Below are 57671 nucleotides of genomic sequence, written 5' to 3' on the forward strand. Positions count from 1 at the left end.
CACCCTTTCAATCTCAGCGTCACCGTTGCCGTCAAGACGCCAAGAGGCCGCCATCGGGATTAGCCGATGGCGGCCTCTTGGCTTGCCGCATGCTTCCTACCCAAGGACTCTCTATTAATCCAGAGCCAAGGGCCGTCACCCGGAGAGGGCTAGCGCATCAGGAACGAAATTCGCGAGACCACGAATTCTCCGTAGGAAAATTCGTGACCCAGCTCTACGAATCTCGCATACAAATCATGGTCGATCTCACAAGAATACTCCATGAGGAATCTCAGGAGGACCCTAAAGGCGAGTTCTGGGCAGATATCCGAGGCGCACACCCTCAGCGCCGATACGGCGCCCGGGATACTCGCCATTGGATTGCTTGCGATCGCCTCATCCAGAGCAGGCTCAAGCTCGTCGATTTCCGCGACAACCCTGCCCGTGAAGGCGCCGTACGCACTTTCACCGACTTCGAGGTTTGCGTGTACGGCGGCTTGAGTGAGGCCCCTTTCGCAGATATCTGCAACTTCCCGGAACCAGCCCAATCCACTGACCGAATCGCCGTTGAGGCGATGATAGGAGCCAGTTGCACATTCCCAGAGGGTGGCAACAGTGCCAGCGTCACCGCTGGCTGCCAGCCTGAGTGCATCCTCGGCGAGCGCTAGCACGAACGGATCTGACGTTTGGGCGACGTAGCTCATGACCACATCGCGCGCGCTCCCCGATAGCCTCCAGTCTTGATGGAACATAGAGGCTAGATGCGTGATACCGAAGTCATCCTCGGTAAATCTGATCCCCACAGAGAACACCTATCTCGGGTATGCGGTCGACACGTAATATCCCCCCGGGTGCCCAGCCGCACGCTGAAGGATTATTGTGTACGCGTTACTTGTGGGGGTAATACTTCCGCTCGCGTCAGCCCTCACCCCAATTGGGTTATTGGCGCCGAATCTCCCCTTGATTTCAAGCGGCCCTACGCCACCACCTCGAAGCCAGTTGCCGATGCGTTTCTGATTTGACGCGATACCGTAGTCGACGACTTGCTGGGCAGTCTGGAGATCAGTAAAGCGAGACTTCACTCCCGAGGTTTGCGCCATCTGAATGAGTCGCTGATCACTTACATTCACATGCTCGTCGAGAACGTGCGCAGCAGGGAATCGAGCGTCATCAGCAGTCAGGTTGTTGCAGTTGTGCACCAGGACCGGAGTGGCCCCCGCCAGCACATAGTACGTGTGGAGTTGCTGGACGGTGAGGTTCCAGCGGTTTGCCGCGCCTGGTGTGGGGCGGGTCGCCTCAACGTGGGCGTGGCCGTTGGTGGCCGTGTTGAGGGCGTCGCCGATGTGCAGCTTCCCGGCGGGGACCCAGGTGTGGGTGGTGTCGTCCCAGAAGGGGTGGTTGGCGGTGGTGTGGAGGGTTGCGGTGTGACCGTCCTTGGTGCGGATGGTCAGGTCGAGCAAGTCATGGTCGTGGTTGATCCAGACGTGCTGTACAGCGCGGGCGCCTTGGTGCTTGCCCGTCTTGGGATCGGCGGCTTCGACCTTGTCGCCGGTCTTGATCTTGCCGATCGGCTTGGTCCTGCCGCCCCCCATCAAGACCTTGGTGTCAGGTGAGAAGCTGCACCAGTCCTCGGTGTGAGCCGTTCTGCCGGTCGGTCCTGTAGCAGCCGATAGCAGCTGTACGCAGATGTTGCCGACAGCCAGGCCCGCCGCCGGGTTGCAGTAGGCGACACCCGTGTCGGGATCGAGGAGATTGCCGTTGCTGGTGCACTGGAAGCCGAGGCCGCCGCCGGAGCAGCCGTCGCTCATGTCGGGCGGACTGGAGTAGTCGTCGCTCACGTCGGGCGGACTGGAGTAGTCCTGGAGATCTTCCGGTGGGGATTCCGGCAGGTCCTTGACCGTCTCGGTGAAGGAGTCGTCGACGGACTTTGTGCGGTCCTCGTCGGCCTGGGTCTCCGCGCGGCTTTCCGCGTCCGCCCGTTGTTCGGCTTCGGCCTTGCCGGAACGGAGGCTGTCCTTCGGGGGGGAGTATGCCGGGCGGGTGGTCGCCGGACGGGAGTACCGCGGGCGGGTGTTGGTCGGGCGGGAGTACGTCGGGCGGGTGTTGGTCGGGCGGGAGTACCGCGGGCGGGTGTTGGTCGGGCGGGAGTACCGCGGGCGGGTGGTCGAAGGACGGCGGCTTCGTTCGGAGCTTCTGCCAGCCTCGTCCTCTTCCTGTTCCAGGCTGTGGGCGTTGGAGCGCTTGGCCTCGTCCAGCGATTCCTCCTGCGCCAGCTCGTAATCGGCCGCTTCCTCCGCTTCCTGCTCCTTTTCGTACCTGGCCTCGTCGGCCGTGGACTCCTCGCAGTAGCAGACACCGCCTGCGGGGGCACCACCACCGCCCGGATCTCTCACATTCCAGTGCCCGCTCGGGTCGGTGCTGGTCAGCGGGTCGCCGCCGCCGTAGTCGTACCGGTTGGCGTTGATCGACGGGGCCGGGTCGAGGGTCCAGGAGTCCCGGGAGGAGAAGCCGCCGGTGGACGGGTCGTACCAGCGGGCGGACATGTTCACCTGGCCCGTGGACGGGTCGGTGTAGCCGCCCTGGTAGCCCAGTGCGCCCTTGGTTCCGGACTGGGCGGTGGCCTGGCCGAACGGGTCGTAGGCGGTCGAGGTGTCCAGCGTGCCCGTGGCCGGGTCGAACGAGCCCGTCACGTCGCCGTGCAGCAGGTCCGCCAGGACCGACGTCGCGCCCGTGCCGTCCGTGTTCGCCGTCGACAGCGGGCCGCCGGACGGGTCCCGGGCGATCAGCCGGCCGCCGCCCGCCACCAGGTTGTTCGACCGGTCGGCGTACGTCAGCGAAGCGGTGCCCCGCTTCACCAGCCGGCCCAGCGCGTCGTAGGCGTACGACGTACCGTCCGCCGACACCATCCGGTCCAGCGCGTCGAACGCAGCCGTCTTCGTACCGCTCGCGTCCGTGCTGCCGGTGCGGGTGCCGCGCGCCGAGTAGGTGTACGTCGTGCCGCCGGACGAGACCAGGCGGTTGCGTGCGTCGTACGTGGCCGTGACACCGCCCGCGGACGTGCGGTTGCCCGCCGCGTCCCAGGTGTACTTCGTGACCGTTCCGTTGACGCCGGTCCAGCTGGTGAGGCGGCCCGCCCAGTCGTAGCCGTAGGACTGGGTGCCCGAACCGGCCGTACCCGTCGACGTCCTGGAGGTCAGGCGGGAGGCGTCGTCATAGCCGTACGCCACCGACGACGTGGTCGTGCCGGACGGGGACTTCAGGGTGTCCGAGGTCAGGCGGTCCAGCGCGTCGTAGCCCAGCGAACGGGTCGCGCCCGTCGAGCCGTAGGTGACCGAGGTCAGGCGGGAGGCCGTGTCGTAGCCGTACGTCTGCGTCGTGCCCGTCAGCGGGTCCGCCGCCGAGGCCAGCCGCCCCGCGGTGTCGTAACCGAAGGCGGCCTGCCCCGCCGCGTCCGTACGGCCGGTGAGACGGCCCTCCTCGTCGTAGGCGAAGGCCGCCGTGCCCGACGGGCCGCCGGAGGACAGCAGGTCACCGCGGTCGTCGTAGGTGAACGTGTCCGTGCCACCCGGCGCGCTCGCCGAAGTGACGCGGCCGGCCGCGTCGTAGCCGAAGGTCTCCGCGGTGGTCGCCGCCTCCGCGCCCGTACCCGTCACCTGGGTGATCCGGCCCAGCGCGTCGAACGTGCGCTGCTCGCTCACACCGCCCGGCTTCAGCTCCCGCACGGGCCGGTCGGCCTTGTCGTACGCCATGGTCCAGGTGCGGTCCGAGGCGTCCGGGTAGGCCGTGGTGGACGGCTCCACCACCGACTCAGGCGTGCCGTGACTGGTGTACGTGTACCAGGTGGTGTCGGAGCGGCCGTCCGTCAGGCGGGTGCGGTGGCCCGCCGCGTCGTAGCCGAACGTGGTGGTGACGGACGTCGTCGAATCGACCGGTTCCACCAGCTTCGTGAGGTCGCCCAGCGCGTCGAACGACCGCGTCGTGGTGTGGCCGAGGGCGTCCGTGACCCCGGTCGGATCGCCGTCCGCGTCGTACGACGAACTGGTCGTGCGCACGACCGTGCCCGAGCCGTCCTCGTCCGTGACCTTCGTCGGCCGGCCGGCCAGGTCGAACGTGGTGCGGGTGGTGCGGCCCTGCGGCGTCGTCACCGAGGCCGGCAGACCCGTCGGACCGTAGGCGTACGACGTCACACCGCCCGCCGGGTCGGTGACCGTCAGCGGGTCACCCGCCGCGTTGTACGTGCCCGACGTGGTCAGGCCGGTCGGGGTCTTCGTCGACAGCAGGTTGTCCGCGTCGTCGTAGGAGAGCGTCGTCGTGAACGCGCCCTGGGCCGGATGCCGTTCGTCCGTCGTGGCGGTGACCTGGCGGCCGAGGTCGTCGTAGGTCGCCTCGGTGCGGGCGCCCGTCGGGCCGGTGGCCGACAGCTGCTCGCCCAGCAGGTCGTAGGTGGAGGTCGACACCGGGGCCGAGCCACCCGTGGTCGGGGCCGGCTGTGTGACCTTCGCCAGGTTGCCGAGCTGGTCGTAGGTGTAGGTGGTGGTGTTGCCGAGCTGGTCGGTCTCGCTCGCCAGGTTGCCCTCGGCGTCGTAGGCCCGGGTGACCTCGGACGTCAGCGGGGTCGAGGCACCCGGCGGGGTGTAGTCCGGCAGGGTGACGCCTGTGGTGCGGCCGAGGCGGTCGTACTCGGTGTGCGTGACGCCGCCGTTCGGGTCGCGGGCGTCGACCGCGTCGCCGAAGCTGTCGTAGCCGATGGTCGTGGTCGGGCGGACGGTGGCCGACGACTGCTGCGTCTCGGCCGTCACCGGCGGAGCCTGGGTCTCGACCGGCCGGCCCAGCTCGTCATAGGTGTAGTCGGTCGTGTACGCCGTCGGGTCCGCACCGCTCACGTTGCCGCGCGGCGAGGTCTCGGACAGGGTCTGGCCCAGGTCGGAGACGGTACGTGTGGTGACCAGGTCGTCGGTGCCGTTCTCCACCGTCTGCCGGGTGATGTCACCACTGGTGTTGCGCTGGTAGGTGACCTTCTCGGTGCGGCTGCCGCCGGCGCCGGTCAGGGTCGTGGTGAGGACGGCGTCGCCCGCGTCGTACGTGTATGCGGTGCGCCGCGCCAGTCCGGAGGGGTCGAGGACGGTCGCCGTGGTACGGCCGGCCGCGTCCGTCTCGTAGTCCGTGGTGACCTTGCCGTTGCCCGTCGTCTCGGTCGCCGGGTGACCGGCGGCGTCGTACGTACGGTCGCTGAGGACGAGGTCGCGGGTGGTCCCGTCCGGGTTGTGGAAGCCGGCCAGGATCTCCTGCGCCCGGAGCCCGTCGTCGTAGTAGGTGTAGCGGGTGGTGCGGCCCATCGCGTCGGTGTGCTCGGCGAGGCGCCCGGCCGGGTCGTACGCGGAGGAGACGAGGACGACGTCCCGCGCCGTGGACGGGTTGTTCGGGTCGCCGGTGTAGCCGGCCAGCGTGGTCGTGGCGGCCTGGCCGAGGGCCGTGTACGTGTAGCGGTAGGTGGCTCCGCCCGTCACGCTCAGCCTGGTCCGGTGGCCGTAGACGTCGTACGTGTACTGCTCCGCCCCGCCCTCGGCGTCGGTGAGCGAGGCCGGGTTGCCGTGCGTGTCGTAGGTCCAGGTGGTGGTGCGGGTCCGGTCGCCGCCCACCGCGTCGGCCACCTTCTCGGTGAGCGTGTTGCCGTCCGGGTCGTAGGTGTACGTCGTCTTCGCCTGGTGCTTGTCGCCGGTGACCTCGTCGGTGGTGACCGGGCCGGTGACGGTGACCGGACGGGACTGTCCGTCGTAGGCGGTGGTCGTGGTGACGCCGCCCGGGTGCTCGTCCGAGACGATCTTCCTGTTCGTCTCGCGGCCCAGCGCGTCGTACGTGTACGAGGTGACGACACCGGCCGGGTCGGCGACCGTGGCCAGGTCACCGGCCGCGGTGTAGGTGCGGTGGGTGACACCGCCCCGCAGGTCGGTGCTGGTGGCGAGCAGGCCCGCCGGCTCGGTGCCGCCGCCGGCCGCGGACTCGGTGCCGTCGGTGTAGGTCTCGGTGACACTGCGGCCGGAGGGGAAGTCCGAGGTGGCCGGGGTCGTGGTGGAGGTCCGGTCGCCCTGGGGGTCGTAGCCGTACGTCGTCTTGTACGTGTCGTCCGCCGAGCCCGAGGAGCGGGCGTCACGGACCTCGGTGAGCTGGTCGTTGCGCGGGTCGAGCGGGTCGGAGCTGTTCAGGTAGTAGCTGTAGTACGAGGTGTGGCAGGTCGCGCTGTCGGCGGCGTCACGACACGTCGTCCGGGAGACCTTGTTGCCGCGGGCGTCGTCGCCGAAGCGGGTGACGGCGCCGTCGGGGTCGGTGGTGGCCGCGAGGAAGCCACCGGTGTCGTAGGCGTAGCTGGAGGTGCCGCCGAGTGCGTCGGTCTGGCTGATCAGCCGGTCGCCCTGGAGCGGGTCGTAGGTCCAGCTCGACGTCCGTTGGTCGGGGTCGGTGGCCGTCACGGTGAGTGTGGGCGTGCCGGCCACCGCCGCGTGGTCGTCGGTGGCGGGCTGGTCCTCGGTGCCGGTGAGCCGGTACGGGGAGAACTGGTAGGTGCCGCCGTCGGCGTCCGTGTAGGAGGAGACCCGGTCGCGCACCGTGTCGTAGCCGACCGCGGCGTGCACCCGGCCGCTGGGCAGGGTGACCTTGGTGAGCTGCTGGGCGGCGGCGGTGCCGGAGGAGTACTGGTCCGCGATGGTCCTGGCGCCCAGTGGCCGGGTGTAGACCGCGGCGTCGTCGAGGTCGCCGGCGAAGTGGCCGATGGTCCCGGCGGTGGCGGGCCAGGTGTTCCAGTAGCCGGCGCCCAGGTAGACGAAGCGCTGGTCGACCTGGGTGATGTCGCCGGTCAGGCTGCCCACCTCGGCGCCGTCGAGGTACAAGGTCTGGGTGTTGCCGGCGGCGGTCAGGGCGGCGTGGTGCCAGGTGCCGTCGTCTACGGCCGAGGCGGAGGTGATGGGGGCGGCGGTGCCGTTCCAGAACTCGCCCCGCAGCTTGCCGTCCGTGCCCACGTACAGGGCCGGGGTGTGATTGCCGGTGGTGGCCTCCTCCAGGGTGTGGTCCTGGTAACTGAGGAGGACACCACTGCCGGTGGTGCGGAACCACAGCTCGGCGGTCAGGTACGGGGTGTCCGTGACCACCTGGTCCGGCAGCCGGACGTAGGAGGTGGTGCCGTTGAAGGTGGCCGCGGTGTCGCTGCTGCCGGCCAGGGCGCCGGCGGTGCCGAGCTGGACGTCCTGGTAGGTGCCCTCGTGGTCGGCGGCGTCCAGGAGCAGGTCGCTGCCCGCGTGCACCGCGCCGGACTTCTCGTCCAGGCGCCAGTAGGAGAACGGACCTGCGTCGCGGACGACGGTGCGGTGGTGAGATCCGGTGCCGTAGGCGTACGTGGTGCAGGCACCCGGGGCGTCCAGCGGACCGCACACCTGCGTGAGCTTGTCACCGGAGTAGGTGTACGACCAGGTCAGAGCGGTGTCGTTGGTGGTGGGCGAGTCGGTGACGACGGTCGTGACGTGGCCGCCGGACCAGGTGAAGTGCAGGGCGCGGCCGCCGGTGGCGGTGGCCGTGGTCAGGTTGCCGGAGGTGTCGTAGGCCAGGGTCTGTGCGCGACCGCGGAAGTCGGTGACGGCGGTCAGCCGTCCGGAGCCGTCGAAGACGTAGGTGGTCTGCTCCTTGTCGGTCAGCTTCCAGCCGCCGCCGCTGACGGCGGTCAGGGTGGAGAAGCTGCCGTACGGCGGTGCGTAGCTGCCGTCGGGGTTCTTGCCGAATCGGATCTGTCGGCCGGAGGGCAGGGTGGCCACCACGTTGCCGGTGCCGTCGTCGTCCGGCTCGATCCGCATGTCGTAGTGCGTGGACCAGCCGGCGCCGAAGGCGTTGTCGGTGCGCGGGTCACGGCTGTTGTAGGTGCGGTCCACGGACAGACCGGGACCGACCGCGGCGACGCTCGCGTCGGTGGCGGTGGTGGTGTAGTTGCCGATGCCGGGGTCGACCTCGCGGCCGGAGCCGTCCAGGCCCTGTCCTCCCAGGTGGGAGGTGATGGCGGGCTGCTCGACCGCGGTGGTGAAGGTGTAGAACGGGCTGAGCGGGGTGGACAGGCCGTTCTCACGGGCCTTGACCCGCCAGATGTACTGCTTGCCCCATGCGAGCTTGTTCGCGGGGACGTTCCAGGTGCGCTGGGCCAGCCAGCCGGAGTTGACGCAGTTGACGGGTGTGCTCGCGGTGCCTTCGCAGACCTCGAAGTAGTAGTCGAGCGCGGCGCCCGCCGGGTAGTGGTCGATGGACTCGGCGGACATGTACAGCGCCGGGGTCAGGCCGCCGACCTGGCCACCCGGGTGCGGATAGACATCCGTGATGCGCGGGCCGACGTCCTGGGAGGTGACGGAGACGGCGACGACCGGTACGCCCTCGCTGGAGAACCAGCGCTCGTTGCGCAGCAGCTGCATGTCGAAGTCGACCGTGTACTTGCCCGGTGGCAGCGCGGGTATGCGCGCGTCGAGGGTCGCGTCGTCGCCAGGGGTGAGCCGCTCGTTGAGCGGGGTGTAGGCGACCTGGCTCATCAGCGCGCCGGTGCTCGCGTCGCGGATCCGGGCGCCGAGGCGGACCTCGTCCCAGCCGGACGGCTCCCAGGTGAAGTCGCCGAGGTTCTTGACGTTGACCGATACCTCGCCGCTCTGGGCGCCGGTCAGCGGGGCGGTCATCGAGCCGACGGTGTACCGGGCGCCGTAGCCGGTGTGGGTGATCGCCAGGTAGGGCTTGTCGGCGGAGTTGGCACTGCCGAAGCGCTTCCATGGGCCGGAGGTGGAGAAGTCGGCCCAGATGGCGAGGCCGTCGTTCGTGACCGACCCGTCGACCCAGTTCTCGACGAGGTCGGTGCCCTTCTGCCCGAGGTCGATGACGCGCCACTTGGCGCCGCTGGAGCAGCTGGTGCCGTAGGCGAAGGAGTCGGTGGCGATCAGGTTGCCGTAGCTCGGCGGACGGTTGTTCCAGGTGACGGTCGTGGAGCTCCACGAGCCGGTGACCTGGCGGACCGTCACGTCCTGGGCGGTGCAGCTGGAGGACCAGTCGTTGTACAGGCCGAGGCCGGCGTCGAGGATGTACTCGTTCTTCAGCTGGCTGTTGACGTTGCCGAACTTGAGGTAGCTGATCGCCTCGTCGGTACCGGCGTCGTAGCTGCCGATCTTCAGTTCCTGGTCACCGGCGAAGTTGCTGTCCGGCCAGGTGTTCTGGACGAACGAGTCGCCGTTGTCGTCGATGTCGACGCTCGGGTCGACCTTGACCGGGAAGACCCGATCCGGCGAGTTCAGCCAGGCGTCGTCCAGACCGACATCGAGGGACCACTGGCCGTCGTTGTGCACGAGGTGGTAGGTGACGTCACCGGAGAGCGCGGGGCCGCCCGTCTTGTCGCTGTGGGCGGAGTCCTCCATCCACCCCTTGGGGATGACGGCCTGGACGGCGCCCCCGGCGTCCTTCAGCACGACGGCGCCGTGCGCGTCGAGCGACGGGCTGAGGCCGTCGAGAGTGAGCGGGAAGGTCCACTCGTGCGGAGCGTCCGCCGAGTCGAGGACGATCGTCTCCTTCACCGCTCCGTGTGCCGCCTGCAGCACCAGGTCCGAGTCGCGGCGGATGCCCTGGTACGAGGCGCTGTCCTGGTGGACCTGGGCGGAGGTGTCCGCTGCGCCGTCCAGACCGAAGCCGACGGCGTGGCGGCCTCCGGCGAACTCCACCCGGGCCAGGGCCGGGTCGTCACCGCGCCGGGCGAGAGTGAGCCCCGTGTCGTCCGCGCTGGCGGCGAGCCGGTCGGGGCGGGCGTCGGACTCGGCCGCCTGCGGCAGACCCTTGGCCTGGTCGGCCGGGACCAGGGCGGTGTCGATGGGGTGCCATGCGCCGGAATCGTCATGGTAGTTGACCGGGTCGCTGTAGACGCGAGTGGTCAGTGTTCCGTCGGGATTGCTGAACTCGTCCGAGACGGCCGTTCGTTGGCCCGGCATCTCGACGCTGCGCTGGGCGTCGAAGCCCGTAGCGCCGTCAGCGCTCCCGGTGACCGGCTTGAGTTCCTGCTTCTCGGTCTTCGGCTCGACAGGGGTGAATCCGCTGCCTGCGTCGTACATCGGCAGGGCGTGCTTGCCCGCCTTCAGGTCGCCGGGGGAGAGCTCGTCGGGGCCCGTCGCGTCGGTCCGCGCCGCGCCGACCTCGTGCTTGCGTCCCGCGGCGGTACCGGTCCGCTGCGCGGGCACCTTGGCGTCCGCCCAGGGACTGTCGGCCGCCTGGGCGAAAGGGGTCAGCGCGGGCAGCGGCAGCAGGGCGGCACACAGGGCCAGCAGCACACTGCCGGACGTCAGAGCGACGGCACGCGGAGGGCGGCCGGCGCGAGGGCGCCGGTACCGTGCGAGCAAGCGGTGTCGGGGGCGGCTGGCCACGGAACTCCTTCAAACCACAAGGCCGACCGCCCGCGCACGCGCGTCGGACAAACACGCGGGTGCTGGGCGGCCGGCCATAAGCAGGACACAGGGGCAGCCCATGCCGAAGAGCAGGACTTACCCAAGCGGCGTACACGTTAGATGATCAGAAGTTTTGTGAAAGCGTGCCCATGACAACAAATCCATAACGCGTTCACGGAATCCAGACCGTTTTCCAAATCGGGGCCGATAGTCGCAGCTCTGCCAACTCGACTAATTCATAGGGAATTTGAGTCGGGCCGGATCGCTTCCTGTCGGTTCGCGCCCGGTTGATCGCCGTGATCGATCCGAGACCGGCGCGTGGATAACCTGCGCCTCGATCGCGGACACCGCGATGCGCGGCCACTGCGGCGACACCGGCTCGGCGCTTCGCCGGATCGGACGCAGCGGTCACCTGCGACTGGACGAGCGAAGGGCTGATGGGCGGTCATGGCCGAGAACGAGGCTGCGGAAGAGTCCGGGAACGGGGACTCGGCGGAGACCGACGGGACCACGACCCGCAGCGGAACCGGGAGCGGGATCGGAACCAGGAACGGAACTGGGAGCCCGGCCAAGAGCCGGACCGGCCCCGCGTCGGGGAGAGGCCGCCGCCCCAGGGCGTGGCAGTTGCTGGCCGCCCTGCTCGCCTGCATCACCGCGGTGACGGCCGCCGTCCTCACCGCCGGATCGGGCGGCGCCGCCCAGCCCTACGACTTCAACGGCGACGGCACACCGGACCTCGCCGTCGGCCTGCCCGGCGACACCGTCAACGGGAACGTGCGTGCCGGCTCGGTCCTCGTCGCGGACGGCACCTCGTCCGGACCCGCCGGCACCTCGACCCTGATCAACCAGGACTCGACCGGCGTCCCGGGCGCCGCCGAGACGGACGACAGTTTCGGGCAGAACTTCGTCAGCGCCGACTTCAACCACGACGGCTACGCCGACCTCGCGGTCTCCTCGCCCTTCGAAGCCATCGACACCACCACGGGTGCCGGCATGCTGACGGTGCACTACGGCACATCCAGCGGTCTTGACGGTTCCCGTACGGACGAGTTCAACGAGGGCGCCTCGGGCATGCCCGGATCCGTGTCCACCGACCACGTCTTCACCTACTCCCTGGCCGCCGGCGACCTCAACGGCGACGGCTACGCCGACCTCGCCATCGGTGAGCCGTTCGAGGGAGTGAACGGCCATGCCCATGCCGGCACCATCAAGATCATGTTCGGTTCGGCGAACGGCCTCACCACCGCCGACACGATTCAGATCGACGAGTCGACCACCAACGTCCCCGGCACCCCGGAGGCCGAGGACCGCTTCGGTGACCAGGTCGCCATCGCCGACGTCAATGGCGACGGCACCGCGGACCTGGTCTCCGCCACCACCGGCGAGCAGATCTCCGGCAGCTCCGACCGCGGCTCGATCCATGTGATGTACGGGCCCATCACCGCCGCCCCCGCCTCCGACGGGTACGTCGACTCCGGAAACATCGACGGCATCAGCGAGTTCGCGGGCAGCGCGCTGGCCGTCGGACACTTCAACAACGACGCGTACGCGGACGTGGCCGTCGGCGTCCCCGGTCAGGAGATCGGTGACCAGGGTGCGGCCGGGCGCATCGCCGTCTTCTACGGAACCGCGCACGGCCTGTCCGCGGACAACATGGAACTCTTCGACGAGGACACACCGGGAGTCGCCGGCGCTCCCGAGTCCGGCGACCGCTTCGGCACCTCGCTCGCGGCCGGCGACTTCGACGGCGACGGGGTGGACGACCTGATCGTCGGGGTGGGCAACGAGGCGATCGGCTCCACCAAGGGCGCAGGTGCCGCCGTGGTCCTCTTCGGCAACGCCACCGGCGGCATCACCGCCAAGGGGTCGATATGGGTCGACCAGAGCACCTCGGGCGTGCCCGGCACCATCGACACCGACGACCACTTCGGCTGGACCGTCGGAGCGTTGGACACCGACGGAGACGGCCGCGTCGAACCGCTGATCGGCGCACCCGGAAACGCGGCGGGTACGGTCACCGTCCTCAAGGTCGAGCCGGGCACCCTCAAGTCCGCCACTGCCTACGCACAGAGCGACCTGGGCGGCGCCACCGGTCTCGACGGTGACGCCTTCGGTATCGCGCTACCGCACTGACAGCGGAGAACCGGACTTCTTCCACGTGTTCGTGCGCGGGAGACCCGCAGGCCCTGGGCGGGGCACACACGCCGCCGGCGCCGACCGGGGGCGGTGGCACCCCTCTTGGAGATGGGCGGGTGACTCCTGGGCCGGCTGAGCGCACCGAACGCTGACCGAGCCGGGACGGGGTGGAGCCGCCCTATGGCACCGAGCCGGGGAGAGTCCGACGACCCGGACGCGAGGGAGAACCCCGTCGAGTTCTCCGCGAATGTGAGACACCGCTCACCGGGCCGCACCATGGCCGGTACGGTGAGCGCCGAGCCGAAGGGGCCGGGCACGGGGCGGTGAGCACCGCACGGAACCGCGGGCCGGAGGCGCGGACGCAAGGGCAACGGCCGGGGCCGCCACCCCCCACAGGAGAGGCCCCGACCGTCGCTCTGAGGGCCGCTGGGCGACCCGTACTCTCTACAGCGCCGTGGGTGCGTTTTCTGTCACACCTCGGGCGCGCTGCGTCCTCACCCGGTGCTCACCCTGCGCATACCCGCACTCGGTCACGAGTTAGTTGCATCTTCTACGGACATGGACGGGGCAAGGTTTCACGCCGTAACGTGCCATTCGCGCCGACCAGGAGACAGGCGCAAAGGGAGTGCGGTGCTGGGGGACGACGCGGAGCTGACCACCGCGGTGTGTGCGGCACAGGAAGGTGACGAGAGCGCGTTCCGTGCGGTGTACCGCGCGGTGCACCCACGGCTGCTCGGGTACGTGCGCACACTCGTCGGCGATCCGGACGCCGAGGACGTGGCCTCCGAGGCCTGGTTGCAGATCGCCCGCGACCTCGACCGGTTCAGCGGTGACGCCGACCGGTTCCGCGGCTGGGCCGCCCGGATCGCCCGCAACCGTGCCCTGGACCACATCCGGATGCGCGGCCGCCGCCCCGCGATAGGCGGCGACGAGACCGAGCTGACCGGCCGCGCCGCCGAGTCCGACACCGCGGGCGAGGCCATCGAGGCGCTCACCACCGGCGGCACCCTCTCCCTCATCGCCCGGCTCCCGCAGGACCAGGCCGAGGCGGTCGTCCTGCGTGTGGTCGTCGGCCTGGACGCCAAGACCGCCGCCGAGACCCTCGGCAAACGCGCCGGTGCCGTCCGCACCGCCGCGCACCGCGGCCTGAAACGGCTCGCCGAACTGCTCGGCGACGACCCGGAGACGGCGAACGTCCTCGACGCGCTGCCACCCCAGCGGGACCCCGAGCAGACCCCACGGCCGCGATCGAGGCGAGCGGCCCGGCAGGACCCCGAGCGAGAACCGCGTGGACGCGCGGTGACGTCCGCCACTGTGACGCATACGCGCGCGCGGACGCAGAAGGACATGTGATGGCCGACGAGCAGGACAAGTGGCTCAACCCGGGGACGGCGGAACGCCTGTTGGACGGGGAGCCCCTGGAAGCCGTCGACCCCTCCACCCGTGACCAGGCCGAACGCCTCGCCCGGGTGCTCGACGCCCTGTCCGTGCAGGCGGCCCCGGCCACCTGCGAACTCCCCGGTGAGCAGGCCGCCCTGGCCGCGTTCCGCAAGGCCCGGGAGGCGGCCGCCGACGAGCGGACCGCCGCGCTCGCCGCGGCGGCGCCCGGCCACCGGACCGGCACCGGCGCGCACGGACACGGCGCGGGTGTCCGCGGCCATGACGCCGGGCTCGTCCGCATCGGCGCCCCCGCCCGGCGGCCCGCGGCCCCGGGCCGCCGCCCCGGCTGGGGCCGTCCGGTCCGGCTCGCCCTGGCGGCCGTCCTGGCCGCCGGCACCCTCGGCGGGGTCGCCATGGCCGCCGGCGGGGTGCTGCCCACGCCGTTCGAAGTGGAGAAGCCGGGGCCCGCCGCCACCGCCACCACGGACAGCTCCGCCCGCCCGTCCGCCTCGGCCACCCCGCGGGCGACCGGCGACCTCGACACTCCCGGGGGCGGCGCGGACGCGGGGCCGAGCGCCGGCGCCGGCCGCGCCGGCGCGACCGACGGCCGTACGGGCACGAGCGCCCGCCCCGGCACCTCCGCCTCCCCGGGCGGCCGCTGGAACGGGGCGATCAACGCCTGCCGCGACCTGCGCTCCGGCACCGGACTCGGCGCGGACCGCCGACGCGCCCTGGAGAACCTCGCGGGCGGCTCCGCGCGGCTCACGCAGTACTGCAAGCTCATGCTGGCCGCGGGCGACCATGCCATCGGCAGCACCACCCAGGGCAAGAGCCGCGACTACGGCGGCCAGGGCTCGGACCAGGGCCAGGGCGGGGGCTCCGGCCAGGGCGGTGACGGCCGGGGCGGTGACGGAAAGGGCGACGACGAGAGCCACCCCGGCACGGGCCACGGCACGGGCCGCGGCACCGGGAAGAGCCGGGGCGGCGACGGGAGCGGCGGCGGCGACATGTTCGGCAAGGTGCGCGTCCGGCGCCGCGGCCCCGCCGCACCGGCACCCGCGCCGACGCACGCCCCCAGGCACACCCCGCCGCACGCCCCGCGCGGCGGCGGCAGGTCCCGGTCAGCCGCCACCCCTCGGCCGGCTCCCGCTGCTCCCACCCCCGCCCGCTGACCGATCTTGATCGTTTGCACCCGTCTGACCTGGCGTTTTCATGTGTCTCGAAAGTTTCTCCGCGCAGGGTGTGACACTTTTGGATCCCTCGACGCAGTACTGAGTGAGCCGACTGGTCATCGGCCGTGGCACTGAGCCGGGGTTCCCCCCGTACCTGCGGCTCGTGCACCTGGCGCGGGCGGGACACGTTCCCCCGGTCCCGCCCGCGCCCCAAGCCCGGCCACTCGGCCGCCCCCGGCCTCACCGGTACACGACGACCTTGTCGCCCACCCGCACCTCGGCGAACATCCGGGCGATCACCGCCTCGTCCCGTACGTTCACGCACCCGTGCGACCCCCCGGCGTAGCCGCGCGCGGCGAAGTCGTACGAGTAGTGCACCGCCTCGCCGCCGCTGAAGAACATCGCGTACGGCATCGGAGAGTCGTACAGGGTCGACACATGGTGGCGGGACTTCCAGTACACGTGGAAGGTGCCCTCGCGGGTCGGGCTGTGCCGCGTGCCGAAGCGCACCGCCGTCTCGGACACGGTCCGTCCGTCGACCATCCAGCGCAGTGTCCGGCTGGTCTTGCTGACGCACAGCGCCCGCCCGGTCAGACAGCGCGGATCGGGCGGGGCGGCGGGCTGGCCGCCCATCAGATACAGCTCCCACCTGCCCGGCGGACGGGTCATCGCCACCAGCCGCCGCCAGGTCACGGCGTCCGTGACGCCGGTGACCGGCAGTCCGCGCCTGCCCTGGAAGCCGCGTACGGCCCGCTCGGTGAGATCGTCGTACGAACCCGTGGGTCCGTCGAACAGCCAGTCCAGCTGCCGCAGCCGCGCCTGGAGTTCCCGTACGCCCGGTCCGCTGTCGCCGGGCTGCCACGGCGCCCCCGACCCCGCCGCGGAGACCGGGCCCCCGCCCGGCGGCCGGCCGTCGGCGCCCAGCGGCTGGACGGCGCATCCGCAGAGCGCGGCGAGGGCGGCGAGAACTCCGAGCGCGGCGAGGGTCCTGCCCCTGGTCCTCATCCCCGGATGCTTCCCCACGTGACCCCCGTCGAACTACGGGGCATGGTGAGGAGGTACGGAACGTCCTGCGGAGGCATCCATGGCGCGTGAGACGGAGTCGGGCCTGCCGATCGAGCCGGTCTACGGGCCGGACGCGCTGACCGGCTGGGACCCGGCCGAGCGGCTCGGGGAGCCGGGGTCGTACCCCTTCACCCGCGGGGTCTACCCGAGCATGTACACCGGCCGTCCCTGGACGATGCGCCAGTACGCCGGATTCGGCACGGCGGCGGAGTCCAACGCCCGCTACCGGGAGCTGATCGCGCACGGCACCACCGGCCTGTCCGTCGCGTTCGACCTGCCCACCCAGATGGGCCACGACTCCGACGCGCCCCTCGCGCACGGCGAGGTCGGCAAGGTCGGGGTGGCGATCGACTCGATCGAGGACATGCGGGTGCTGTTCGACGGCATCCCGCTGGACCAGGTCTCCACGTCCATGACGATCAACGCCCCGGCCGCCCTCCTCCTGCTCCTGTACCAGCTGGTGGCGGAGGAGCAGGGTGTCCCGGCCGACCGGCTGACCGGCACGGTCCAGAACGACGTGCTCAAGGAGTACATCGCCCGCGGCACCTACATCTTCCCGCCCAGGCCCTCGCTGCGGCTGACGGCGGACGTCTTCCGCTACTGCACCGCCGAGATCCCCCGCTGGAACTCGATCTCGATCTCCGGCTACCACATGGCCGAGGCGGGCGCGTCGCCCGTGCAGGAGATCGCCTTCACCCTCGCCGACGGCATCGAGTACGTGCGCACGGCGGTCGCGGCCGGGATGGACGTGGACGACTTCGCGCCCCGCCTGTCCTTCTTCTTCGTGGCCCGTACGACGTTCCTGGAGGAGGTCGCCAAGTTCCGTGCCGCCCGCCGGATCTGGGCGCGGGTGATGCGGGAGGAGTTCGGCGCGCGGAACCCCAAGTCGCTGATGCTGCGCTTCCACACCCAGACCGCCGGGGTCCAGCTGACCGCGCAGCAGCCGCAGGTGAACCTGGTCCGGGTCGCCGTCCAGGCCCTCGGCGCGGTCCTCGGCGGCACCCAGTCCCTGCACACCAACTCCTTCGACGAGGCGATCGCGCTGCCCACCGCCACCTCCGCGCGGCTCGCCCTGCGCACCCAGCAGGTGCTGGCGTACGAGACGGACGTGACCGCGACCGTGGACCCCTTCGCCGGGTCCTACGCGGTGGAGCGGATGACCGACGACGTCGAGGCGGCGGCCGTCGCGCTGATGGACAGGGTCGAGGAGCTGGGCGGCGCGGAGGCGGCGATCGAACAGGGCTTCCAGAAGGCAGAGATCGAGCGCAACGCCTACCGCATCGCCCAGGAGACCGACTCCGGGGAGCGGGTGGTCGTCGGCGTCAACAGCTTCCGGCTGGACGAGGAGGAGCCGTACGAGCCGCTGCGCGTGGACCCGGCCATCGAGGCCCGCCAGTGCGCGCGCCTCGCCGCCCTGCGCGCCGGACGCGACCAGGGCGCGGTCGACGCCGCCCTGGCCGCGCTGAAGAAGGCGGCCGGGGGAGAGGACAACGTCCTCTACCCCATGAAGGAGGCGCTGCGGGCGCGGGCCACGGTCGGCGAGGTGTGCGGGGCGCTGCGGGAGGTGTGGGGGAGGTACGTGCCGGCCGACGCCTTCTGAGCGGGCGTCGGCGGAGCGGCCGTCCGCCTTGGCCGCGTCCCGTTGTCGTACCCCGTGCGACACTCCTTCCCATGTTCGGTGTCATCCATCTGCCCACGTACCTCGCGGGTGTGGCCCTGATCGTGCTGCTCCCCGGGCCCAACTCGCTCTACGTGCTGTCCGTCGCCGCCCGCCGCGGGGTGCGGGCCGGGTACACCGCGGCCGCCGGGGTGTTCTGCGGGGACACCGTGCTCATGACCCTGTCCGCGGCCGGGGTCGCCTCGCTGCTCCAGGCCGACGCGCTGCTGTTCGGGATCGTGAAGTACGCCGGGGCCGGCTATCTGACCTGGCTGGCGATCGGCATGATGCGCTCGGCCCGGCAGCTGTGGCGGACCCGGCGGGAGCAGGCGGCCGAGGAGACGGCCGCGGAGCCGGCCGGCGCCGCCGAGGAGCGCCCCTACCGGCGCGCCCTCGTCGTCAGTCTCTTCAACCCGAAGGCGATCCTGTTCTTCGTGGCCTTCTTCGTGCAGTTCGTGGACCCGGGCTACGCGTACCCGGCCCTCTCCTTCGTCGTCCTCGGGGCCTTCGCCCAGTTGGCCAGCGTGCTCTACCTGAGCGCCCTCATATTCGGCGGCACCCGGCTCGCCGCGGCCTTCCGCCGCCGCAAGCGCCTGTCCGCGACGGCCACCTCGGCGGCCGGTGCGCTCTTCCTCGGGTTCGCGGTGAAGCTGTCGCTGGCCTCGTAGCGGTGCGGGGCCGGGAGGGCGGGCGCGGCGCGGGGGTTCAGCCGCCGAGGACGCCGTCGAGGTAGGCCGCCAGGTCCTCCGCCGCCGTCCCGCCCGCCCAGCCGACGTAGCCGTCCGGGCGGATCAGGAAGACGCCGGGGCCGTAGGACTCGGGGGCGGACGGCAGGGTCCGCACGCCCGCCCGCGGCGGAGCGGTCGCGCCCAGCAGGGTCCAGTGCGGGCCCCGGAGGAGGTCGAAGAGACGTCCGCCGGAGACCTCGGCGTCCGGGGCGCGGTCGCCCGCGCGCACCGGTCCCGGGTCGGTCCGGGTCTCGGCGCTGAGCGACGACTCCCGGTAGCCGACGCCGAGCTGGACGGTGGCCGGGCCCCGCTGGACCTCGCCGCGGTGCACGCCGGTGGACAGCTCCAGCATGGCCGCGGCGTTCGCCCGGCGCTCCTCCTCGTACGTCTCCAGCAGGGACTCGGGGGCGCCCCGCAGGACCGCGTCCAGCTTCCAGCCGAGGTTGTAGGCGTCCTGGACGCTGGTGTTCAGGCCCTGTCCGCCGGCCGGCGAGTGCACGTGCGCGGCGTCGCCCGCGAGGAACACCCGGCCCACCCGGAACCGGTCCGCGAGCGCCGTCCGGGGCCGGAACTCCGAGGCCCAGCGCACCTCGGTCACGTCCTCGGCGGCCAGGTGGGTGTACCGGGCGACCAGCTCGCGCACCCCGTCGGCGGTCACGTCCGGCTCCGAGCCCTCCGGCAGCCGCGCGGCCAGCTGGAACTCCTGCGTGCCGGCCAGCGGGCACAGTCCGAGGACGCTGCCGTCCGCCGCCGGGAAGGCGTGCCAGTAGACCCGGTCCAGGTCCCGCACCCGCAGGTCCGCCACCACGAACGGCGCCGGGTCGACGGTCTCGCCGGTCATGCCGACGCCGAGCGCCCGCCGGATCCCGGAGCGTCCGCCGTCGGCCGCCACCACATAGCGCGCGCGGACCGTCGTGCCGTCGGCGAAGGCCACGTCCACGCCCTCCGTGTCCTGCGCCAGGTCCGTGACCTCGCGGCCGAAGGCGACCTTCCCGCCCAGTTCCGAGAGCCGGGCGCACAGGATCTCCTGGGTGCGCCACTGCGGGATCATCCGCGGCGCGGGGTAGGGCGTGCCCGCGTCCGGCTCGAACCGCTCGAACATCGACTCCTCGCCGACCCGCTCGCCGTCCCGCCACACCATCCGGTCCGGGTAGGGGCCGCTCGACGCGAGGACCGCGTCGATGACGCCCAGGTCGTCGAAGACCTCCTGGGTGCGGGGCTGGATCCCCTTGCCGCGCGAGCCCGGGAACAGGGCGTCGGCGCGCTCCACGAGCTGTGCATCGACCCCGCGCCGGGCGAGGTCGATGCCGAGGGCGAGTCCGGTGGGGCCCGCGCCCACGATCAGGACATCCGTCGTATCCATGGCTGTATCTCCTTAACGTCGTTAAGTGCTGCCGGACACGAGAGTGCACTTAACGCTGTTAAGGTGTCAAGTGTGAGTACGGAACGACGATCGCCCCTGGACCGAGCGCGGGTCGCCGACGCGGCGCTGCGGCTGCTGAACGAGGTCGGCCTGGACGGCCTGACCCTGCGCGCCATCGCGAAGGAGCTGGACGTCAAGGCGCCCGCCCTGTATTGGCACTTCAAGGACAAGCAGGCGCTGCTGGACGAGATGGCGACGCAGATGTACCGGCGGATGGTGGCCGGCACCGAACTCGACCCGGCCGACACCTGGCGGGAACGCCTGCTGAAGGTCAACCGCGGACTGCGCACCGCGCTGCTCGGCTACCGCGACGGCGCCAAGGTCTTCAGTGGCTCCCGCTTCACGGGCATCGACCACGCCCCCGCCCTGGAGGCGAACCTCGGCCTGCTGACGAGCGCCGGACTGACTCTCGCCCAGGCCGTCGACGCGGGCCGCACGGCCACCGCCTACACCATCGGCTTCGTCACCGAGGAACAGGGCATGCGCCCCCTCCCGGACGACGACCGCGCCCGCACCGACATCACCGACCGCGCCCGGCGCATGGCCGACTACCCCCTCGCGGCAGCGGCGGGCGAACTCCTCTTCCACGACTACGACCGCCAGTTCGAGGAAGGGCTGGCGGTCGTGATCGCGGGGATCGGGGCGCGGTACGGGCCGGTGCCCTAGGGATGGGAGAGGCTCCGCGGCTTCAGTGCCCGCCTGAGCCGCGGACCGACCGGCTTCTCCACGAAGCGGTGGACGAGCCAGGCCAGGGCCAGCATGATCAGGACGGTCGCCCCGAGGGTCGCTGCCGGGGGAAGCCCGAGGAACCGGTGCAGGACGCGGATCACGAACCAGCCCAGGTGTTCGTGGACCAGGTAGAAGGGGTACGTCAGCGCGCCGGCCGTGGTCAGCCATCGCCAGGAGGCCCAGCGGGTCCAGCCCAGCGCGACCGCGGCGACGGCGGCGAAGGAGAGGGTGACGATCAGGACGACCACGTAGGGGTCGCGGTGCAGTTCGGTGTGGCCGGCGCGGTGCCACAGGCCCCGCGTCGCCTCGCTCTGGCCGAGCAGCCAGGACACCGCGACGATGCCCCACAGCAGCAGGTCGCCGCCGAAGCGGTGGATCAGATAGAGCGCGAGACCGCCGATGAAGAAGGGCGCGTACTCGGGCATGAGCACCTGGTCGGTCAGCGCGTCGCCGGTCGTGCGGCAGAGCACCAGGGCCAGGGTCCACACCGAGCAGAAGAGCACCACACGGCGGTAGGTCACCCCCCGCACCACGACGAACAGCGCGAACAGCGCGTAGAACCGGACCTCGACCCACAGCGTCCAGCACACGCCGAGCACCCGGGTCGCCCCCATCGGCTGCTGGAGCATCGTCAGGTTGACCAGGAACTCGTCCAGCCGGACCGGCGCGATGACGGCCGGCAGGACGAGGGACGCCCCGGTGACCAGGACCAGCGCGACCCAGTAGGCGGGGTAGAGCCGGGAGACCCGGGAGCGGAAGAAGTCCCCCAGGGTGCGGCCCCAACTGCTCATGCAGATCACGAAGCCGCTGATCACGAAGAAGAGCTGTACGCCGAAGCAGCCGTAGACGGCCGCCCGGGACAGGGTCGGGAAGACCTCGGCCGGGTTCTGGTGCCAGGACTCGGAGATCGTGCCGCCGCGCCCGGTGTAGTGGTAGAGGCAGACCATCAGCGCGGCCACCAGCCGCAGCCCGTCGAGGGCGAGGAGACGGCCGCGGCGCTCGGTCCGGGCGGGCGTGGCGGCCGGCTCCGGGGCGGGTATGGGGCCGTCGTCGAGAGTGCGGGATGGAGTGGTCATGGTGGTCAGCGCCGCGCCGTCCTGCGCAGCCCGCGCGCCTTCTTGGCCACCCTGCGCACGGTCGCGTTGCGAGGGATGAACGCCAGCTGTGCGGGGATCCCGCCGGGCAGCGCCAGCGAGGTGAGCCTGCGGCGCTTGAAGTAACGGGACGTTTGCGGGCCGAAGTTCGCCGCGAGCCACGCCTCCGCCTCCGCGCGCAGCCCCGGCAGGATCTTCGGCTGCATCGCGAAGCCCACCGCCCGCACCAGCGCGCCCAGCCGCTCCACGTCCATGCCCGGACGCCGCGCGGCGACCGCGGCCCCGTCCGCCAGATCGGGCAGCAGGGCGTCCACCACGGTGACCGGGACCCGGTTGCTGTTCTCATAGGGCGCCAGCCGCTCGAGCAGCAGCTCCGTGCCCACCCGGGCGACCGGCAGCCCGTAGAGCGCGGAGGCCGTCAGCAGGGCGGTGGAGAAGCAGCCCACGACCAGCGCGGGACGCAGCCGCTGGTACAGCACCTCGGCGAGCACCGGTGTGTCCACGACGGTCAGCGCCACGCCGAGCCGCTCCGCCTCCTGCTCCAGCGAGCGGGTGAAGCGGGCCGGGGCGGTGGGGTGCGGCTTGAACACGGCCTCGGTGTGGCCCAGTTCGGCCACGCCCTTCAGCATCCGCACATGCAGCTCCTCCTCCTGCTCGGCGGTGAGGATGTCCAGCGCCGACAGGTACTGCCCGAGCAGCAGCGCGGGCTCCTCGGTCGCGGGCAACTCCTCCGCGACCGTGGCGAGTTCCGCGAGCACCTTGGTGAAGGCGGAGGCCGGAACCAGCTCACCGGGCACCCCGAACTCGGTCAGCAGCAGCGGTGCGAGGCCCGGCACCAGGTCCAGGTGGAGCACCCGCTCGACGCGCGTGCCGACCAGCGGGTCGATCTTGTTGCGCGTCGGGCCGTAGGACATCAGGCCGTCGGCGTAGACCGTGACCGGCGCGCCGTTGAAGATCTGCCCGAGCGCCAGCGCCGGGTTGACCTGGATCGACTCCACCGCCAACTCGACGTCCTCGGTGCCCAGTCGCCACTCGTGCCGCAGGAAGCGTTCCCACAGCGGCATGTCGTCGACGCGGGGGGCCCAGCCGCCGGGGTGGAACGGGAAGATCGTCTCGTTGTACGAGATCACGTCGTCGAACCGGTCGCGCAGCCGCTCGAACCCGGGCATCCCGTCCGGCCCCGGGGTGGTCTCGGGCGTCGCCGCGTTGTTGCAGACCAGCAGGATGCGCCGGTCGGCGGGATCGAAACAGCCGGAGTCCAGCGCGGCGGCGAGGGTGGCGACGCCGTACAGCGTCGACGCCTGGAAGATCTGGGTGGTCACGCGGCGGCCCCCGCGGCGGCCGGGCGGCGGCGCAGCCGGCGCAGCTTGGTGGCGCGCTGGAGGTCCATGGAGTCCAGCGCGTCGTCCAGCACGTCCTGCGGCATGCGGCGCAGCGCGGCGGCACTCAGGGATTTCAGTTTTTTCGCCACCGCGGGCTCGAACCTTTCGATGGATCCCAGATGATGGGAAATGATGGCGCAATATGTGCGGACCGCCTTCGGCAACAGCGCGTCCGCGTCCCGGTCCTTCGCGGTTTCCGCGATCACCTGGTCGAATGCCCGAATGAAATCGAGCTGACGCACATCGCCGATCTGGGTGAGCGAGGAGGCGACACCGCGCCGGTAGAACACGCCGAGCAGGTTCACCGCGGCGAAGGATTCCGCCTCCCGGTGCAGCTTCCAGATCCACGGCCGGTCCTCGGCCGTGCGCAGCCCGTCGGTGAAGTGCAGCAGGCCCTTGTCGACCAGCCTGCGGTGGTAGGCGCCCGCCCAGGCGAACGCGTAGTCCACCGAGGTGGAGCGGTCGGCGGGCAGGATCGCCTCCCGCGGGCTGAGCACCTGGTCGCGCCGGCCGACCGGCACGCGCTGCACCTGCCGGGCCCGCGCGGTGCACTGCACATGGTCGGTCCGGATGAAGTCGACGCCCAACTCCTCCATGGCCGCGACCAGTTGGGGGAAGTAGCCCGGGGCGAGCCAGTCGTCGCCGTCCAGGAACGTCAGGTACTCGCCGCGCGCCCGGTCGATGCCGGTGTTGCGCGCGGTCGCCAGACCCCCGTTCTGCTCGTGCCGGACGAGTACCGCTCCGGGCAGCTCGCGCTCCGCGCGCGCGAGAATCCCGGGTGTCCCGTCGCGGGAACAGTCGTCGACGAGAATGAATTCGAAGTCCTCACGCGCGTTCGCCTTCAGGCTCCTGAGCGTGTCGGGTGCGTATTGCTGCACGTTGTAGAACGGCACGATGACGGAGAGCTTGACCACGTCAGGGACGTTAGGGGGGATGCCCGTCATTCGTCTTGACGCCTTGCTTGATACTGGGTGAATGGCACGTGGCGAAGCTGTGAACCGGGCCTTTTCCAGCGCCCTCCACGAGCCGATTCGTCATTCGGCGATGTGCTGTTAACCGTTTGTTGCATTCGGGTTGGGCGGAACGGCGGAATGGCTTCCTAGCGTCTTGGACGTGCCAGCAAGTGCTACGAAGTCCCTGCGGGTCGCCGTCCTCGCGGACTCCGACACCCGATGGAAGTGGGGCGCGCTCACCGCGCGGCGACTCACTCCGGCGGATGCCGAGGTCCGGCTCGACGGCTACCTCCTGCGCGGACGAGCCACCCCGACCGCCCGCCAGCTCCAGGAGGTCGGCGTCCGCGCCGACTCCCTCAGCGAGGTCACCGGCGTCGAGTTCCTGCGCGGGATGAGCCGAGAGCCCTACGACGTACTGGTGTTGGCGCTGGTCGGCGGCGGGGTGCAGGCCATGCTGCACGGCCTGCGCAACGCGTGGGGCACCGGCCCGCGGCCCGTCGTCGTCACCGGCTACGTCGGCGTCGTCTACGAGAAGCTCGCCGACGGCCTGCTGCTGCGGCACGGCGCCGACCTGGTCCTCGCCAACTCCCGCCACGACGCGGACCGGTTCCGCGCCGTCTACGAGGGGGTCGGCGCGGACGCCACCGCGGTCACCGAGGTCGCGCTGCCCTTCCTCGGCGGGGCGCCGTACACCGGTGAACACGAGCCCCGCACCGTGGTGTTCGCGGCCCAGCCGTCCGTCCCGGACAACCGCCGCGACCGCACCTACCTGCTCGACCGCCTCATCCGGCACGCCCGCGCGCATCCCGAGCGGGAGGTGCTGCTCAAGCTGCGCTCCAGGCCCGGCGAGCACACCACCCACATCGAGGAGCTGCCCTACCAGAAGCTGATCCAGGGCAAGGACGTACCCGGCAACTTCCGGCTGGTGTACGGCCACATGGGAGAGGTCCTCGACCGCGCCGACCTGCTGGTCACGGTCAGTTCCACGGCCGCCCTGGAAGCCCTGCACCGCCGGGTCCCCACGGTCGTGCTGACCGACCTCGGGGTGCGCGAGGCGCTCGGCAACCACCACTTCACCGGCTCCGGCTGCCTCGCCTCCTGGGACCAGCTCGACGCCGGGCACCGCCCCACCCCCGACGAGGAGTGGGTGGCCCGGCAAGGAGTCGCCGCCGACGGCTCGTACGGCACCGCCTTCGACGCGGCCCGCGAGCGGATCGCCGGGATGCTCGACCGGGCCGGCGGCCTGCCGCCCCTGACCCCCTACTACACCCCCGAGACCGCGCCCGGCTATCTGCCCGGCATCCTCGCCCGCCACCACCTCGGCCCCGACGGCGCCCCGCTGCCCGGCGCGCCCACCGCCGACAGGGCGCCGGGACCCGTGCGCCAGATCGTGCGCCGGGCCGCGCGCGGCGCCTACCGGCACGGCGTCCAGCGGGTCGCCCCGGTGATCCGGCGGATGGGGGAGCTGTGATCCCTACCCAAGGAGTAGACCCCATGTCCGACCCGGAAGCGGGCCAGGGCGCCTCGGTGCGCCGGGTGCTCGCGGTGATCCCCGCCCGCGGCGGCTCCAAGGGCGTGCCCGCGAAGAACCTCGCCCCGGTCGGCGGCGTCCCGCTGGTGGCCCGTGCGGTGCGCGAGTGCCGCGCCGCCCGCCTGGTGACCGATGTCGTGGTCTCCACCGACGACCAGGCCATCGCCGCCGCCGCCCGCGAGGCCGGCGCCGAGGTGGTGCTCCGTCCGCCCGCCATCGCCGGGGACACCGCCACCTCCGAGGCCGCCGTGCTGCACGCCATGGACGCCCACGAGGCCCTGCACGGCGCCGCCGTCGACGTCGTCCTCCTCGTGCAGTGCACCAGCCCGTTCATCCTGCGCGAGGACGTCGACGGGGTGGCCGGGGCGGTGGCCGGGAACGGCGCGGACACCGCGGTGACGGTCGCCCCCTTCCACGGCTTCGTCTGGCGCGAGAGCGACGCCGGGGGCGAGGGCGGGAGCGACGCCGAGGGCGAGAACGGGGCCGGGGGCGGGGCCGGCGTCAACCACGACAAGGCGTACCGCCCCCGCCGCCAGGACCGCCCCCAGGACTTCCTGGAGACCGGCACGGCGTACGCCATGGACGCGGCGGGCTTCCGCAAGCACGGGCACCGCTTCTTCGGCCGCACCGAACTCGTGCGCACCGACCCCGCGCGGGTCCTGGAGATCGACGACCCGCACGACCTGGCCCGTGCCCGCGCCCTGGCCCCCCTCTTCGACGCGGACCTCCCCGGTTCGCTGCCGACCGCCGACGACATCGACGCGGTCGTGCTCGACTTCGACGGCACCCAGACCGACGACCGGGTGCTGATCGACTCCGAGGGACGGGAACTCGTCTCCGTGCACCGCGGGGACGGACTCGGCATCGCCGCGCTGCGCAGGAGCGGCCTGCGGATGCTGATCCTGTCCACGGAACAGAACCCTGTGGTCGCCGCCCGCGCCCGGAAGCTGAGGCTTCCCGTGCTGCACGGCATCGACCGCAAGGACCTCGCCCTCAAGCAGTGGTGCGAGGAGCAGGGCATCGCGCCGGAGCGCGTGCTCTACGTCGGCAACGACGTCAACGACCTCCCGTGCTTCGCCCTCGTGGGCTGGCCCGTGGCGGTCGCGAGCGCTCACGACGTCGTACGCGGCGCCGCACGCGCGGTCACCACGCTCCCCGGCGGTGACGGCGCGATCCGAGAGATCGCCAGCTGGATCCTCGGCCCCTCTCTCGATTCCCTCCCCAAGTAAGGAACCCCCCGATGAGCACCAACTCCCGGCTGCGTACGTTCGGTTCGCGCGAGGTCGGCCCCGGTCGTCCCGTCTACATCTGCGGCGAGATCGGCATCAACCACAACGGTGAGCTGGAGAACGCCTTCAAGCTGATCGACGTCGCCGCCGAGGCTGGCTGCGACGCCGTCAAGTTCCAGAAGCGCACCCCCGAGATCTGCACCCCGCGTGACCAGTGGGACATCGAGCGCGACACCCCCTGGGGCCGGATGACCTACATCGACTACCGCCACCGCGTGGAGTTCGGCGAGGACGAGTACCGCCAGATCGACGAGTACTGCAAGGAGAAGGGGATCGACTGGTTCGCCTCCCCGTGGGACACCGAGGCCGTCGCCTTCCTGGAGAAGTTCGACGTGCCCGCCCACAAGGTGGCGAGCGCCTCCCTGACCGACGACGAGCTGCTGCGCGCCCTGCGCGCCACCGGCCGCTCCGTCATCCTCTCCACCGGCATGTCCACCCCGAAGCAGATCCGCCACGCGGTCGAGGTCCTCGGCTCGGAGAACATCCTCATGTGCCACGCCACGTCGACCTACCCGGCGAAGGCCGAGGAGCTGAACCTCCGCGTGATCAACACGCTGGAGAAGGAGTTCCCGAACGTCCCGATCGGCTACTCCGGCCACGAGACCGGCCTCCAGACCACGCTGGCCGCCGTCGCCCTCGGCGCCACCTTCGTCGAGCGCCACATCACCCTCGACCGCGCCATGTGGGGCTCCGACCAGGCCGCCTCCGTCGAGCCGCAGGGCCTCACCCGCCTGGTGCGCGACATCCGCACCATCGAGTCCTCCCTCGGCGACGGCGTCAAGAAGGTCTACGACTCCGAGCTCGGCCCGATGAAGAAGCTGCGCCGTGTCCCCGGTGTCGTCGCCGAGGCGGAGATCGCGGCCGCGGCCGGCGAGCCGGTCACGGTGTGAATCCAGGTCACTTACGACGGGACGGTCGCACCCCGATGAGCCCCCGCACCGGCCGCACCGGCCACCCCACCCGCACGCTCGCCTTCGTGGAGAGCCCGGTCCAGCTGCTCAACGTGCTCGAATGGGCGCACCTGCACGGGCCGCGCGGCGCGGATCGAGATCCGCGACCGGGTGGGGGCCCCCGGCCGGCGGACGGGGCGACGCGGGGCGCGACCGCTCCGTCCGCCGGCCCCGCCGGCCCCGCCGGTTCCGGTCCGCCGGACGGTGACGCCGGTCCGGCGGGGCCGGGCGGGCGCCCGGTACCGGCCGGCGGCCCGCTCTCCTCCGTTCCCGCGCAGGTACGGCGGACGCCGGCCGGCGCCTCGGCCGCCCCGGCCGGCGCGGACCTCACGGTCGTCGTACTCGCCCCGACCGACCCCATGACCCGGGGCCAGCTGCGCCGCATGGCCGACCTGGCGCGGGACGAGGGCCACCGGGTGCGCTGGGAGGAGGCCCGCGGCGGCCCGACCGCGCCGTTCGCCACCATCGGCGGCCTCAGCGGCCCGCTCCGCCGCGCCGACCGCGTGGTCATGGGCGACCCCTTCTCCCGCTACGTCCAGCTGCTGCTGACCATCACCCGGGCGCGCGAGCTGGTGGTGGTGGACGACGGCACCGCGACGATGGAGTTCGTCGCCCAACTCGCGCGCGGTGAACGCCTGGTGCGCTGGCACCGCAAGGGCGGCCGCCCCGGCCCCCGCGACCTGCTCTTCGCGCCGGTCTCCTCCTCGGCCCGCCGCCGGCTGACGCCCAGCGCGCGCCGCCGGGTGGAGGTCTTCTCCTCCATGCCGGTGCACGAGACCCCCGACGGCGTCACGGTCACGGCCAACGACTTCTCCTGGACCCGGGCCCGCTTCGGCCCGCCGCGCATCACCAAGGGCGCCGACATGGTGGGCACGTCCCTGGTGGAGACCGGAGTGGTCGACGGCGACTCCTATCTGGAGGCCGTCCGAACCCTGGCCAAGGCCCACGGCACCACCCGCTACTTCGCCCACCGCCGCGAGAGCACGGAGAAACTCCACCGCCTGGCCAAGGAGACCGGCCTGGAGATCGTCCGCCCCGACCTCCCCCTGGAACTGATCGCCCGCCGCGGCCCCATCGGCCGTACGATCCTCAGCTTCCCCTCCACTGTCGTGCACACCCTCCCCCTGGCCCTGGTCGGTACCGGTGTCCGCGTCGCCGTGTGCGACATCGACCCGGCCTGGCTGACGGCGAACGCCTCGCCCCGCGCCCAGGGCTTCCTGTCGGGCGTGACCGGAACGGCACGCGGCGTCCACCGCCTGACCAGCGTGGCCGCGGTGTGATCCCGCTTGCTGTGACCTGTGGGCCGCCGAAGGCGTGTGCTCGACGTCACCGGGACGGGCGGCGGCATCCGCCCACATGGTCTCCGCCCGCCTCCGCGACCGGCCCCGAACCCCGCCCCGAGCCCCCGTCCGCCCCCTCCGGGACCGCCCCGGGCCGCCGCCCTCGCCGTCGCCACTTCACGGCCGCCTGACCAGTACGAACGCCCTCGCCCTGACCTCCTCGCCCGTCGTGGCCGGGATTCCGCCGAGCGGTTCGGAAGGGATGTCCAGGCACGTCATCGAACCCGTGTGGAAGCGCAGTTGCGGGTGGGTCTCGCGGGCCAGGGCCACCATCCCGGGTGAGAGGTCGACGCCGAACGCAGGCACCCCCAGTTCGTGCCGCAGCGCGGTGACGCCGCCGGGCCCGTTCCCCAGGTCGGCCACCGGTGCCTCGCCCCCCGCCGCGTAGTCCCCGGCGATCGCGTCGTAGGAGCCGCGGGTCGCCCGGAGGAAGTCCTCGCTCGTCTCGGTCACGGATCGCGACCCTAGTGGCTGCGGGCCGAGTGGAGGTCCGGTTCGTGGACATGGCGAGCGTGACTCGGCTCAGGCGTGGTATGCGTGGAAGAAGAAAAAAGTGGTTTTACCCATCACAATCCACAGTCATGCGTCCAGCGGTCAGATTTTCTTCCCCTAACGGGCTGAACTTTTGTTGATCCAGGGGCAGTTGGCCACCCGGGCGTCCTACCCTTCAGAGGGTGAAGCAATTGATGTCCCTAGAGTCCGAGTCCGGCCTCCCGGGGGATGTGCTCCCCGGCGTGCTGAGCGAGTCCCTGCACGCCGAACTCGTCGCCTTCCGACGCGACTTGCACATGCACCCCGAGCTGGGCAACCAGGAGTTCCGCACGACCGCCGCGATCAAGGAGCGGCTGGAGAAGGCCGGGCTTCGCCCCCGTGTCCTCGCCACCGGAACCGGACTCGTGTGCGACATCGGTGTGACGGAGGGGGAGCGCCCCGCCGTCCCGGTGCTCGCGCTGCGGGCCGACATCGACGCGCTGCCCATCCCGGACACCAAGACCGACTGCCCGTACCGCTCCACCGTGCCCGACCGCGCGCACGCCTGCGGCCACGACATGCACACCACCGTCGTGCTCGGCACCGGCCTCGTGCTCGCCGAGCTGCACGACAAGGGGCTGCTCACCCGCCCCGTACGGCTGATCTTCCAGCCCGCCGAGGAGGTGCTGCCCGGCGGCGCCCTCGGCGCCATCGGGGACGGCGTGCTCAACGGGGTCGGGCGGATCCTCGCCGTGCACTGCGACCCCCGCGTCGACGCCGGCCGGGTCGGGCTGCGGCACGGGCCCATCACCAGCGCCTGCGACCGCCTGGAGGTCGCCCTGGACGGCCCCGGCGGCCACACCGCCCGCCCGCACCTGACCACCGACCTCGTCACCGCCGCCGCCCGGGTCGCCGTCGACGTCCCCGCGCTGATCGCCCGCCGGGTCGACACCCGCGTCGGTCTCGCCCTCACCTGGGGCCGCATCGAGTCGGGCCACGCCCCGAACGTCGTACCGCAGCACGCCGAGCTGTCCGGCACCGTGCGCTGCCTGGACCTGGAGGCATGGCGGCACGCGCCCGACATCGTGCACGCGGCCATCGACGAGGTCGCCACCATGCACCGGGCCAAGTCGGAGATCAACTACGTACGAGGGGTGCCCCCCGTCGTCAACGACAAGGGCTCGGCCGATCTGCTGCGCCGCGCGATGGCCGCCCGCCGGGGCCGGGACTCCGTGGAGAGCACCGAGCAGAGCCTCGGCGGCGAGGACTTCTCCTGGTACCTGGAGCACGTGCCCGGCGCGATGGCCCGCCTCGGCGTCCGCCGCCCCGGCGAGCGCACGGTGCGCGACCTGCACCAGGGCGACTTCGACGCCGACGAGCACGCCATCACGGTCGGTGTGGAGATGTTCACCGCGGCGGCGTTCCTGGACGAGAGCGAGGACTGACCAGGCGGCGGGGGGTGCCCCTCGGGGAGGGGCACCCCTGTCACCCCTGAGGGGCCGCCCGCTCCGGCGCAACACATTCGCAAGCCAATCGACCACTGTGCGCAACAGCCGCGTGAGAGGGCTCGGAGAACGAGTTCAGACGCTGTTTGCCTCGAATCGATAACGGCTTCGAGAGGGGGTTTTTTGCGACATCTACGCGCGTTACGATGCCGCGAAGCCGTCGCCGCCGGGGTGTTCGGCTCAAGCGCCGACATGGCGCTCAGGTCAGGTGAAGGAGCCTTCCCGTGCGCCGGGTAGCCAAGATTTCCGCTGCGTGTCTCGCCACCGCAGCCCTCGCACTTTCCGCCACCGCGTGTGGCAAGACGTCCTCCGACGACGCCAGCTCTTCCTCCTCGGGCGGCGCCAAGGGCGGCATCAAGATCGGTCTCGCCTACGACGTCGGCGGCCGTGGTGACCGGTCCTTCAACGACTCCGCCGCGCGCGGTGCCGACAAGGCCGAGAAGCAGTTCGGCGGTTCCATCAAGGAGCTGACCGCGAAGACCTCGGACACCGAGGCCGACCGCGAGCAGCGCCTCCAGGACCTCGCGGACGCCGGTTACAACCCGATCGTCGCCGTGGGCTACGCCTACGCCCCGTCGGTGCAGAAGATCGCCGCGAAGTACCCGAAGACCAACTTCGGCATCGTCGACTCGGTCGTGGACGGCAAGAACGTCGACAGCATCACCTTCACCGAGGAGCAGAGCTCCTACCTGGCCGGCGTCGCCGCCGCGCTGAAGACCAAGAAGAGCCACGTCGGCTTCATCGGCGGTGTCGACAACCCGCTGATCAAGAAGTTCCAGGCCGGTTACGTGCAGGGTGTCCACGACACCAACCCCAAGGTGAAGGTCGACGTCCAGTACCTGAGCCACGGCCAGGACACCTCCGGCTTCTCCAGCCCGGACAAGGGCCAGCAGGCCGCGCAGGGCATGCTGGACAACGGTGCGGACGTCATCTACGCGGCGGCCGGCTCCTCCGGCACCGGCGCCATCGAGGCCGTGAACGGCGTCAAGGGCGCCTGGGCGATCGGCGTGGACTCGGACCAGTACAACATCCCGGGCATGGAGAAGTACAAGAGCTCCATCCTGACCTCCGCGGTCAAGAACGTCGACGTCGGCGTCTTCGACTTCATCCAGTCCGTCAAGAACGGCAAGCCGCTCACGGGCAACAACGTGTACTCCCTCGCCAAGGGCGGTGTCTCCCTGGCCACCAGCGGTGGCTACCTGAAGGACATCCAGCCCAAGCTGGACGCCGCGAAGCAGAAGATCGTCGACGGCAAGATCAAGGTCAAGACCACCCCTTGATCCGACCTGAGTGCCGGGCATCCGTCCTGAGCAGCAGGTAAGGGTCCGGCCCGTCCGGACCCCGGCTCGGCGCGGGGAGCCGTTCTCGCTCCCCTCGCCGAGCCATAACAATGTGTCAACTCTACGCGTGTAGCTAAGAGTTGCCGCGCTAGCGTCGCCGACGCCTGCCCTCCCTCCCCTTACGCAGCCCCTTTCCCCGAGGAGAGTGCGCCATCAACGCGTCCAGCCCTCCCGCTGCCGTCGAACTGCGCGGCATCACCAAGCGTTTCCCCGGCGTCGTCGCCAACCGCGACATCGACATCACCGTCGGCAAGGGCACCGTCCATGCCCTGTGCGGTGAGAACGGCGCCGGCAAGTCCACCCTGATGAAGATCCTCTACGGCATGCAGCAGCCGGACGAGGGCACCATCACGATCGACGGCGAGCAGGCCGTCCTGAACAACCCCGGCGACGCCATCGCCCGCGGTATCGGCATGGTGCACCAGCACTTCATGCTCGCCGACAACCTCACCGTCCTGGAGAACGTCGTCCTCGGCGCGGAGAAGCTCCACGGCATCGGCGGCAAGGCCCGCGCGAAGATCAAGGAGATCTCCGACGCGTACGGCCTGAACGTGCGCCCCGACGTCCTCGTGGAGGCACTGGGCGTCGCCGACCGCCAGCGCGTGGAGATCCTCAAGGTCCTCTACCGCGGCGCCAGGACGCTCATCCTCGACGAGCCGACCGCCGTGCTCGTGCCGCAGGAGGTCGACGCCCTGTTCGACAACCTGCGCGAGCTGAAGGCCGAGGGCCTCACGGTCATCTTCATCTCCCACAAGCTGGGCGAGGTGCTCTCCGTCGCCGACGAGATCACCGTCATCCGGCGCGGTACGACCGTCGGCACCGCCGAGCCGGCCGCCACCACCCCCCGCCAGCTCGCGGAGATGATGGTGGGCAGCGAGCTGCCCACCCCGGCGACCGAGGAGTCCACGGTCACCGACGTCCCGATGCTCACCGTCGAGGGCCTGCACCTGGGCCAGACCGACCTCGACGGCATCGAGCGCGTCATCCTCGACAAGGTCTCGCTGACCATCCACAAGGGCGAGGTCCTCGGCATCGCCGGTGTGGAGGGCAACGGCCAGTCCGAGCTGGTCGAGGCCATCATGGGCATGCGCCAGCCGGACGCTGGGACCATCACCCTCGACGGCACCGACATCTCGCGGCACGCCACCCGGAACCGCCGCGAGGCCGGCATCGGCTACATCCCCGAGGACCGGCACCGCCACGGCCTGCTGCTGGAAGCCCCGCTGTGGGAGAACCGCATCCTCGGCCACGTCACCGAGAAGCCCAACTCCCGGGGCGGTCTGCTCGACATCAAGGGCGCCCGCGCCGACACCGAGCGGATCGTGGCGTCGTACGACGTCCGCACCCCGGGTATCGACGTCACCGCGGCCTCGCTGTCCGGCGGCAACCAGCAGAAGCTGATCGTCGGCCGCGAGATGAGCCACGCCCCCAAGCTGCTCATCGCCGCCCACCCCACGCGCGGTGTGGACGTCGGCGCGCAGGCTGCGATCTGGGACCACATCCGCGAGGCCCGCCGCGAGGGTCTGGCCGTGCTGCTGATCTCCGCCGACCTGGACGAGCTGATCGGCCTGTCCGACACCCTGCGGGTGATGTACCGCGGCCGCCTGGTGGCCGACGCCGATCCCGCCACCATCACCCCCGAGGAGCTGGGCTCCGCCATGACGGGTGCGGCCACCGGCCACCTGGAGCACGCAGAGGACGACGCCCGATGAACAAGCTGACCTCACGGATCGACAAGGAGCGGCTGCTCCTCGGGATCGCGGCCCCGCTGCTCGCGATCGTCGCCGCGCTCGTCATCACCGCCCTGGTGATCCTCGCGACCGGCAAGAACCCCGGCCCCGCCTTCAGCGACATGATGACCTACGGCTTCGCCAGCGACAGCCAGGTCTACATCCTCAACAAGGCGACCACGTACTACCTCGCGGGCGTCTCGGTGGCCATCGGCTTCCGGATGAACCTGTTCAACATCGGTGTCGACGGCCAGTACCGGCTCGCCGCGTTCTTCGCCGCCGTCCTCGGCGGGGCGCTGACCCTGCCGGGCTGGCTCTCCATGCTGCTCATCCTGATCTGCGCCATGGCGACCGGCGCCGTGTGGGCGGCCATCGCCGGTGTCCTCAAGGTGACCCGCGGCGTCAGCGAGGTCATCTCGACGATCATGCTGAACTCGATCGCCACCGCGATCATCGGCTACCTGCTGCAGCCCGGGAAGCTCGCCCACCTCTACCAGGGCGGCACCGTCGTCGCGACCAAGCCGCTCCCGTCGGCCTCGCACTTCTTCCTCATCGACACCGGTCCGGGCGGCGAGCTGGACGGCTTCATCGTCGTCGCCGCGCTCGTCGGCGTCGCCTACTGGTTCGTCCTCGGCCGCACCCGTTTCGGCTACGACCTGCGCACCGTCGGCCAGTCCGAGAGCGCGGCCACCGCGAGCGGTGTGTCGGTGAAGAAGATGGTCGTCACCAGCATGATCATCTCGGGTGCGGCGGCCGGCCTGATCGGCATGCCGACCCTGCTCAACGAGAGCTACCAGTTCAGCAGCGACTTCCCGACCGGCATCGCCTTCACCGGTATCGCCATCGCGCTGCTCGGCCGCAACAACCCGATCGGCATCGCGCTCGGCGCCCTGCTGTGGGGCTTCCTGGAGCGCACCACCAACCACCTGGAGTTCCAGGGCTACGACAAGGAGATCCTCGGCGTGATCCAGGGCGTCATCGTCCTGTGCGTCGTGATCGCCTACGAGGTCGTGCGCCGCTACGGCCTCAAGCGCCAGCAGCAGAAGGTCGGCGCCGAACTCGCCGCCCAGGCCGCCGCCCCGAAGAAGAAGCTGGAGGTGGCGTGATGACTGCCACGATGACCGACGCGCCGCCGCCGGCGGCGCCCAAGACCGCGGGCGCCGGAGCGCCCAGGAGTTCGGGCCGCTCCCTCGGCCAGATCCTGGTGCTCGTCGCGGGCGGCCTGCTGCTCCTCGCCGCGGTCCGGGTGATCACCGGTTCGCAGGACCTGGACTCCGCGGGCCAGGTCAGCGCCGCCCTCGGGCTCGCCGTGCCGATCGGCCTCGCCGGTCTCGCCGGCCTGTGGTCGGAGCGGGCCGGCGTGGTCAACATCGGCCTCGAAGGCATGATGATCCTCGGCACCTTCGGCGCCGGCTGGGCCGGCTGGCAGTCCAGCCCCTGGGTCGGCCTGCTGTGCGGCATCGGCTTCGGTGTCCTCGGCGGCCTGGTGCACGCGGTCGCCACCATCACCTTCGGCGTCGACCACATCGTCTCCGGTGTCGCGCTCAACCTGCTCGCGCTCGGTGCCACCCAGTACCTCGCCAAGCTGAGCTTCACCAGCGGTGCCGCGTCCGACGCGGGCGGCAACCCCAAGCAGTCCCCGCCCGCGGACGCCCTGCCGGACATCACCGTCCCCGGTCTGTCCGACGGCCTCCAGTCGATCGAGAAGCACCACTGGTTCCTGGTCTCCGACCTCGCCGGCATCATCGGCGGCCTGGTCACCCACCTGTCCGTGGTGACGGTCCTCGCCGTGGTGCTGTTCGCCGGCAGCTGGTGGCTGCTGTGGCGCACCCCCTTCGGGCTGCGGCTGCGCTCCTGCGGCGAGAACCCGGTCGCGGCGGAGTCGCTCGGCGTCAACGTCTACAACTACAAGTACGCGGCCGTGGCCGTCTCCGGCGGTCTCGCCGGCCTCGGCGGTGCCTTCCTCGCGCTGGTCACCTCGCACACGTACCTGGAGGGCCAGACCGGCGGCCGCGGTTACATCGGCCTCGCCGCGATGATCTTCGGCAACTGGCGGCCGGGCGGCCTCGCGATGGGCGCCGGCCTGTTCGGTTACTCCGACGCCCTCCAGCTGCGCAACGGTGGTACGACCGTGCACGCGCTGCTGCTCCTGCTGGTCGTCCTGCTCGTCGCCCTGGCAGCCTGGAAGGTGTACCGCAAGGCCGCGTGGCACGGCGCGATCAGCCTGGTCGTGGCGGCGGTCGTCCTGGTCTGGTACCTGTTCACCGACGAGGTGCCGAGCGACTTCGTGGGCGCCACGCCGTACGTCGTCACGCTGCTGGTGCTGTCGCTGTCCGCGCAGCGCCTGCGGATGCCGAAGGCGGACGGCATGCGGTACCGGAAGGGCCAGGGCAAGTGACCGAGAACGCGGCCGGATCCGACTGGGAGGCGCTGCGCGCCGAGGCCCGGGAGGCGATGGCGCACGCCTACGCCCCCTACTCCGGCTACCCGGTCGGCGCGGCGGCCCTGGTCGACGACGGGCGCACCGTCACCGGCTGCAATGTCGAGAACGCCTCGTACGGCCTCGGCCTGTGCGCCGAGTGCGGCCTGGTGTCACAGCTCCAGCGCACCGGCGGCGGCCGTCTGACGCACTTCACCTGTGTGGACGGCGGGGGCGCGCTGCTCGTGCCGTGCGGGCGCTGCCGTCAGCTGCTGTACGAGTTCGGCGGACCGGACCTGCTCCTGGACACCCCCGCGGGCGTCCTGCCGCTGTCCGAGATGCTGCCCCAGGCCTTCGGGCCGGACCATCTCACCAAGTAATTCCCGTACGGCCCTCCTGGCGCATCCGCTCAGGAGGGCCGTACCCCTTGCACCTCCCGGAAGGAAGCCATCAGCCATGGCCATGGACGCCATCTCCGTGATCCGCACCAAGCGGGACCGCGGCGAGCTGACCGACGCGCAGATCGACTGGGTCATCGACGCGTACACGCGCGGCGAGGTCGCCGACGAGCAGATGTCCGCGCTCGCCATGGCGATCCTGCTCAACGGCATGAACCGGCGCGAGATCGCCCGCTGGACGGCGGCCATGATCGCCTCCGGCGAGCGCATGGACTTCTCCACGCTGTCCCGCCCGACCGCCGACAAGCACTCCACCGGCGGCGTCGGCGACAAGATCACCCTGCCGCTGGCCCCGCTGGTCGCGGCCTGCGGCGCGGCCGTGCCGCAGCTGTCCGGCCGGGGCCTCGGCCACACCGGCGGCACCCTGGACAAGCTGGAGTCCATCCCCGGCTGGCGCGCGCTGCTCTCCAACGAGGAGATGCTGAACGTGCTCGACGGCGTCGGCGCGGTGATCTGCGCGGCGGGCGACGGCCTCGCCCCCGCGGACAAGAAGCTGTACGCGCTGCGCGACGTCACCGCCACGGTCGAGGCGATCCCGCTGATCGCCTCCTCCATCATGTCCAAGAAGATCGCCGAGGGCACGGGCTCGCTGGTGCTGGACGTGAAGGTCGGCACCGGCGCGTTCATGAAGAACCTGGCGGACGCCCGTGAACTGGCCTCCACGATGGTGGGCCTGGGCACCGACCACGGCGTGCGCACGGTCGCGCTCCTCACCGACATGTCCACCCCGCTCGGCCTCACCGCGGGCAACGCGCTGGAGGTCCGCGAGTCGGTGGAGGTCCTCGCGGGCGGCGGTCCCGCGGACGTCGTCGAGCTGACCCTCGCCCTGGCCAGGGAGATGCTGGACGCGGCGGGCCTGAAGGACGCCGACCCCGCGAAGGCGCTGGCCGACGGCTCGGCGATGGACGCGTGGCGCCGCATGATCGCGGCCCAGGGCGGCGACCCGGACGCGCCGCTCCCCACCTCCCGCGAGCAGCACGTGGTCACGGCTCCCGCCACGGGTGTCCTGACCCGCCTGGACGCCTACGACATCGGCATCGGCGCCTGGCGCCTCGGCGCCGGCCGCGCCCGCAAGGAGGACCCGGTGCAGGCCGCCGCCGGCATCGAGCTGCACGCCAAGCCGGGCGACACCGTCACCGCGGGCCAGCCCCTGCTGACCCTCCACACGGACACCCCCGAGCGCTTCGAGTACGCCCTGGAGGCGGTGTCGGGTTCCTACGACATCGCCGCCCCGGGAACGGCCTTCCAGGCCACGCCGGTCGTGCTGGAACGTATCGCCTGACCTGCGGTTTCCTCATTCAGGTGAACGGGACCGGTGGACCTGCACCGGTCCCGTTCGGCATGCTGGGATCGGTGACGCACCGACAAGGAGACCCGCCATGAGCGCACTCACCGTGAGCCAGGACCCCGACCAGAGCTGGGACGACCTCGTCCGGTTCTGGGAGGAGATGGAATGGCCCGAGGGCAGCAAGGTGGAGATCATCGAGGGGATCATCACCGTGTCACCTTCTCCCGCGTCCCGCCACAACGTGATCGCGGAGCGTGTCCAGCGTCGCCTCTACTCAGTGATTCCCGTCGACTGGGGTGTTTTCCAGACTCTCGCCGTCGCCGTGCCGTCACGACTGGGCATGTTCGTCCCCGACCTGCTGGTGGCCCCGGTGGAGGACTGCGCGGCGACGGACACGCACATCCCCGCCGCTCTGGCCGAACTCGTCGTCGAGGTGACCTCCAAGTCCAACGCCCGCCACGACCGCGTCAGCAAGCCCGCCGCGTATGCCACCGCTGGGATCCCGTTGTACCTCCTCATCGACCGCTGGGCTCCCGGAGGCCCCACCACGACCCTCTACGGGGAGCCGAGGGGCGACGTCTACCGGGTCCTGAGCGCTGTCAAGTTCGGCGATCCCCTCAAGCTCCCGGCGCCGTTCGATGTCACGATCGACACCGGTGAGTTCCCTTTCGACTGACTCTCACCCCAGCACCGCCGCCACCCCCACCAGCACCGGTACCGACACCACCGTCGACAGCAGGATCGACTCGCGGGCCAGGGACTGGGCGACGTGGTAGCGGCTGGCGTAGGTGAAGAGGTTCTGGGCGGCCGGGAGGGCGGAGGTGACGACGACGTCGAGGAGGGGGGCGCCGTGGAGGTGGAAGAGGCAGGTGGCGAGGGCCCAGGCGGCCAACGGCTGGCCCAGGCACTTCAAGGCCACGGAGAGCAGGACGAGCCGGCGGTCCGGGCCGCGCCCGGGGGCCGCGCTGCCGTGCAGGGACAAACCGAAGGCCAGCAGGGCCGCGGGGACCGACATGTTGCCGATCAGGGTGAGCGGGTCCAGCACCGGACCGGGAAGCTTCCAGCCCGCCGCGGCGACCACCACGCCGGACAGTGAGCCCACCGCGATCGGATTGCGCAACGGGGTCAGCAGCCGCTGCCCGAGGGTGCCCTTCTCACCCATGCCGGACAGGTCGAGGACGGTGAGCGCGATCGGCGTGACCAGGACCACCTGGAAGAGCAGCACCGGCGCCACGAGGGACGCGTCGCCCAGCACGTACGCGGCGATGGGGATGCCGAGGTTGCCCGAGTTGACGTAACCGGAGCACAGCGCGCCGATCGCCGTACGGCCCACACCCCACCGGCGTACCACCCCCGCCGCCACGAAGACGGCCGAGACCGCCGCCGTGCTCAGCGCCGTCACCAGCAGGCGGGCGGAGAAGAGCACCGACAGGTCGGCCTGGGCCAGGGTGGTGAACAGCAGCGCCGGACCGGCCACCATGAACGCCAGCCTGGTCAGCACGTCCATGCCGTGCGCGCCGAGCGTGCCACGTCGCCCGAGGACGTAGCCCACCCCGATGACGATCGCGATCACCGCGAATCCGCTCAGTACCCCCGTCACGACCGCAACCCTCCGCCGCGGTGGAGGAATTGGTCAATGTGATTCGTGTTTCGTGTGATGCCGGCGCTTCCGGGGGAGGGCGCGGCGGTGCGATGAGTCCCGCCCGCGGCGGCCGTCCATCCCCGCGTGGACATCGAGGATCCCCCCGTGCTGATGCTGGCCCCGACCGCCGGCCGCGACGAGATACCGGCGCTCTGCGACGCCGTACGGTCCGCTCTGGAGCACACCGACGCGGGCGCCGGCACCCGCGTCGTCATCTGCGACACGGGCGCCGCATCCGGCTGCGCGCCCGGCCCCCGCGCTACACCCGCGCGTCCGGCACCGGCTCCAGCCAGGTGCGGTCCGGACGCGGGGACAGCGCCGCCCGCGCGAGCGGGGTCGCGTCGGTCAGATCCATCGGCCTGGCCCGCTTGTTGCCGCCGTCGGTATGTCCAGGCACACGTTCGTCGCGATCCGGTAAAGCCACGAGCGCAGCGAGGACCGGCCCTCGAATCTCTCGTGCCCGCGTCAGGCCCGCACCAGGGTGTCCTGCACCGCGTCCTCCGCCTCGAAGGAGGAGCCGAGCATCCGGTAGCAGTACCCGGTCAGTTCGGTCCGGTGCTGCTCCAACGCGACGTCGATCCCCGCCGCCGTGTCCTCGCCCATCGTCCACCCACCCCCGCGGCCGCTCGGCGCCGCCGCGCCCCAGCACTCCGCAAGCTACCGCAGCCCACTGACAGCGACCGCCGGAGCAAGAAAGTGACCAGATCAGACCAGCTGCTTCACGGCTATGAGCAGATGTTTGTAGTCGGCCGTAGCCCCGGAGTCGCCGAGCAGAGCCCGTTGTCCTGCCCCGAGCAGCTCGATCCGCAGCCCGGAACCCTCGAAGGAGTTCAGCGCGTCCAGCAGATACACCGGGTTGAAGGCCACCGTCACCTCCTCGGCCCCTCGCAGCAAGGCCGGCAGACGCTGCGCCGCCACGTCGTCGCCGTAGCCCGCCCGCACCAGCAGCTCCCCCTCGGCGGCGGCGAAGTCCAGCCGGACCGGGCTGTTCGCCTCGGCGACCACCGCGACCCGCCGCACCGCCTCCGTCAGCGCGGCGGTGTTCACCTCGGCCACCGAGGCGCCCGCCATCTCGAACAGCTTCCCGTACCCCGGCAGCCGGCCCTCCAGCCGCCGGAGCAGAGTGCGCGCGCCCCCGCCCTCGAACCCCACGACCCCGGCACCTTCCGCTCCCGGATCCAGCAGGACCCGCACCGACCCGCAGCGGGCGAGCCCCCGCGCAGTCTCCAACAGCCGCCGTGCGGGCAGCAGCATTTCCACCGGCTCCCCGGCCGCTCCCGCTCCCGGCTTCCACCCCAGCCGTCGTACGGCATAGCGGTACCGGTCGGATGCCGACAGCGTCATCTCCTCGCCGTCCAGCCGGAGCTGGACCCCGGTGAGAACCGGCAGTGTGTCGTCGCGACCCGCCGCCACCGCCGCCTGCCCGACGGCCGCCGCGAACGCCTCCGCGTCCACCGTGCCGTACTCCGCGGGCGCCGCGGGCAGCGCCGGATACTCCTCGTACGGCAGCGTCGACAGCCCGAACCGGGTGCCGCCCGCCTCCACCGTGAACCGCGTCCCCTCCAGCGCACAGCTCACCGGACCCTCCGGCGCCACCCGGCAGATGTCCAGGAGCCGGCGCCCGAGCACCAGCACCCGGCCCGCCGCACCCACCTCTGCCTCGGTCTCCACGCGGGCCGTGGTCTCGAAGTCGGAACCGGACACCGTCAGCCGCCCGTCCGACGCGGTCAGCAGCAGCCCGCCCAGCACGGGCACCGGCGTCCGCGTGGGCAACCCCTTCGCCGCCCGGCCCACCGCCTCCGCCAGCTCCCCACGCGCGATCCGGAACTCCATACGGCAAACCCCCTGCTCGACGGTCCAGTTGCCTGCGGACGCTATCTGCGCCCACTGACAACCGACCTCGACCAGGGGGAATGCACGGCCCCACGCCATGGCGCGAAGCTCAGCGGGTCATACCGCGACGGGCTCCCGCCCCGCCACCCGCGCCGCCCGCGACCCCAGCACCGTGATGGTGACGACGCCCACGACGGCCAGGAGGCCGACGGTCACCGTGCCCGGCCAGCCGTTCGCGCGGAAGGCGAGCGCGCCGACCGTGCTGCCGACGCTGGAGCCGATGTAGTAGGCCGACTGGTAGAGCGCCGAGGCCTGGGCGCGACCGTGGGTGGCGGTCTTGCTGACGGCCGAGGAGGCGACCGCGTGGCCCGCGAAGAAGCCCGCGGTGATCAGCACCAGGCCGAGGAGGACGAGGGGGAGGGACGTGGCGAGGGAGAGCAGCAGGCCCGCCGTCGTCGTGCCGCCCGCCAGGTACAGCGCGCCCCGGCGGCCGAGCCGGCCCACCAGGCGGCCCGCCGTGGACGCGGAGGCCGTGCCCACCAGGTAGACCAGGAAGATCGAGCCCACGATGCCCTGCGGCAGCCCGAACGGCGCGCCGGTCAGCCGGTAGCCGATCACCGTGTACACGCCGCCGAACACCGTCATGAACAGCGCGCCGATCGCGTACAGCCGGCGCAGCAGCGGGTCGGAGAGGTGCGTGCGGACCGTGCCGAGCAGGACGCGCGGGCGCAGCGAGCCCGCCCTGAAGTGCCGGGGCGCGGGCAGCAGCAGCCGGAACGCCACCGCGCAACCGACCGCGATCACCCCGATGACCCCGACCGACACCCGCCAGCCCCACATCTGCGCCACCCAGCCGGTGATCACCCGGCCGCTCATGCCGCCCACGCTGTTGCCCGCCACGAACAGGCCGATCGCCGTGACCAGCGCGCGCGGGCGCACCTCCTCGGCCAGATACGCCTGCGCCGAGGCCGGCAGCCCGGCGAGGGCCGCGCCCTGCACCGCGCGCAGTGCGACCAGCGCGCCGATCGACGGCGCGAAGGGCACCAGCAGGCCGACGGCCACCGCGACCGCCAGCGAAGCCGTCATCACCGCACGGCGCCCGAAGCGCTCCGACAGGGCGCTCATCGGCAGCACGAACAGCGCGAGCCCGCCGGTCGCGGCCGCCACCGTCCAGCTCGCCTCGCTCGCCGCGACCCCGAAGTCGTCGGAGATCAGCGGCAGCAGGGCCTGGGTGGAGTACAGCAGGGCGAAGGTCGCGACCCCGGCGAGGAAGAGGGCGAGGCTCATCCGGTGGTAGCCGGGGCCGCCCGGGGTCAGCCGGGAGTCGGAGGAGGGGGTGGTGACAGGGGACGCGGCGTCCAGGGTGGTGGACGCCCCGGTACTGGCGGGAGACATGCTTCGACCGTAAGGACGCGCCTCTCATCCGTCCAATGCATGGAATCGTCATAATCGTTCCCATGCAGCATCAGCAGAGGTCAGGGGCCCGCCTGTCACCATCCGGTGACACAGAAGACATGGCGCTGTTGCTGGCGCCCCGCCTCGCCTACTTCGCCGGCGTGGCCCGCAACGAACACGTCACCCGCGCCGCCCAGGAGCTGAACGTCCCCCAGTCCACCCTCTCCCGCGCGATGGCCCGCCTGGAGCAGGACCTGGGCGTGGAGCTGTTCGCCCGCCGCGGCCGCACCCTCGTCCTCACCACCGCGGGCCGCACCTTCCTCGCCTCCGTCGAACGCGCCCTCGGCGAGGTGGAACGCGCCGCCGAGGAGGTCCGCGCCGACGCCGACCCCGCCACCGGCAAGGTCGCCTTCGGGTTCCTGCACACGATGGGCGCCGAGACCGTGCCGGGACTGCTCGGCGCCTTCCGTGCCGAGCACCCGCGCATCCGCTTCAGCCTCGTCCAGAACTACGGCGAGGCCATGCTGGAGGGCATGCGCGCCGGCCGCCTCGACCTCTGCCTGACCTCGCCCGTCCCGGACGCCCCCGACCTCGTCGTCCGCCGCCTGGACGAGCAGAAGCTCCGCCTCGTCGTCCCCGCCGACCATCCGCTGGCGGGCCGCCGCCGGATCCGGCTGGCCGAGGCGGCCGAGGAGAACTTCGTGACCCTGGAGCCCGGCTACGGCCTGCGGCGCATCACCGACGCCCTGTGCCGCGAGGCCGGGTTCGCGCCCCGGATCGCCTTCGAGGGGGAGGAGGCCGAGACGCTGCGGGGCCTGGTCGCGGCCGGGCTCGGCGTCGCGCTGCTGCCGCCGCCGACGGTGCCGAGGCCGGGCGTGGTGGAACTGACCGTCACCGCGCCCCGCGCCGTCCGCGAGATCGGTGTCGCCTGGCCGGCCGGCCGCCCGGACACCCCGCCGGTCGCCGCCTTCAAGAAGTTCCTGCTGTCGCGGAGGGGCAACCTGCTCCCCTCCTGAATCCCGCACGGGTCCCGGCGGCCGGACGGGTCACCGCCGCCGCAGCGACTTCCCGAACCCCGCCGCCAGCGGCATCCGCAGCCCGATCGGCGGCGGTGCCGCCAGCGCGTCCTCGACCGGCCGGGACACCGGGTGCCCGAACAGCGCGCCCCGCATGAAGTCGGCTGCCAGGCACTCCACTTCGTCCCGGTGGCCGTTCAGCCGGTGCCCGTCGGAGTGCACCTCGAACCGGCACACCTCCCGGTTGACCTTCTTCGCCCGCGCCGCGAGCCGGAACGAAAGCTCCGGGTCGCTGCGTTCGTCGTTCGTGCCGTGCACGATCAGCACTCGCCGTCCCACCAGCTGCTTCACCGGCTCGGCGGGCGCGGCCACGTCCTCCTCGGGCAGCCAAGGGGCCAGCGCCACCACCGAGTTGACCGCCTCGTGCCCGCCCGCCCGCAGCGCGGCCCGGCCGCCCATGCCGACGCCGACCAGGCACACCGGGACGTCTCCGTACCGCCGGACGACCTCGTCCGCGGCCCATTGCGCGTCGGCGGCCAGATGGGCCTCGCTGCCGTTCCAGCCCCGGTACCGGTAGCGGACGGTGTGTACGGCCAGGCCCTCGCCCCTTCCCGTACGGACGAACCGCCGGCCCAGCGAGCGCACGAACGCCGCCGTCCCCGTCAGGGACGGCCTGCGCGCGGAGACCTCCTCCCCGCCGGGCAGCAGCAGCACCACCCCGCACACCGAGTCCGGCACCGCCCCGACCGCCCTGCCCAGCCCGGCCGTGCGGACCGGCGTCGCTTGCTGTCCCATGGCAGAACAGTGTCAGAAACCGCGGTGTACGAAACCCGTTCATGCGGTCACCGTTGGGTCTCGACGTAAAGGAGACGGAAAGCAGACGGAAAACGTCCGGCCATGTCCGGTTGCGGGACCGGAGCTTTCTACGCGCGTAGGCGGTACAGTGCGGAAATGACGAGCCAGACTGCACCGAAGGGGACCGTCCCGGCGAATGTCGCCGGGCACGTACCGACGCCGGACCAGATCCGCCGGGCGCCCAAGGTTCTGCTGCACGATCATCTGGACGGCGGGCTCCGGCCCGGTACCGTCGTCGAACTCGCCCGGGACAGCGGGTACGCGGAGCTTCCCGAGACCGATCCCGGCAAGCTGGGGATCTGGTTCCACGAGGCCGCCGACTCCGGGTCGCTGGAACGCTATCTGGAGACCTTCCGGCACACCGTCGGCGTGATGCAGACCCGGGAGGCGCTCGTCCGGGTCGCCCGGGAGTGTGCCGAGGACCTCGCCGAGGACGGGGTGGTCTACGCCGAGGTGCGGTACGCGCCCGAGCAGCACCTGGAGCGGGGGCTGACCCTGGAGGAGGTCGTCGAGGCGGTCAACGAGGGGTTCCGGCAGGGGGAGCGGCTCGCCCGGGAGGGCGGGCATCGCATCCGTGTCGGCGCCCTGCTCACCGCGATGCGGCACGCGGCCCGCTCCCTGGAGATCGCCGAACTCGCCAACCGCTACCGGGACTCCGGCGTCGTCGGCTTCGACATCGCCGGCGCCGAGGCCGGGCACCCGCCCACCCGGCACCTGGACGCCTTCGAGTACCTCAAGCGCGAGAACAACCATTTCACCATCCATGCCGGAGAGGCCTTCGGGCTGCCGTCCATCTGGCAGGCCTTGCAGTGGTGCGGCGCCGACCGGCTCGGGCACGGGGTGCGGATCATCGACGACATCGAGGCCCGTCCGGACGGGTCGGTGCGGCTCGGGCGGCTCGCGTCGTACGTCCGGGACAAGCGGATCCCGCTGGAGCTGTGCCCCAGTTCCAATCTTCAGACGGGAGCCGCGCCCTCCTACGCCGAACATCCGATCGGACTGCTGCGCAAACTTCTGTTCCGGGCCACGGTTAATACCGACAATCGCCTCATGTCGCACACCAGCATGAGCCAGGAGTTCGAGCATCTTGTCGACGCGTTCGGTTACACGCTCGACGACCTCCAGTGGTTCTCCGTCAATGGGATGAAATCAGCGTTCATTCCTTTCGATGAACGCCTTGCGATGATCAGTGACGTCATCAAGCCCGGATATGCCGAACTGAAATCCGAATGGCTGTTTCGGCAGGCGTCTCCCACCAGGGGTTCTACGGATTCCGAGGGGTAGGCGACCGGCTCTCGCGGTACGGAATGCGGACGCGCTTTCACGAGGTGTCCGTATTTCGGTGTTTGCGGGTCCGGGTGCGGCGCGTTTACGGTCATGGACCGCTCCTGAAGTTTCCTGTCTCCGCATTCAAGGACGCATTTACCATGAAGCAGTCTGCCGTCAAGACCCTCGGTGTAGCCGCTCTCGGTGCCGCCTTCGCCGCCGTCGGCGCGGGCGCCGCCAACGCGGCCCCCGCCGCTCCCGACGCCACGCAGGTCGCCAGGGCGCTGCCGGGGACCGTCGAGACGCTCACCCAGGGGCAGGGCGCCGTGGCCTCAGGCGTGGCCGCCGCGAAGCCGGCCGTGCAGCGGGTCCTCGCGCAGGGTCCGACCGGGCTGCTCGGCGGCCTGCCGCTCGGCGGCACGGGCCTGCCCACCCACGGCATGGGGGTCAACGGGATCCCGCTCGGCTGACGCCGTCACCACCCCGACGCCGCCGTGACGTTCCGGATCCGACCGGGGCGCCCCGGCGGCGTGCCGTGTCACCAGCTGGTGGCGCGGGCCTTGTCCTCGGACGGCAGCAGGATCCACAGGGCTATGTAGATCAGGAACTGAGGGCCCGGCAGCAGGCAGGACAGCACGAAGATCACGCGCATCGTGGTCGCGGAGGTGCCGAAGCGGCGGGCCAGGCCCGCGCACACTCCGCCGATCACGCGGCCGTGGGTGGGTCGGGCAAGGGCGGTCATGACATCCTCCGTGGTCGTCGGTCGGCTTGATCAGCTGTCTACGACGATACGGATACGAAGGGGACGAAGCATCACTCTAAGGAGCGATTCCGACCCTGGGAATCGTCGGGGTCCGCCCCTGGGAAAGCGCCTCCTGAAAGCCGGCCGGCTCCGCCTCCAGGCACTCGTGCGGCCGCTCCCACCTGCGCAGCCGCGCACGGGCCGCCGGGACGACGAGCAGATGGGCCAGTATCGCCCCGGCCGTGTTCAGCAGCAGCGAGTCGACGTCCACGACCCGGCCCGGGACCCCCGTCTGCAACAGCGCGATGCCGAGCGAGACCAGGCAGGCCGCGGCGGCGGTGCGCAGCAGCGAGGCGAGCGGGGAGACGATGAGCCGGCCGTGCGCCATCGGCAGCAGCACCCCGAGCGGCGCGAGCAGCGCGAGCCCCTCGCCGAGCGGCTTCACCGCGGCCGGCCACCCCAGCGCCAGGTCGGCGCGGATACCGGCCAGGGGGTGCAGGTTGGGCGGCGTCACCCAGGGCACGTCCAGTGGCCGCAGCATCAGCCAGGCGACGAAGACGATGTGGGCGAGGAGGAGGATGCCCCCTGCCGTCCGGACGCGGATGGCGGCGATGCCGCCGAAGTCCCCTTGACCCTGCACGACCCCCAAGACGCGCTGGCCCGTACGATCGGTTCCGCATCGGGGTGTGAGCGTCCTCGAACATCCGGTCGAACGGCTGGGTCGGCAGACATGTCCTGGGGGATGACTGATGGAGACCACGCGGTCGTGGGTCGAGGGGTGGGCCGTTTCCCGGCGACTGCCCGAGCCGGTGGACGTGCCCTGGGGGCTGCGGATCGAGGTCGGACAGCCGACTCAGGCGGTCCGCCACGTGCTGCTGGACGCGGACACCGATGCCGACGCCGACACCGCGGCCGGAATCGCCCGTGGGCTCATCGGCACGGTCACCGAGCCCACCACGTGCGTCAAGGCGTTTCTCCCGCCGGGCGACATGGAGCCATGGTTCTCCGCCGAGTGGGAACCCACTGTTCCCTGCTTCCTGATGGCCGCCGATCTGCGCCCGTCGCGCGTGCGGGCGCCGGACGGGTACACCGCCACCGTCGAGACCGCCGACGGTGTCACCTGCGTGCGTGTCCTGAGCGCCGACGGGGAACTCGCCGCGCGCGGCCAGGCAGGTCTGACCGACACCGCCTGCGTCTTCGACCAGATCGTCACCGAGCCGGCGCACCAGCGCCGCGGCCTCGGGACGGTGGTGATGGGCGCGCTCGCCGACGCGGCCGTCGAGAGCGGGGTGTCCGCGGGCGTCCTGGGCGCGACCGTCCAGGGCCGGGCGCTGTACGAAGCGCTCGGCTGGAAGGTCCTCTCCCCGCTGAGTGGATTCGTCTACAAGCCCGTCGCCGTGTGACCGATGAACTCCGCCCACGCCGACGCCCCGATCACCAGCACGGGGCCGTCGGCCACCTTGCTGTCGCGGACGGGTACGACACCGGGGACGCCGTCGGCGACCTCGACGCAGCTGCCGCCCTCGCCGTTGCTGTACGTGCTCTTGCGCCAGCGGGCGGCGCCCAGGAAGTCGTACGTGACCTCGACGCAGTCGCCGCCCTCACCGTTGCTGTAACTGCTCTTGAACCAGCTGGCGTTGTTCAGGTCGAAGTCGCGCATCGTCTGAAGTCCTCCGCCGCCGACTCGATCAGGGCCAGGGACGCCTCCGGCGACAGCGCGGCGACCCTGAGCAGATCGTATGCGCGCTCCGCACGCTTCACCACAGCCGGATCGTCCATCAAAGTCCCCGAGAACGACGTCTCCGTGTAGGCGATCGGAGGGGCGTCCTCGAAGTCCATGAGTTTCAGCGACCCGTTGATCGACGCGTGCGCCCCAGCCGTGTACGGAGTCACCGTCGCCCAAACCGAGCGCTCCCTCATCAGCTCCGCGATGTGGTCGAGTTGACGTGCCATCGCCGCAGGGCCGCCCACCGGGATACGCAGCACGTTCTCGTGCAGGATGACCCAGTACTCCGGACGTGTGACGTCCTTGAGGATGTGCGCCCGTTCCACGCGGGCCGTGACGATGTCCTCCACGTACTCGTCCGTGACGAACGGGTTGGCGGCCAGGATCACCGCGCGGGCGTACTCGGGCGTCTGAAGCAGACCCGGGACCGCCGAAGGCGCGAACTCGCAGATACGCGTCGCCAGCCGCTCCAGCTCCACGACCTCCGCGAAGTAGTCCGCGTAGCGCCGGTCGTTGATCAGCTTGCGGCACAGGCGCTCGAAGAAGCCGTCGCTCCTCAGGGTCTGGTCGATGCGCTGGGCCACGTCCAGCTGGGGTTTTCGGATCGCTTGCTCGAACTGTCCGATGTAGCCGCCGGAGACGAAGACCAGCTCTCCCAGCTGTACCTGGGTGAGTGCCGCGTCCTCCCGGCGCCGTTTGAGTTCCGTTCCGAAGAACTCCCAGATGGCCTGCGGTGCGTTGGCCATGGCCAACCCCCTTGTCGCGCCTCGTGCTTGTGGGGTGCGGACTGCTGCGCCGAGTGTAGCGGCGGAGCGTCACACCGAGTGCACGAAGCGTGAAAGCGGAAGCCGCTAGCCCGTTCCCTCCTGGACGTCGCTCTCCGGCGGCGCCGTGGTGCCCGGATGGTCGCGGACGTCGTCCGTGCAGGCGTAGCGGCGCAGCGGCGAGGGAGCGGGGCCGCCCAGGACGACCGAGCCGTCGCCCTCCGTCGCGGCGGAGTCGGAGAGGGTGCAGACCACCTGGGCGAGGGCGGCGGACGAGAGGTGGGAGGGGGCGGTGCCCAGGCGGAGGGTGTCGTCGGGGTCGTGCGGGGCGGGCCCGGAGACGGTCAGGCCGCCCGGCACGTAGGTGGTGTAGCCCGCGGAACGTTCCGCCGTCGAGGGGGCGGCGGCCAGCTGGTCCAGCAGACCCTGGGCCACCATCACCCGGCGGCGGGCGTCAGGGGTGCCCTCGGGGACCCGTACCGTGCGGTCCACGGTCACCAGGGACGCCCTGCACAGCAGGAAGACCTGGACGGGGACGCCTTGCTGGGTCGCCTGGCCCGAGCCCGTCAGCGAGCACGGGACCCGTGAAGGCGCCGGGCCGAAGTCGGTCGGCACCTGGGTGGCGCGGATGCCGCAGCCGGTGAGCAGGGCGCCGAGGAGGGGCAGGGCCAGCCAGCGGCTTCCGTGGCGTGACCGTCGTCGTACCGTCGTCATCACCCCTCCTTCCCCTCCTTCCCCTGCTTCGTGTCGCCGTTCTTCTCCTCGCCGTCCTGGTCCGGTTCCTCCGTCAGTTCCGAGGCGTCCCGCGGCAACCGGAGGGTGAACACCGCTCCGCCCTCGGGGGAGTTGGCCGCGGTGATCTCGCCGCCGTGGATGTGCGCGTTCTCCATCGCGATGGAGAGGCCGAGGCCGCTGCCCTCCGAACGGGGGCGGGAGGCGCTGGCTTTGTAGAAGCGGTCGAAGACGTGCGGGAGGACGTCCTCGGGGATGCCGGGGCCGTGGTCGCGGACCCGGATGACCACCGAGTCGGACGCCTCGCGCACCGAGACCCGGACCGGTGAGCCGCCGTGTTTGAGGGCGTTGCCGATCAGGTTGGCGAGGATCACGTCGAGGCGGCGCGGGTCGAGGCGGGCGTGGATGCCGCGCTCGGCGTCCAGCTCCACCGCGTCCAGCCAGGCACGGGCGTCGATGCAGGCGGTGATCTGGTCGGCGACGTCCACGTCGTCCAGGACCAGCCGGGCGGTGCCCGCGTCGAAACGGGTGACCTCCATGAGGTTCTCGACCAGGATGTTCAGGCGGCGCGTCTCGCTGACGACCAGGCGGACGGCCGGCTCGATCATCGGGTCCATGCTGCCCGAGTCCGCGTCCAGTTCCTCCTCCAGCACCTCCGTCACGGCGGTGATGGCGGTGAGCGGCGTACGCAGTTCATGGCTCATGTCGGCGACGAAGCGCCGGGAGGCGTCGTCCCGCGCGGCCATCTCCGCGACCCGCTTCTCCAGGGCCTCCGCCGCGTTGTTGAACGTCCGTGAGAGGTCGGCGAGTTCGTCCGTCCCGGACACGCGCAGGCGGGTGTCCAGCCTGCCCTCGCCGAGACGGCGGGCGGCGACACCGAGGCGGTGCACCGGCTTCAGCACGGTCGTGGCGGCGGCCTGCGCGAGCAGCGCCGCGCCGATCAGCGCGAGGCCGGTGGCGATGCCCAACGACCAGGCCAGCGAGTCGAGGTCCTTCGCCTCCGGCTCCAGGGACTTCTCCATGTAACCGGTCGGACCGCCGCCGATCACCCGTGTACCGGCGACCAGGTACGGCGTGCCGTGGTCCACGACCCGCTGCCAGTACAGGTGGTACGGCTGCTTGTTCGTGTCGCTGGTCTCCTGCTGCCGGCCCACCGCCGTACGCAGCGACTTGGGCACGTCCTCCAGGGAGAATCCGTTGATGCCGCCCGAGTTGCCGTACACCGTCTTGCCGTGCGCGTCCTGGGCGACCAGGAGCACGCTGAAGCTCTGGCTGCTGGACGCCATCTGCCCGGCGGTGCGCTGGAGTTCGTCCTGGGTGGGGTGGACGGGCAGCGCGCCCGCGCGGTTCTGCATCTCCTGGCGGAAGTCGCGCAGCACCGCGTCCTGGGCGCGGGTGAGCACCGCCTCGCGGTTGAGCCAGTAGGCGATGCCCGACGCCGACACCGCGGCGGTGAGCGCGACCAGGCCGAAGACGACCACGAGCCGCAGCCTGAGGCTGGTGAACCTGAGCCGGGACAGACCTCCCCTGCGCCCCGCGGACCAGCCGCGCGGCCCCCCTCGCGTATCGCTCACTGAGGAGTGTCCAGCCGGTAGCCGACACCACGGACCGTACGGATCAGGGTCGGGGACGAGGGCACGTCCTCCACCTTGGCGCGCAGCCGCTGCACACACGCGTCCACCAGGCGGGAGTCGCCCAGGTAGTCGTGCTCCCACACCAGCCGCAGCAGCTGCTGGCGGGACAGCGCCTGGCCGGGCCGCCGGCTCAGCTCCAGGAGCAGCCGCAGCTCGGTCGGGGTGAGCTGGAGGTCCTCGCCGTTCTTCGTCACGGTCATCGCCGAGCGGTCGATGACCAGGCTGCCGAAGCTCGCCGAGTCGCTGGACTCGCGCTCGCCGCGCCGCAGCACGGCGCGGATCCGGGCGTCCAGGACCCGGCCCTGGACCGGTTTGACCACATAGTCGTCGGCGCCGGACTCCAGCCCGACGACCACGTCGATGTCGTCACTGCGCGCGGTCAGCAGGATGATCGGCAACTGGTCCGTGCGCCGGATGCGCCGGCACACCTCGAACCCGTCGATACCGGGCAGCATCACGTCCAGCACGATCAGGTCCGGCCGCTGCTCGCGCAGCAGCTTCAGACCGTCCTCGCCGCTGGCAGCGGTGGCCACACGGTGTCCCTGGCGCGTCAGTGAGAGCTCCAGGGCCGTACGGATGGCGTCGTCGTCCTCGATCAGCAACAGGGAAGGCACCCGCTCATTCTGGCCCATGGACGGGGTGTCGTACGACCCGTGGGCCACAGCCCCGCAGTATCCCCACGACCGGCGCCGCACGGTCCCCACCCCGCCCGCGCTACCGCCACCGACTGTGCGCTCACTGTGACGCCGCCGATGGCGGGGGGCCCTGTGACAGGTCTGTGACAGTCGGGGGACACATCGATGAAGTCACCCCGGCAGGCTTTTCGTCACGGGCACGGCGAGCAGCCGGATCCGGCCGGAATGGCCGGAAGGGCCCGGAGCAGGACGGAAGCACCGGAAGTCCACGACGGGGAGCGCGAGATGAACACGCTGCACAGCATCAGCACCAGCGCAGTGGTCACGCGTCTGCACGACGTGCACCGGGGTTCGGAGAAGTCCGGTGCTGATGGGGGTACCTCCCGCGCGAGCGCGTTCGAGCGTGGGGGAGGGCGCGGGTGCGCTCGCGGTGCCGGGCGTCAGCACGGTGTGCACGGGCAGCAGCCCTACATGTCGGTGATCGACGCGCGTACGGGGGACACGCACGGGGGAAGCGCGTACAAGGAGGACACGGGGGAGCGTCGCTCGCTGACGGAGGCGGAGTTCACCGCCTACGTCCAGGAGCGCCGCGCCTCCCTGTACGCCACCGCCTACCACCTGACCGGCGACCGTTTCGAGGCCGAGGATCTGCTCCAGAGCGCGCTGTTCTCGACCTACCGGGCGTGGCACCGGATCAGCGACAAGGCGGCCGTCGGCGGCTACCTCCGCCGCACGATGACGAACCTGCACATCAGCGCCTGGCGCCGCCGCAAGCTCAACGAGTACCCGACCGAGGAACTGCCCGAGACGCCCGGCGAGACGGACGCGATGCGCGGCACCGAGCTGCGCGCGGTCCTGTGGCAGGCGCTGGCCCGGCTGCCCGAGCTCCAGCGCACCATGCTGGTCCTGCGCTACTACGAGGGCCGCACGGACCCGGAGATCGCGGACATACTCAACATCAGTGTCGGCACGGTGAAGTCCAGCATCTGGCGCTCGCTGCGCCGGCTGCGCGAGGACGAGGTCCTCAGCTTCGGCCGTGACGAGGAGAACGCCTTCGGCGAACTGGTCGCCTGAGGTACGGGGGAACGGGGGCCGGGCCGCTGGGGGGCGGTTCGGAGAACACGGGGGAGAACACGGGGGAGAAGACGGGGGACACGGGGGAAACACGGGGGAGGAACCGAAGAGGGGCCGGCCGGACCGGGGGTTCGGCCGGCCCCTCTTCGTCTGTTCCCGCGCCCTACCGCTCCGCTTCCCTGTGCCGCCGTCCGGCGGTGGTGTACTTGCCGGCCCACTCGGCGACCGCGAGCCGGCGCAGGGCCTCGTCCCGGTCGCAGGGGTGGGCGCCCAGGGCGACCTGGCGGGCGACGATCGTGCGCTCGGCGCGCATCAGCCGCCAGCCGCGGCGCAGCAGGAACGGCACCGACTTGCGGCCCTCCTTCAGATCGCGCACGAAGCGCCGCCGGAAGGTGGTGACCGCGCCGCGGTTCAGGCAGAGCGCGTCGGCGAGGAGGCCGAGCTCCCGGCAGCGTTCGACGATCTCCGCGGCGAAGATGCCCTCCGCGATGAACAGGGGCGTACGGTCCAGGCGCAGGGTCTCCTCGCCGGTACGGGCGCTGAGCGAGATGTCGTACACCGGTACCGGCGTCGAACCCGTGGCGCAGAGCCGGCTGATGGCGTCGAGGGCGACCTGCGCGTCCCAGGAGGCCGGGTGGTCCCAGTCGATGTCCGAACTCCCCTCCACCAGGGGCAGAGTCGGGTCGTCGGCCTCTTTGTAGAAGTCGTCCAGGCGCAGGACGGGCAGCCCGGAACGGGCGGCGACCAGGGACTTGCCCGAACCCGAGGGGCCGCACAGCAGCACGACACGGGCGGGGGACGGGGGATGAATGCTCACGGAACACCAGTTTGACGTATGGAGCGGCGCCTGCCGACCCCGCGGTTCGCTTTTGAAGCGCGAGTCACCTCTCAACTACCCTGTGTCGCGACATCATTACCCTGCGCACCAGAAGGTGGCACCAGCGATGGCCCGACACAGCAAGCCCCAGCCCCCCACCGCGCGCCGTGCCCTGTTCGCCCTCGTGACCGCCGGCGCGGCGCTGGGCGCGGGAGCAGCGACGGCCCACGCGGACACGGACGCACCGCTCGTGCACGTGCCGTGGCGGCCGACCTCCCTGGGCGACATCGACCCCCAGGCCGGACTCACGGTCCTCACCGGCACGGTCGGCTACGTCACCGGCCCGGTCGCCGGCCTCAAGCCCAACCCCCTCGCGGGCACCGGCGTCGACCCCCTCGACAACGGAGTGAGCACGCAGGTGGCCGACTTCAAGCCCGTCGGCTCCCGGATGCTGACCGCCCCGATCACGGAGGCCAGGTCGCTGGGCTCGGTGCCGGTGGTGCACCAGATCCTGGGAGCCCTGACCTCCTGACGCGCGCTGTCCGCCGAAGCGGCGTCCTCTTCCACGATGGCGGCCGCGTCACCGTCGTAGCCCACGGTCGGCTCCGTCATGGCCGCTGTTCGTGGTCACGGCGAGTCGCCCGGACGCCGGGAGCCGCGCCTCCCCGGTGAGGGGAAGCGCGGCTCCGGTCTGCCGGGGCTCTGTTCCGTAACTCGTACGGCTCAGTACGACGAACCGGCGGCGCCCAGCGCCCCCGTCGTGTGCCACACGGTCTTCGTCTCCAGGAAGGCCGTCAGCCGCTCGGTGCCGGGGGTCTCCGTGAAGTCCACGGGCCGGGGGCGCAGTACCCGCTTCAGGTTGTCGGCCGCGGCGATCTCCAGTTCCTTGGCCAACTCCTCGTCCGCGCCCGCGAGATCGATCGCGTTCACGTCCTGGTGCGCGGCCAGCGGGGTGGCGATCTCGGCCGTGCGGCCGGAGAGGATGTTCACCACGCCGCCCGGGACGTCGGAGGTGGCCAGCACCTCGGCGAGGGAGAGGGCCGGGAGCGGGGCCTTCTCGGAGGCGATGACGACCGCCGTGTTGCCGGTGGCGATCACCGGCGCGAGGACCGAGACCAGGCCCAGGAAGGACGAGTCCTGGGGGGCCAGTACGGCGACCACGCCCGTCGGCTCCGGCGACGAGAGGTTGAAGAACGGGCCCGCGACCGGGTTCGCGCCGCCGGTCACCTGGGCGATCTTGTCGGTCCAGCCGGCGTACCAGACCCAGCGGTCGATCGCGGCGTCCACGACGGCCGCGGCCTTGGACTTCGACAGGCCCTCCGCCTGGGCCACCTCGCGCACGAACTGCTCGCGGCGGCCCTCCAGCATCTCCGCGACCCGGTACAGGACCTGACCGCGGTTGTAGGCGGTCGCGCCGGACCAGCCGCCGAACGCCTTGCGGGCCGCGACCACAGCGTCCCGGGCGTCCTTGCGGGAGGACAGGGGAGCGTTGGCCAGCCAGTTGTCCTTCGCGTCGGTCACCTCGTACACCCGGCCGCTCTCGGAACGCGGGAACTTCCCGCCGACGTACAGCTTGTAGGTCTTGAAGACAGACAGTCGGTCAGACATCGAGGTATGCCTCCAGGCCGTGGCGGCCGCCCTCGCGGCCGAAGCCCGACTCCTTGTAACCGCCGAACGGCGAGGTGGGGTCGAACTTGTTGAACGTGTTGGACCAGACGACACCGGCGCGCAGCTTGCTCGCGACGGCCAGGATGCGGGAGCCCTTCTCGGACCAGATGCCCGCCGACAGGCCGTACTGCGTGTTGTTCGCCTTGGCGACCGCCTCGTCCGGGGTGCGGAAGGAGAGGACCGACAGCACCGGGCCGAAGATCTCCTCGCGGGCGATGGTGTGGGCCTGGGTGACGTTCGTGAAGAGCGTCGGCGCGAACCAGTAGCCGGCGCCCGGCAGCTCGCAGGCGGGGGACCAGCGCTCGGCGCCCTCCGCCTCGCCCGCGTCGGCCAGCGCGGTGATCCGGGCCAGCTGCTCCGCGGAGTTGATCGCGCCGATGTCGGTGTTCTTGTCCAGCGGGTCGCCCAGGCGCAGCGTGGACAGACGGCGCTTCAGCGCGTCCAGCAGCTCGTCCTGGACGGACTCCTGGACGAGGAGGCGCGAGCCGGCGCAGCAGACCTGGCCCTGGTTGAAGAAGATGCCGTTCACGATGCCCTCGACGGCCTGGTCGATCGGGGCGTCGTCGAAGACGATGTTCGCGCCCTTGCCGCCGAGTTCGAGGGTGAGCTTCTTGCGCGTGCCCGCGACGGTCCGCGCGATCGCCTTGCCGACCGCCGTCGAGCCCGTGAACGCGACCTTGTTCACGTCCGGGTGCGCGACCAGGGCGGCGCCGGTACGGCCGTCACCGGTCACGATGTTGACGACGCCCTTGGGCAGGCCCGCCTGGCGGCAGATGTCCGCGAAGAACAGGGCGGACAGGGGGGTGGTCTCGGCGGGCTTCAGGACGACCGTGTTGCCGGTCGCGAGCGCCGGGGCGATCTTCCAGGCCAGCATCAGCAGCGGGAAGTTCCACGGGATGACCTGGCCGGCCACGCCCAGCGGCCGCGGTTCGGCGCCGAAGCCGGCGTGGCCGAGCTTGTCGGCCCAGCCCGCGTAGTAGAAGAAGTGGGCGGCGACCAGCGGGAGGTCCGCGTCGCGGGTCTCCTTGATCGGCTTGCCGTTGTCCAGCGTCTCCAGGACGGCCAGTTCGCGGCTGCGCTCCTGGATGATCCGGGCGATGCGGAACAGGTACTTGGCGCGCTCGGCGCCGGGCAGCGCGGACCACTTCTCGAAGGCCTTGCGGGCGGCCTTCACGGCGCGGTCGACGTCCTCCGCGGAGGCCTCGGCGACCTCCGACAGCACCTCCTCGGTGGACGGCGAGACGGTCTTGAAGACCTTGCCGCCGGTCGCGTCGGTGAACTCGCCGTCGATGAACAGGCCGTAGGACGGCGCGATGTCGACGACGGAGCGGGACTCGGGCGCCGGTGCGTACTCGAATGCGGGTGCGGATGCCATGGTGATCAGTCCACCGTCACGTAGTCGGGGCCGGAGTAGCGG

The 57671-nt window shown here is 71.4% G+C and carries 47 protein-coding genes and 1 pseudogene (1 of these 48 running past the window's edge); 24 read left to right on the forward strand and 24 right to left on the reverse strand.

The genetic code is table 11. The features are described from left to right. Positions 1-149: 149 nt before the first annotated feature. Positions 150-683: a hypothetical protein gene (locus VT52_RS12895; protein WP_143070876.1), complete on the reverse strand. Its 534-nt coding sequence runs from the start codon at positions 681-683 to the stop codon at positions 150-152. A 108-nt stretch (positions 684-791) separates the two neighbouring features. Next, entirely contained in the window at positions 792-10301 is a 9510-nt protein-coding gene (locus VT52_RS12900; protein ID WP_071387441.1) for a DNRLRE domain-containing protein, read from the reverse strand. Between the two features lie 738 nt (positions 10302-11039). Here VT52_RS12900 and VT52_RS12905 point away from each other — a divergent pair. From VT52_RS12905 to VT52_RS12915, 3 genes are all read left to right on the forward strand, one after another. Continuing rightward, positions 11040-12548 (forward strand): FG-GAP repeat protein, encoded by a 1509-nt coding sequence (locus tag VT52_RS12905; RefSeq protein ID WP_046424702.1) that lies wholly within the window; start codon positions 11040-11042, stop codon positions 12546-12548. 633 nt (positions 12549-13181) lie between these two features. Next, complete coding sequence (locus VT52_RS12910; protein ID WP_046424701.1) at positions 13182-13904, forward strand: RNA polymerase sigma factor; 723 nt, start codon at positions 13182-13184, stop codon at positions 13902-13904. After that, the gene (locus VT52_RS12915) at positions 13904-15103 is read left to right on the forward strand and encodes a hypothetical protein (protein ID WP_053055606.1); all 1200 of its coding nucleotides are present in this window, start codon (positions 13904-13906) and stop codon (positions 15101-15103) included. The genes VT52_RS12910 and VT52_RS12915 overlap by 1 nt, the downstream gene beginning before the upstream one ends. Positions 15104-15343: 240 nt before the next feature. Here VT52_RS12915 and VT52_RS12920 read toward each other — a convergent pair whose 3' ends face one another. Next, a complete protein-coding gene (locus tag VT52_RS12920) occupies positions 15344-16108 on the reverse strand; it encodes a L,D-transpeptidase family protein (protein WP_046424700.1) in 765 nt (254 codons plus the stop codon). Between the two features lie 79 nt (positions 16109-16187). On the opposite strand from VT52_RS12920, the gene VT52_RS12925 reads away from it, so the two are divergent. Together VT52_RS12925 and leuE are read left to right on the forward strand one after the other, a co-directional pair. Next, entirely contained in the window at positions 16188-17768 is a 1581-nt protein-coding gene (locus VT52_RS12925) for an acyl-CoA mutase large subunit family protein (protein WP_046424699.1), read from the forward strand. 71 nt (positions 17769-17839) lie between these two features. Next, positions 17840-18493, forward strand: coding sequence for a leucine efflux protein LeuE (gene leuE, locus VT52_RS12930; protein WP_046424696.1), 654 nt, complete (start codon positions 17840-17842; stop codon positions 18491-18493). 37 nt (positions 18494-18530) lie between these two features. On the opposite strand, the gene VT52_RS12935 is transcribed toward leuE, so the two are convergent. Then, positions 18531-19916, reverse strand: coding sequence for an FAD-dependent oxidoreductase (locus tag VT52_RS12935; protein ID WP_046424694.1), 1386 nt, complete (start codon positions 19914-19916; stop codon positions 18531-18533). A 72-nt stretch (positions 19917-19988) separates the two neighbouring features. Here VT52_RS12935 and VT52_RS12940 point away from each other — a divergent pair, with 72 nt between their 5' ends. Beyond that, positions 19989-20642 (forward strand): TetR/AcrR family transcriptional regulator C-terminal domain-containing protein, encoded by a 654-nt coding sequence (locus VT52_RS12940; RefSeq protein ID WP_046424691.1) that lies wholly within the window; start codon positions 19989-19991, stop codon positions 20640-20642. Here the strand turns inward: VT52_RS12940 and VT52_RS12945 are convergent. The 3 genes from VT52_RS12945 to VT52_RS12955 are packed head-to-tail and all read right to left on the reverse strand — an operon-like array spanning position 20639 to position 24095. Continuing rightward, positions 20639-21781, reverse strand: a complete 1143-nt coding sequence (locus tag VT52_RS12945; RefSeq protein ID WP_079175016.1) for an acyltransferase family protein — start codon at positions 21779-21781, stop codon at positions 20639-20641. The two genes, VT52_RS12940 and VT52_RS12945, sit on opposite strands and share 4 nt — an antisense overlap. A 5-nt stretch (positions 21782-21786) precedes the next feature. Next, the gene (locus VT52_RS12950; RefSeq protein ID WP_046424688.1) at positions 21787-23121 is read right to left on the reverse strand and encodes a polysialyltransferase family glycosyltransferase; all 1335 of its coding nucleotides are present in this window, start codon (positions 23119-23121) and stop codon (positions 21787-21789) included. Continuing rightward, positions 23118-24095, reverse strand: a complete 978-nt coding sequence (locus VT52_RS12955; RefSeq protein ID WP_046424686.1) for a glycosyltransferase family 2 protein — start codon at positions 24093-24095, stop codon at positions 23118-23120. The genes VT52_RS12950 and VT52_RS12955 overlap by 4 nt, the downstream gene beginning before the upstream one ends. 199 nt (positions 24096-24294) lie before the next feature. On the opposite strand from VT52_RS12955, the gene VT52_RS12960 reads away from it, so the two are divergent. From VT52_RS12960 to VT52_RS12975, 4 genes are read left to right on the forward strand one after another with little or no spacing between them, the layout of a single operon-like run. Continuing rightward, positions 24295-25605 (forward strand): DUF6716 putative glycosyltransferase, encoded by a 1311-nt coding sequence (locus VT52_RS12960; RefSeq protein ID WP_046424703.1) that lies wholly within the window; start codon positions 24295-24297, stop codon positions 25603-25605. Between the two features lie 23 nt (positions 25606-25628). Then, positions 25629-26894 carry an N-acylneuraminate cytidylyltransferase gene (locus VT52_RS12965; RefSeq protein WP_046424684.1) on the forward strand — a complete coding sequence of 422 codons (1266 nt, stop codon included), beginning with the start codon at positions 25629-25631 and terminating at the stop codon, positions 26892-26894. Positions 26895-26905: 11 nt separating this feature from the next. Beyond that, positions 26906-27844 carry an N-acetylneuraminate synthase family protein gene (locus VT52_RS12970; RefSeq protein ID WP_046424681.1) on the forward strand — a complete coding sequence of 313 codons (939 nt, stop codon included), beginning with the start codon at positions 26906-26908 and terminating at the stop codon, positions 27842-27844. 35 nt (positions 27845-27879) lie between these two features. Further along, positions 27880-29184 carry a hypothetical protein gene (locus VT52_RS12975; RefSeq protein ID WP_046424679.1) on the forward strand — a complete coding sequence of 435 codons (1305 nt, stop codon included), beginning with the start codon at positions 27880-27882 and terminating at the stop codon, positions 29182-29184. Between the two features lie 177 nt (positions 29185-29361). Here the strand turns inward: VT52_RS12975 and VT52_RS12980 are convergent, their stop codons facing one another. Next, entirely contained in the window at positions 29362-29697 is a 336-nt protein-coding gene (locus tag VT52_RS12980) for a class I SAM-dependent methyltransferase (protein ID WP_206306501.1), read from the reverse strand. A 233-nt stretch (positions 29698-29930) separates the two neighbouring features. Here VT52_RS12980 and VT52_RS12985 point away from each other — a divergent pair, with 233 nt between their 5' ends. From VT52_RS12985 to VT52_RS13020, 8 genes are all read left to right on the forward strand, one after another. Next, positions 29931-31160, forward strand: a complete 1230-nt coding sequence (locus tag VT52_RS12985; protein ID WP_206306502.1) for an amidohydrolase — start codon at positions 29931-29933, stop codon at positions 31158-31160. Positions 31161-31444: 284 nt separating this feature from the next. Beyond that, positions 31445-32500: a BMP family lipoprotein gene (locus tag VT52_RS12990; RefSeq protein ID WP_046420354.1), complete on the forward strand. Its 1056-nt coding sequence runs from the start codon at positions 31445-31447 to the stop codon at positions 32498-32500. A gap of 212 nt (positions 32501-32712) precedes the next feature. Beyond that, positions 32713-34272, forward strand: coding sequence for an ABC transporter ATP-binding protein (locus tag VT52_RS12995; protein ID WP_420856281.1), 1560 nt, complete (start codon positions 32713-32715; stop codon positions 34270-34272). Further along, complete coding sequence (locus VT52_RS13000) at positions 34269-35396, forward strand: ABC transporter permease (RefSeq protein WP_046420358.1); 1128 nt, start codon at positions 34269-34271, stop codon at positions 35394-35396. Before VT52_RS12995 ends, VT52_RS13000 begins: the two co-directional genes overlap by 4 nt. Continuing rightward, entirely contained in the window at positions 35396-36688 is a 1293-nt protein-coding gene (locus VT52_RS13005; protein ID WP_046420360.1) for an ABC transporter permease, read from the forward strand. The genes VT52_RS13000 and VT52_RS13005 overlap by 1 nt, the downstream gene beginning before the upstream one ends. After that, on the forward strand, positions 36685-37089 hold the full coding sequence (locus VT52_RS13010) for a cytidine deaminase (RefSeq protein WP_046420363.1): 405 nt from the start codon (positions 36685-36687) through the stop codon (positions 37087-37089). Before VT52_RS13005 ends, VT52_RS13010 begins: the two co-directional genes overlap by 4 nt. 76 nt (positions 37090-37165) lie before the next feature. Then, on the forward strand, positions 37166-38449 hold the full coding sequence (locus VT52_RS13015; protein WP_046420365.1) for a thymidine phosphorylase: 1284 nt from the start codon (positions 37166-37168) through the stop codon (positions 38447-38449). A 97-nt stretch (positions 38450-38546) separates the two neighbouring features. Further along, complete coding sequence (locus VT52_RS13020; RefSeq protein ID WP_046420368.1) at positions 38547-39131, forward strand: Uma2 family endonuclease; 585 nt, start codon at positions 38547-38549, stop codon at positions 39129-39131. Positions 39132-39134: 3 nt separating this feature from the next. Here VT52_RS13020 and VT52_RS13025 read toward each other — a convergent pair whose 3' ends face one another. The 4 genes and pseudogenes from VT52_RS13025 to VT52_RS13035 form a co-directional block, all read right to left on the reverse strand. Beyond that, positions 39135-40055: an AEC family transporter gene (locus VT52_RS13025; RefSeq protein WP_046420369.1), complete on the reverse strand. Its 921-nt coding sequence runs from the start codon at positions 40053-40055 to the stop codon at positions 39135-39137. Positions 40056-40359: 304 nt separating this feature from the next. After that, a pseudogene (locus VT52_RS39395) lies at positions 40360-40700 on the reverse strand (sigma factor); the annotation flags it as partial. A gap of 102 nt (positions 40701-40802) precedes the next feature. Continuing rightward, positions 40803-41930 (reverse strand): DNA polymerase III subunit beta, encoded by a 1128-nt coding sequence (gene dnaN, locus VT52_RS13030; protein WP_046420373.1) that lies wholly within the window; start codon positions 41928-41930, stop codon positions 40803-40805. Positions 41931-42047: 117 nt separating this feature from the next. Beyond that, positions 42048-43325 carry an MFS transporter gene (locus tag VT52_RS13035; protein ID WP_046420376.1) on the reverse strand — a complete coding sequence of 426 codons (1278 nt, stop codon included), beginning with the start codon at positions 43323-43325 and terminating at the stop codon, positions 42048-42050. 62 nt (positions 43326-43387) lie between these two features. Between VT52_RS13035 and VT52_RS13040 the strand changes: the two genes are divergently transcribed. Further along, positions 43388-44341 carry a LysR family transcriptional regulator gene (locus tag VT52_RS13040; protein WP_079175018.1) on the forward strand — a complete coding sequence of 318 codons (954 nt, stop codon included), beginning with the start codon at positions 43388-43390 and terminating at the stop codon, positions 44339-44341. Positions 44342-44371: 30 nt separating this feature from the next. Here the strand turns inward: VT52_RS13040 and VT52_RS13045 are convergent, their stop codons facing one another. Then, positions 44372-45136, reverse strand: coding sequence for an alpha/beta hydrolase (locus VT52_RS13045; RefSeq protein WP_046420380.1), 765 nt, complete (start codon positions 45134-45136; stop codon positions 44372-44374). A gap of 156 nt (positions 45137-45292) precedes the next feature. Here VT52_RS13045 and VT52_RS13050 point away from each other — a divergent pair, with 156 nt between their 5' ends. Both VT52_RS13050 and VT52_RS13055 read left to right on the forward strand, forming a co-directional pair. Then, positions 45293-46480, forward strand: coding sequence for an adenosine deaminase (locus VT52_RS13050; RefSeq protein WP_046420383.1), 1188 nt, complete (start codon positions 45293-45295; stop codon positions 46478-46480). Between the two features lie 143 nt (positions 46481-46623). After that, entirely contained in the window at positions 46624-46932 is a 309-nt protein-coding gene (locus tag VT52_RS13055) for a hypothetical protein (protein WP_046420384.1), read from the forward strand. Positions 46933-47000: 68 nt separating this feature from the next. On the opposite strand, the gene VT52_RS13060 is transcribed toward VT52_RS13055, so the two are convergent. Together VT52_RS13060 and VT52_RS13065 are read right to left on the reverse strand one after the other, a co-directional pair. Continuing rightward, a complete protein-coding gene (locus tag VT52_RS13060; RefSeq protein ID WP_046420386.1) occupies positions 47001-47204 on the reverse strand; it encodes a PspC domain-containing protein in 204 nt (67 codons plus the stop codon). A gap of 76 nt (positions 47205-47280) precedes the next feature. After that, positions 47281-47844, reverse strand: coding sequence for a VanZ family protein (locus tag VT52_RS13065; RefSeq protein ID WP_046420389.1), 564 nt, complete (start codon positions 47842-47844; stop codon positions 47281-47283). A 109-nt stretch (positions 47845-47953) separates the two neighbouring features. Here VT52_RS13065 and VT52_RS13070 point away from each other — a divergent pair, with 109 nt between their 5' ends. Next, a complete protein-coding gene (locus VT52_RS13070) occupies positions 47954-48607 on the forward strand; it encodes a GNAT family N-acetyltransferase (protein ID WP_046420391.1) in 654 nt (217 codons plus the stop codon). Here the strand turns inward: VT52_RS13070 and VT52_RS13075 are convergent. The 5 genes from VT52_RS13075 to afsQ1 form a co-directional block, all read right to left on the reverse strand. Further along, positions 48586-48864, reverse strand: coding sequence for a DUF397 domain-containing protein (locus VT52_RS13075; RefSeq protein WP_046420392.1), 279 nt, complete (start codon positions 48862-48864; stop codon positions 48586-48588). The two genes, VT52_RS13070 and VT52_RS13075, sit on opposite strands and share 22 nt — an antisense overlap. Next, the gene (locus VT52_RS13080; RefSeq protein WP_046420395.1) at positions 48846-49676 is read right to left on the reverse strand and encodes a helix-turn-helix domain-containing protein; all 831 of its coding nucleotides are present in this window, start codon (positions 49674-49676) and stop codon (positions 48846-48848) included. Before VT52_RS13080 ends, VT52_RS13075 begins: the two co-directional genes overlap by 19 nt. A gap of 105 nt (positions 49677-49781) precedes the next feature. After that, entirely contained in the window at positions 49782-50408 is a 627-nt protein-coding gene (locus tag VT52_RS13085) for a hypothetical protein (protein WP_046420397.1), read from the reverse strand. Continuing rightward, positions 50408-52000, reverse strand: coding sequence for a sensor histidine kinase (locus tag VT52_RS13090; RefSeq protein WP_167377694.1), 1593 nt, complete (start codon positions 51998-52000; stop codon positions 50408-50410). Before VT52_RS13090 ends, VT52_RS13085 begins: the two co-directional genes overlap by 1 nt. Continuing rightward, complete coding sequence (gene afsQ1 / locus VT52_RS13095) at positions 51997-52674, reverse strand: two-component system response regulator AfsQ1 (RefSeq protein WP_046420463.1); 678 nt, start codon at positions 52672-52674, stop codon at positions 51997-51999. Before afsQ1 ends, VT52_RS13090 begins: the two co-directional genes overlap by 4 nt. A gap of 306 nt (positions 52675-52980) precedes the next feature. Between afsQ1 and VT52_RS13100 the strand changes: the two genes are divergently transcribed. Next, positions 52981-53769 carry a SigE family RNA polymerase sigma factor gene (locus VT52_RS13100; protein WP_046420399.1) on the forward strand — a complete coding sequence of 263 codons (789 nt, stop codon included), beginning with the start codon at positions 52981-52983 and terminating at the stop codon, positions 53767-53769. A gap of 163 nt (positions 53770-53932) precedes the next feature. Here VT52_RS13100 and VT52_RS13105 read toward each other — a convergent pair whose 3' ends face one another. Continuing rightward, positions 53933-54586: a uridine kinase family protein gene (locus tag VT52_RS13105; protein ID WP_240509737.1), complete on the reverse strand. Its 654-nt coding sequence runs from the start codon at positions 54584-54586 to the stop codon at positions 53933-53935. 127 nt (positions 54587-54713) lie between these two features. Between VT52_RS13105 and VT52_RS13110 the strand changes: the two genes are divergently transcribed. Beyond that, positions 54714-55118, forward strand: a complete 405-nt coding sequence (locus VT52_RS13110; RefSeq protein WP_046420404.1) for a hypothetical protein — start codon at positions 54714-54716, stop codon at positions 55116-55118. Positions 55119-55309: 191 nt separating this feature from the next. On the opposite strand, the gene VT52_RS13115 is transcribed toward VT52_RS13110, so the two are convergent. The 3 genes in view from VT52_RS13115 to deoC are tightly spaced (at most 5 nt apart) and all read right to left on the reverse strand, a layout consistent with a single transcriptional unit that may run on beyond the window. After that, complete coding sequence (locus tag VT52_RS13115; RefSeq protein ID WP_046420405.1) at positions 55310-56194, reverse strand: aldehyde dehydrogenase family protein; 885 nt, start codon at positions 56192-56194, stop codon at positions 55310-55312. After that, complete coding sequence (locus VT52_RS13120; protein WP_046420407.1) at positions 56187-57629, reverse strand: aldehyde dehydrogenase family protein; 1443 nt, start codon at positions 57627-57629, stop codon at positions 56187-56189. Before VT52_RS13120 ends, VT52_RS13115 begins: the two co-directional genes overlap by 8 nt. A gap of 5 nt (positions 57630-57634) precedes the next feature. Further along, positions 57635-57671 carry the 3' portion of a deoxyribose-phosphate aldolase gene (gene deoC, locus VT52_RS13125; protein WP_046420409.1) on the reverse strand. The gene runs 923 nt beyond the window's last position, so the window shows 37 of its 960 coding nt (coding positions 924-960); its start codon lies beyond the right edge, outside the window; its stop codon occupies positions 57635-57637.

Origin of the sequence: Streptomyces malaysiense (assembly GCF_000980885.2) — a bacterium.
Classification (GTDB): Bacteria; Actinomycetota; Actinomycetes; order Streptomycetales; family Streptomycetaceae; genus Streptomyces; species Streptomyces malaysiense.

Excerpts from the sequence above, each read along its gene's own strand:
- VT52_RS13050 (WP_046420383.1), top strand. The coding sequence starts at position 45,293 with ATGACGAGCCAGACTGCACCGAAGGGGACCGTCCCGGCGAATGTCGCC.
- VT52_RS13055 (WP_046420384.1), top strand. The coding sequence starts at position 46,624 with ATGAAGCAGTCTGCCGTCAAGACCCTCGGTGTAGCCGCTCTCGGTGCC.
- VT52_RS12895 (WP_143070876.1), bottom strand. The coding sequence starts at position 683 with ATGAGCTACGTCGCCCAAACGTCAGATCCGTTCGTGCTAGCGCTCGCC.
- VT52_RS12920 (WP_046424700.1), bottom strand. The coding sequence starts at position 16,108 with ATGAGGACCAGGGGCAGGACCCTCGCCGCGCTCGGAGTTCTCGCCGCC.
- VT52_RS13100 (WP_046420399.1), top strand. The coding sequence starts at position 52,981 with ATGAACACGCTGCACAGCATCAGCACCAGCGCAGTGGTCACGCGTCTG.
- VT52_RS12970 (WP_046424681.1), top strand. The coding sequence starts at position 26,906 with ATGAGCACCAACTCCCGGCTGCGTACGTTCGGTTCGCGCGAGGTCGGC.
- VT52_RS13085 (WP_046420397.1), bottom strand. The coding sequence starts at position 50,408 with ATGACGACGGTACGACGACGGTCACGCCACGGAAGCCGCTGGCTGGCC.
- VT52_RS12945 (WP_079175016.1), bottom strand. The coding sequence starts at position 21,781 with ATGACCACTCCATCCCGCACTCTCGACGACGGCCCCATACCCGCCCCG.
- VT52_RS13020 (WP_046420368.1), top strand. The coding sequence starts at position 38,547 with ATGAGCGCACTCACCGTGAGCCAGGACCCCGACCAGAGCTGGGACGAC.
- leuE (WP_046424696.1), top strand. The coding sequence starts at position 17,840 with ATGTTCGGTGTCATCCATCTGCCCACGTACCTCGCGGGTGTGGCCCTG.
- VT52_RS13070 (WP_046420391.1), top strand. The coding sequence starts at position 47,954 with ATGGAGACCACGCGGTCGTGGGTCGAGGGGTGGGCCGTTTCCCGGCGA.
- VT52_RS13120 (WP_046420407.1), bottom strand. The coding sequence starts at position 57,629 with ATGGCATCCGCACCCGCATTCGAGTACGCACCGGCGCCCGAGTCCCGC.
- VT52_RS13015 (WP_046420365.1), top strand. The coding sequence starts at position 37,166 with ATGGCCATGGACGCCATCTCCGTGATCCGCACCAAGCGGGACCGCGGC.
- dnaN (WP_046420373.1), bottom strand. The coding sequence starts at position 41,930 with ATGGAGTTCCGGATCGCGCGTGGGGAGCTGGCGGAGGCGGTGGGCCGG.
- VT52_RS13110 (WP_046420404.1), top strand. The coding sequence starts at position 54,714 with ATGGCCCGACACAGCAAGCCCCAGCCCCCCACCGCGCGCCGTGCCCTG.
- VT52_RS13040 (WP_079175018.1), top strand. The coding sequence starts at position 43,388 with ATGCAGCATCAGCAGAGGTCAGGGGCCCGCCTGTCACCATCCGGTGAC.
- VT52_RS12975 (WP_046424679.1), top strand. The coding sequence starts at position 27,880 with ATGAGCCCCCGCACCGGCCGCACCGGCCACCCCACCCGCACGCTCGCC.
- VT52_RS12965 (WP_046424684.1), top strand. The coding sequence starts at position 25,629 with ATGTCCGACCCGGAAGCGGGCCAGGGCGCCTCGGTGCGCCGGGTGCTC.
- VT52_RS13060 (WP_046420386.1), bottom strand. The coding sequence starts at position 47,204 with ATGACCGCCCTTGCCCGACCCACCCACGGCCGCGTGATCGGCGGAGTG.
- VT52_RS13045 (WP_046420380.1), bottom strand. The coding sequence starts at position 45,136 with ATGGGACAGCAAGCGACGCCGGTCCGCACGGCCGGGCTGGGCAGGGCG.
- VT52_RS12925 (WP_046424699.1), top strand. The coding sequence starts at position 16,188 with ATGGCGCGTGAGACGGAGTCGGGCCTGCCGATCGAGCCGGTCTACGGG.
- VT52_RS13035 (WP_046420376.1), bottom strand. The coding sequence starts at position 43,325 with ATGTCTCCCGCCAGTACCGGGGCGTCCACCACCCTGGACGCCGCGTCC.
- VT52_RS12985 (WP_206306502.1), top strand. The coding sequence starts at position 29,931 with ATGTCCCTAGAGTCCGAGTCCGGCCTCCCGGGGGATGTGCTCCCCGGC.
- VT52_RS13075 (WP_046420392.1), bottom strand. The coding sequence starts at position 48,864 with ATGCGCGACTTCGACCTGAACAACGCCAGCTGGTTCAAGAGCAGTTAC.
- VT52_RS13115 (WP_046420405.1), bottom strand. The coding sequence starts at position 56,194 with ATGTCTGACCGACTGTCTGTCTTCAAGACCTACAAGCTGTACGTCGGC.
- VT52_RS13080 (WP_046420395.1), bottom strand. The coding sequence starts at position 49,676 with ATGGCCAACGCACCGCAGGCCATCTGGGAGTTCTTCGGAACGGAACTC.
- VT52_RS12935 (WP_046424694.1), bottom strand. The coding sequence starts at position 19,916 with ATGGATACGACGGATGTCCTGATCGTGGGCGCGGGCCCCACCGGACTC.
- VT52_RS13000 (WP_046420358.1), top strand. The coding sequence starts at position 34,269 with ATGAACAAGCTGACCTCACGGATCGACAAGGAGCGGCTGCTCCTCGGG.
- VT52_RS13005 (WP_046420360.1), top strand. The coding sequence starts at position 35,396 with ATGACTGCCACGATGACCGACGCGCCGCCGCCGGCGGCGCCCAAGACC.
- VT52_RS12915 (WP_053055606.1), top strand. The coding sequence starts at position 13,904 with ATGGCCGACGAGCAGGACAAGTGGCTCAACCCGGGGACGGCGGAACGC.